At 69.1% G+C, this 56,797-nt stretch carries 54 protein-coding genes (2 of these 54 running past the window's edge); 18 read left to right on the top strand and 36 right to left on the bottom strand.

Features of this window, described 5'->3' with window-relative positions; genetic code table 11:
* On the top strand, window positions 1-402 hold the end of the coding sequence (locus POL67_RS49095; RefSeq protein WP_271929162.1) for an alpha/beta fold hydrolase. The gene continues 483 nt to the left of window position 1, outside the view; 402 of the gene's 885 nt are visible here — the last part of the coding sequence; its start codon lies beyond the left edge, outside the window; its stop codon occupies window positions 400-402.
* 7 nt (window positions 403-409) lie between these two features.
* Here the strand turns inward: POL67_RS49095 and POL67_RS49090 are convergent, their stop codons facing one another.
* The 11 genes from POL67_RS49090 to dapA form a co-directional block, all read right to left on the bottom strand.
* Window positions 410-679, bottom strand: coding sequence for a hypothetical protein (locus tag POL67_RS49090; RefSeq protein WP_271929160.1), 270 nt, complete (start codon window positions 677-679; stop codon window positions 410-412).
* 54 nt (window positions 680-733) lie between these two features.
* Window positions 734-1,819: a ribosome small subunit-dependent GTPase A gene (rsgA, locus tag POL67_RS49085; protein WP_271929158.1), complete on the bottom strand. Its 1,086-nt coding sequence runs from the start codon at window positions 1,817-1,819 to the stop codon at window positions 734-736.
* 52 nt (window positions 1,820-1,871) lie between these two features.
* Window positions 1,872-3,956: a glycine--tRNA ligase subunit beta gene (gene glyS / locus POL67_RS49080; RefSeq protein WP_271929155.1), complete on the bottom strand. Its 2,085-nt coding sequence runs from the start codon at window positions 3,954-3,956 to the stop codon at window positions 1,872-1,874.
* Window positions 3,957-4,049: 93 nt separating this feature from the next.
* The gene (locus POL67_RS49075; protein ID WP_271929153.1) at window positions 4,050-4,475 is read right to left on the bottom strand and encodes a hypothetical protein; all 426 of its coding nucleotides are present in this window, start codon (window positions 4,473-4,475) and stop codon (window positions 4,050-4,052) included.
* A gap of 3 nt (window positions 4,476-4,478) precedes the next feature.
* The gene (locus POL67_RS49070) at window positions 4,479-5,156 is read right to left on the bottom strand and encodes a hypothetical protein (protein ID WP_271929151.1); all 678 of its coding nucleotides are present in this window, start codon (window positions 5,154-5,156) and stop codon (window positions 4,479-4,481) included.
* 68 nt (window positions 5,157-5,224) lie between these two features.
* Entirely contained in the window at window positions 5,225-6,025 is an 801-nt protein-coding gene (locus POL67_RS49065) for a hypothetical protein (protein ID WP_271929149.1), read from the bottom strand.
* The gene (locus POL67_RS49060; RefSeq protein WP_271929145.1) at window positions 5,973-6,797 is read right to left on the bottom strand and encodes a hypothetical protein; all 825 of its coding nucleotides are present in this window, start codon (window positions 6,795-6,797) and stop codon (window positions 5,973-5,975) included. Before POL67_RS49060 ends, POL67_RS49065 begins: the two co-directional genes overlap by 53 nt.
* Before the next feature lie 319 nt (window positions 6,798-7,116).
* Complete coding sequence (locus tag POL67_RS49055; protein WP_271929142.1) at window positions 7,117-7,980, bottom strand: ankyrin repeat domain-containing protein; 864 nt, start codon at window positions 7,978-7,980, stop codon at window positions 7,117-7,119.
* An 87-nt stretch (window positions 7,981-8,067) separates the two neighbouring features.
* On the bottom strand, window positions 8,068-9,198 hold the full coding sequence (locus POL67_RS49050; protein WP_271929140.1) for a hypothetical protein: 1,131 nt from the start codon (window positions 9,196-9,198) through the stop codon (window positions 8,068-8,070).
* 229 nt (window positions 9,199-9,427) lie between these two features.
* The gene (gene dapB, locus POL67_RS49045) at window positions 9,428-10,210 is read right to left on the bottom strand and encodes a 4-hydroxy-tetrahydrodipicolinate reductase (RefSeq protein WP_271929139.1); all 783 of its coding nucleotides are present in this window, start codon (window positions 10,208-10,210) and stop codon (window positions 9,428-9,430) included.
* The gene (gene dapA, locus POL67_RS49040) at window positions 10,207-11,118 is read right to left on the bottom strand and encodes a 4-hydroxy-tetrahydrodipicolinate synthase (protein WP_271929137.1); all 912 of its coding nucleotides are present in this window, start codon (window positions 11,116-11,118) and stop codon (window positions 10,207-10,209) included. The genes dapB and dapA overlap by 4 nt, the downstream gene beginning before the upstream one ends.
* 281 nt (window positions 11,119-11,399) lie before the next feature.
* Between dapA and POL67_RS49035 the strand changes: the two genes are divergently transcribed.
* The 3 genes from POL67_RS49035 (at window position 11,400) to POL67_RS49025 (ending at window position 13,248) form a co-directional block, all read left to right on the top strand.
* The gene (locus POL67_RS49035; RefSeq protein ID WP_271929136.1) at window positions 11,400-11,621 is read left to right on the top strand and encodes a hypothetical protein; all 222 of its coding nucleotides are present in this window, start codon (window positions 11,400-11,402) and stop codon (window positions 11,619-11,621) included.
* A 162-nt stretch (window positions 11,622-11,783) separates the two neighbouring features.
* Window positions 11,784-12,353, top strand: a complete 570-nt coding sequence (locus tag POL67_RS49030; RefSeq protein WP_271929134.1) for a hypothetical protein — start codon at window positions 11,784-11,786, stop codon at window positions 12,351-12,353.
* A 106-nt stretch (window positions 12,354-12,459) separates the two neighbouring features.
* A complete protein-coding gene (locus tag POL67_RS49025; protein ID WP_271929132.1) occupies window positions 12,460-13,248 on the top strand; it encodes an RMD1 family protein in 789 nt (262 codons plus the stop codon).
* Here POL67_RS49025 and POL67_RS49020 read toward each other — a convergent pair whose 3' ends face one another.
* The 8 genes from POL67_RS49020 to efp form a co-directional block, all read right to left on the bottom strand.
* The gene (locus POL67_RS49020) at window positions 13,249-13,716 is read right to left on the bottom strand and encodes a hypothetical protein (RefSeq protein ID WP_271929131.1); all 468 of its coding nucleotides are present in this window, start codon (window positions 13,714-13,716) and stop codon (window positions 13,249-13,251) included.
* Entirely contained in the window at window positions 13,713-14,021 is a 309-nt protein-coding gene (locus POL67_RS49015) for a hypothetical protein (RefSeq protein ID WP_271929129.1), read from the bottom strand. The genes POL67_RS49020 and POL67_RS49015 overlap by 4 nt, the downstream gene beginning before the upstream one ends.
* Window positions 14,005-15,195: a radical SAM/SPASM domain-containing protein gene (locus POL67_RS49010; RefSeq protein ID WP_271929127.1), complete on the bottom strand. Its 1,191-nt coding sequence runs from the start codon at window positions 15,193-15,195 to the stop codon at window positions 14,005-14,007. Before POL67_RS49010 ends, POL67_RS49015 begins: the two co-directional genes overlap by 17 nt.
* Window positions 15,179-15,475, bottom strand: a complete 297-nt coding sequence (locus tag POL67_RS49005; RefSeq protein WP_271929126.1) for a hypothetical protein — start codon at window positions 15,473-15,475, stop codon at window positions 15,179-15,181. Before POL67_RS49005 ends, POL67_RS49010 begins: the two co-directional genes overlap by 17 nt.
* A complete protein-coding gene (locus POL67_RS49000) occupies window positions 15,472-16,485 on the bottom strand; it encodes a hypothetical protein (RefSeq protein ID WP_271929125.1) in 1,014 nt (337 codons plus the stop codon). Before POL67_RS49000 ends, POL67_RS49005 begins: the two co-directional genes overlap by 4 nt.
* A 113-nt stretch (window positions 16,486-16,598) precedes the next feature.
* Window positions 16,599-17,624 carry a hypothetical protein gene (locus POL67_RS48995; protein ID WP_271929124.1) on the bottom strand — a complete coding sequence of 342 codons (1,026 nt, stop codon included), beginning with the start codon at window positions 17,622-17,624 and terminating at the stop codon, window positions 16,599-16,601.
* Window positions 17,625-17,885: 261 nt separating this feature from the next.
* A complete protein-coding gene (locus POL67_RS48990; RefSeq protein WP_271929123.1) occupies window positions 17,886-18,128 on the bottom strand; it encodes a C1orf53 family protein in 243 nt (80 codons plus the stop codon).
* A 121-nt stretch (window positions 18,129-18,249) separates the two neighbouring features.
* Complete coding sequence (gene efp / locus POL67_RS48985) at window positions 18,250-18,816, bottom strand: elongation factor P (RefSeq protein WP_136927130.1); 567 nt, start codon at window positions 18,814-18,816, stop codon at window positions 18,250-18,252.
* A 104-nt stretch (window positions 18,817-18,920) separates the two neighbouring features.
* Here efp and POL67_RS48980 point away from each other — a divergent pair, with 104 nt between their 5' ends.
* Window positions 18,921-19,781, top strand: coding sequence for a tetratricopeptide repeat protein (locus POL67_RS48980; RefSeq protein ID WP_271929121.1), 861 nt, complete (start codon window positions 18,921-18,923; stop codon window positions 19,779-19,781).
* Window positions 19,782-20,184: 403 nt separating this feature from the next.
* Here the strand turns inward: POL67_RS48980 and POL67_RS48975 are convergent, their stop codons facing one another.
* Complete coding sequence (locus POL67_RS48975) at window positions 20,185-21,552, bottom strand: alpha/beta hydrolase (protein ID WP_271929119.1); 1,368 nt, start codon at window positions 21,550-21,552, stop codon at window positions 20,185-20,187.
* A gap of 78 nt (window positions 21,553-21,630) precedes the next feature.
* Window positions 21,631-23,004, bottom strand: coding sequence for a serine/threonine protein kinase (locus POL67_RS48970; protein WP_271929117.1), 1,374 nt, complete (start codon window positions 23,002-23,004; stop codon window positions 21,631-21,633).
* A 115-nt stretch (window positions 23,005-23,119) separates the two neighbouring features.
* Between POL67_RS48970 and POL67_RS48965 the strand changes: the two genes are divergently transcribed.
* Window positions 23,120-24,349 (top strand): vWA domain-containing protein, encoded by a 1,230-nt coding sequence (locus tag POL67_RS48965; RefSeq protein WP_271929115.1) that lies wholly within the window; start codon window positions 23,120-23,122, stop codon window positions 24,347-24,349.
* Window positions 24,350-24,355: 6 nt separating this feature from the next.
* Here the strand turns inward: POL67_RS48965 and POL67_RS48960 are convergent, their stop codons facing one another.
* The 5 genes from POL67_RS48960 to POL67_RS48940 are packed head-to-tail and all read right to left on the bottom strand — an operon-like array spanning window position 24,356 to window position 30,606.
* The gene (locus tag POL67_RS48960; RefSeq protein WP_271929114.1) at window positions 24,356-25,201 is read right to left on the bottom strand and encodes a hypothetical protein; all 846 of its coding nucleotides are present in this window, start codon (window positions 25,199-25,201) and stop codon (window positions 24,356-24,358) included.
* Window positions 25,202-25,252: 51 nt separating this feature from the next.
* The gene (pxpB, locus tag POL67_RS48955; RefSeq protein ID WP_271929113.1) at window positions 25,253-26,758 is read right to left on the bottom strand and encodes a 5-oxoprolinase subunit PxpB; all 1,506 of its coding nucleotides are present in this window, start codon (window positions 26,756-26,758) and stop codon (window positions 25,253-25,255) included.
* On the bottom strand, window positions 26,755-27,465 hold the full coding sequence (locus tag POL67_RS48950; protein ID WP_271929112.1) for a 5-oxoprolinase subunit PxpA: 711 nt from the start codon (window positions 27,463-27,465) through the stop codon (window positions 26,755-26,757). The genes pxpB and POL67_RS48950 overlap by 4 nt, the downstream gene beginning before the upstream one ends.
* Window positions 27,466-27,485: 20 nt before the next feature.
* A complete protein-coding gene (locus tag POL67_RS48945; protein ID WP_271929110.1) occupies window positions 27,486-28,541 on the bottom strand; it encodes a hypothetical protein in 1,056 nt (351 codons plus the stop codon).
* 28 nt (window positions 28,542-28,569) lie between these two features.
* The gene (locus tag POL67_RS48940; RefSeq protein ID WP_271929108.1) at window positions 28,570-30,606 is read right to left on the bottom strand and encodes a hypothetical protein; all 2,037 of its coding nucleotides are present in this window, start codon (window positions 30,604-30,606) and stop codon (window positions 28,570-28,572) included.
* 47 nt (window positions 30,607-30,653) lie between these two features.
* Here POL67_RS48940 and POL67_RS48935 point away from each other — a divergent pair, with 47 nt between their 5' ends.
* Window positions 30,654-31,835, top strand: coding sequence for a class I SAM-dependent rRNA methyltransferase (locus POL67_RS48935; RefSeq protein WP_271929106.1), 1,182 nt, complete (start codon window positions 30,654-30,656; stop codon window positions 31,833-31,835).
* Between the two features lie 51 nt (window positions 31,836-31,886).
* Here POL67_RS48935 and POL67_RS48930 read toward each other — a convergent pair whose 3' ends face one another.
* The 7 genes from POL67_RS48930 to POL67_RS48900 all read right to left on the bottom strand — a co-directional run bounded on the left by POL67_RS48930 (window position 31,887) and on the right by POL67_RS48900 (window position 40,530).
* Window positions 31,887-33,545 (bottom strand): serine/threonine-protein kinase, encoded by a 1,659-nt coding sequence (locus POL67_RS48930; protein ID WP_271929104.1) that lies wholly within the window; start codon window positions 33,543-33,545, stop codon window positions 31,887-31,889.
* Window positions 33,546-33,675: 130 nt separating this feature from the next.
* A complete protein-coding gene (locus POL67_RS48925) occupies window positions 33,676-34,866 on the bottom strand; it encodes a M20/M25/M40 family metallo-hydrolase (RefSeq protein WP_271929103.1) in 1,191 nt (396 codons plus the stop codon).
* Between the two features lie 545 nt (window positions 34,867-35,411).
* Entirely contained in the window at window positions 35,412-36,176 is a 765-nt protein-coding gene (lpxA, locus tag POL67_RS48920) for an acyl-ACP--UDP-N-acetylglucosamine O-acyltransferase (RefSeq protein ID WP_271929101.1), read from the bottom strand.
* Between the two features lie 117 nt (window positions 36,177-36,293).
* Window positions 36,294-37,112 carry an SIMPL domain-containing protein gene (locus tag POL67_RS48915; RefSeq protein WP_271929099.1) on the bottom strand — a complete coding sequence of 273 codons (819 nt, stop codon included), beginning with the start codon at window positions 37,110-37,112 and terminating at the stop codon, window positions 36,294-36,296.
* Between the two features lie 211 nt (window positions 37,113-37,323).
* Entirely contained in the window at window positions 37,324-39,057 is a 1,734-nt protein-coding gene (locus POL67_RS54020) for a serine/threonine protein kinase (RefSeq protein WP_271929097.1), read from the bottom strand.
* An 8-nt stretch (window positions 39,058-39,065) separates the two neighbouring features.
* Window positions 39,066-39,707: a hypothetical protein gene (locus POL67_RS48905; protein WP_271929095.1), complete on the bottom strand. Its 642-nt coding sequence runs from the start codon at window positions 39,705-39,707 to the stop codon at window positions 39,066-39,068.
* 115 nt (window positions 39,708-39,822) lie between these two features.
* On the bottom strand, window positions 39,823-40,530 hold the full coding sequence (locus tag POL67_RS48900; protein WP_271929093.1) for a hypothetical protein: 708 nt from the start codon (window positions 40,528-40,530) through the stop codon (window positions 39,823-39,825).
* A 256-nt stretch (window positions 40,531-40,786) separates the two neighbouring features.
* Between POL67_RS48900 and glgC the strand changes: the two genes are divergently transcribed.
* From glgC to POL67_RS48865, 7 genes are all read left to right on the top strand, one after another.
* Entirely contained in the window at window positions 40,787-42,052 is a 1,266-nt protein-coding gene (glgC, locus tag POL67_RS48895; protein ID WP_271929091.1) for a glucose-1-phosphate adenylyltransferase, read from the top strand.
* 9 nt (window positions 42,053-42,061) lie between these two features.
* Complete coding sequence (locus tag POL67_RS48890; RefSeq protein WP_271929088.1) at window positions 42,062-42,751, top strand: metallophosphoesterase; 690 nt, start codon at window positions 42,062-42,064, stop codon at window positions 42,749-42,751.
* 57 nt (window positions 42,752-42,808) lie between these two features.
* On the top strand, window positions 42,809-43,711 hold the full coding sequence (locus POL67_RS48885) for a hypothetical protein (protein ID WP_271929085.1): 903 nt from the start codon (window positions 42,809-42,811) through the stop codon (window positions 43,709-43,711).
* Between the two features lie 50 nt (window positions 43,712-43,761).
* Window positions 43,762-44,712 (top strand): 50S ribosomal protein L11 methyltransferase, encoded by a 951-nt coding sequence (locus POL67_RS48880; RefSeq protein ID WP_271929082.1) that lies wholly within the window; start codon window positions 43,762-43,764, stop codon window positions 44,710-44,712.
* Window positions 44,709-45,437, top strand: a complete 729-nt coding sequence (locus POL67_RS48875; protein ID WP_271929080.1) for an RsmE family RNA methyltransferase — start codon at window positions 44,709-44,711, stop codon at window positions 45,435-45,437. The genes POL67_RS48880 and POL67_RS48875 overlap by 4 nt, the downstream gene beginning before the upstream one ends.
* Window positions 45,438-45,539: 102 nt before the next feature.
* Window positions 45,540-47,069 (top strand): sensor histidine kinase, encoded by a 1,530-nt coding sequence (locus POL67_RS54015; RefSeq protein WP_271929077.1) that lies wholly within the window; start codon window positions 45,540-45,542, stop codon window positions 47,067-47,069.
* A gap of 5 nt (window positions 47,070-47,074) precedes the next feature.
* On the top strand, window positions 47,075-47,998 hold the full coding sequence (locus POL67_RS48865; protein ID WP_271931035.1) for a response regulator: 924 nt from the start codon (window positions 47,075-47,077) through the stop codon (window positions 47,996-47,998).
* A 7-nt stretch (window positions 47,999-48,005) separates the two neighbouring features.
* Here the strand turns inward: POL67_RS48865 and POL67_RS48860 are convergent, their stop codons facing one another.
* Entirely contained in the window at window positions 48,006-49,484 is a 1,479-nt protein-coding gene (locus POL67_RS48860; RefSeq protein ID WP_271929075.1) for an STAS domain-containing protein, read from the bottom strand.
* Window positions 49,485-49,584: 100 nt separating this feature from the next.
* Window positions 49,585-51,240 (bottom strand): FAD-dependent oxidoreductase, encoded by a 1,656-nt coding sequence (locus tag POL67_RS48855; protein ID WP_271929073.1) that lies wholly within the window; start codon window positions 51,238-51,240, stop codon window positions 49,585-49,587.
* A gap of 244 nt (window positions 51,241-51,484) precedes the next feature.
* Between POL67_RS48855 and POL67_RS48850 the strand changes: the two genes are divergently transcribed.
* The 4 genes from POL67_RS48850 (at window position 51,485) to POL67_RS48835 (ending at window position 56,377) form a co-directional block, all read left to right on the top strand.
* Entirely contained in the window at window positions 51,485-52,792 is a 1,308-nt protein-coding gene (locus POL67_RS48850) for a ferritin-like domain-containing protein (RefSeq protein ID WP_271929071.1), read from the top strand.
* Window positions 52,793-52,883: 91 nt separating this feature from the next.
* Window positions 52,884-54,212 carry an amidohydrolase family protein gene (locus tag POL67_RS48845; protein WP_271929069.1) on the top strand — a complete coding sequence of 443 codons (1,329 nt, stop codon included), beginning with the start codon at window positions 52,884-52,886 and terminating at the stop codon, window positions 54,210-54,212.
* Window positions 54,213-54,278: 66 nt separating this feature from the next.
* On the top strand, window positions 54,279-55,400 hold the full coding sequence (locus tag POL67_RS48840) for a Type 1 glutamine amidotransferase-like domain-containing protein (RefSeq protein ID WP_271929067.1): 1,122 nt from the start codon (window positions 54,279-54,281) through the stop codon (window positions 55,398-55,400).
* A gap of 5 nt (window positions 55,401-55,405) precedes the next feature.
* Window positions 55,406-56,377 carry an alpha/beta fold hydrolase gene (locus POL67_RS48835; RefSeq protein WP_271929064.1) on the top strand — a complete coding sequence of 324 codons (972 nt, stop codon included), beginning with the start codon at window positions 55,406-55,408 and terminating at the stop codon, window positions 56,375-56,377.
* A gap of 4 nt (window positions 56,378-56,381) precedes the next feature.
* Here the strand turns inward: POL67_RS48835 and POL67_RS48830 are convergent, their stop codons facing one another.
* A protein-coding gene (locus tag POL67_RS48830) for a hypothetical protein (protein WP_271929062.1) crosses the window boundary here: on the bottom strand, window positions 56,382-56,797 show its 3' portion. It continues 175 nt past the right edge of the window; only the last 416 of its 591 coding nucleotides appear in the window; the start codon falls outside the window, past its right edge; the stop codon is at window positions 56,382-56,384.

Below are 56,797 nucleotides of genomic sequence, written 5' to 3'. Positions count from 1 at the left end.
CGCGCGTTCTTTCGGCTGGGGCCGGAGCGGATCGCGCGGACGTTCGGCGCCCTCGGCTTGCCGCGCGACGGGCATGGAGATGCGTGGAGCGAGCGCCTCGCGCGCCTCGAAGTCGAGCTCTTCTCCGTGCTCGGCGGCAAGGCGCCGCCGGTGCGGGCGTTCGACGCGCTCTTGCCGATCGTCGGCCCCGCGTACGAGCGATCGTCGGAGCTTCAACGGATCGACACTGAGACGCTCCTCGTGTGGGGCGAGCGTGATCCGTTCCTGCCCGCGCCGATCGCGATCGGCGCCGCGGCCGCGATGCCCCGCGCGCGGCTCGTGATGTTGCCGGGGCTCGGGCACACGCCGCACATCGAAGGCGCGGCGCGTGTCACCGAGCTGCTTGCGTCGTTCTTTGCGTAGGAGCGGTTCAGGCGAGGTTGACGTCGACCTCGTGGAAGCCTGCGACGTGATCGTGGGCTTCGACCTGACGGCGGACCCAGGGCGCGTCGCGCTTGGCGACGATGATGATGTTCACCTCCTGGCCGGGCTTCGCCGTGATCCCGGACGTGGAGAAGCCCATCTTGCCGGCGTCGTCGAGCGACATCACGACAGCCTGCGTATCGCGCTTGGTCTCTTCCGAGATGAGCGTGTCGGCGTCTGCGCCCTTCACCATGTGCACCACGAAGGCAACGTGCATGGGCGGTATGGTCGCCTCGATCGTGGGGCGAGCGCAAGGGGCAGCGAATGCGGGTCAGCCGCGCTTTTTCTGGAGGTGCGCTCGCAATGCGCGCGCCTGCACGCGGTTTTTACGAATCTCCTCGGAGCGCGCCCGCGGGTCCGAGGCCATTTCGATCCTGTCGCCCTCTTTTTGAAGAGTCTTATAACTCGCGAGCCGCTCGGCGGAGAGCGCGCCCTCCGCGACGGCCTTCTGGACGGCGCATCCAGGCTCTTTTTCATGGCGGCAATCGGAGAACCGGCAATGGGCCGCGAGGTCCGCGACGTCGTCGAAGGCCTCGTCGAGCCCCGACCCCGTGTCCCACAGGCCGATCTCGCGCATGCCCGGCGTGTCGATCACGATGCCGCCCGTCGGGAGCACCACGAGCTCGCGCCGCACGGTCGTGTGGCGGCCCTTGTCGTCGTCGTCGCGGACCGGCGAAGTGGCGAGGCGATCCTCGCCGAGCAGGCGATTGATCAGCGTGGATTTGCCGACCCCGGAGGAGCCGAGCAGGACGCCGGTCGTGTTGTCGCGCAAGTAGCCGCGCACGATCTCGATGCCCTCGCCCGTCAGCGAGCTCGACGCATGAATGGGCACGCCGCGCGCAATCGCCGAGGCCGCTTCGATCGCAGGGCCGGGATCGACGAGGTCGGCTTTGCTGAGGAGGATGACGGGGTCGGCGCCGCTCTCGCGGGCGAGCGCGAGGTATCGCTCGAGCCTTCGCGGGCTGAAGTCGCGGTTGAGCGAGCTCACGAGGAAGACGTGATCGACGTTCGCCGCGACGACCTGCGGCTTCTTGTCGAGGCCCGCCGCGCGGCGAACGAAGGCGGTGCGGCGCGGCAAGATCGCCTGGATGACGGCGCGTCCTTCGGTGTCCGGCGTCTCGTCGAGGACGACCCAGTCGCCGACGGCCGGCATGTCGAGCGGGCTCTCGGCTTCGTGGCGCAGCCGGCCCGTGATGACGGCCCAGCGCTCGCTCGTTCCGTCGTGCACGCGATAGGCGCCCCGGTGCTCGGTGACGACGCGGGCAGGCAGCCGCGTGGCCGCATGCTCGGCGGTGTGCGCGGCGAAATGGCCGGCGAATGGGGGGGTGAATCCGAGTCGGACGAGGTCGGGGTTCATGCGGGAGGTGTCGCTTCCCCGAGACCTTAGCAGAGGAAAGGACGGCCTTCCGTCAGGCTTCTTTGCGTTCGCCGAGCAGCTCCAGCCGCGCGATCGTCGCGCACGTCTCGCTGATGGCCCGCATGAGGCGCAAGCGATTCTCGCGGACGGGGATGTCGTCCGTCATGACGTACACGTCGAGGAAGTAGCGGTGAAGCAGCGGCGCGAAGCTTGCGACCTCGCGCAGCGCGCCCGCATAGTCGCCCACGCGGCGCAGATCGACGAGCTTGGCCGCGAGCACGTGGTAGCCGTCGTGGACGGCCTTTTCGCTCGCGTGATCCTCGGCCCGCGGCGGGGTCGGCGTGCCGGCCGGCGCGCCGCTCGCGATGTTCGTGGCGCGCTTGAAGACCTCGCCGACCCGCGCGCGCGTGTCCGCGTCGAGGCCCGCGAGCGCCGTCGCCCGCGCCCGCGCGTCGAGCGGACGATCGGAAGCGACGGGCAACGCCGCCGCGACCGCGTCGCTCGGCAGCTTCGCTTCGAGCAGGCCGCGCAGGCGCTCGGTGAAGAAGTCGCCGAGTTTGTCGCCGAGCTCGCCGGGCCCGAGGTCGAGCGAGACGCCGCCGTACCCGTCGTACGCCGCGCGGAACGCGTCCGAGAGGCGCAGGTCGAGCCCACGATCGAGCACGGTGCGCAGGATGCCGAGGCACGCGCGCCGCAGGCCGTACGGATCGGCCGCGCCCGTCGGCGTAAGGCCGATGGCGAAGCAACCGACGATGGTGTCGAGCCGATCCGCGATCGACACGAGCGCGCCCGCGTCCGACGGCGGCGTCGCTTCCTGCGCGCCCTTCGGCTGGTAATGCTCGCGGATCACGTCAGCGACCGCGGGGCTCGTGCCTTGCGCGAGCGCGTAGGAGCGACCCATCTCGCCTTCGAGCTCGGGGAACTCGCCGACCATGAGCGAGACGAGGTCACACTTCGCGATGTGCGCGCCGCTCGCCGCGGCCATGATCGTGGGCTCGGGGAGCTGGAGCAAAAGGCCGAGCTCGCGCGCGAGCCGCTCGACGCGCTCGGCCTTGCCGAGCATCGTGCCGAGCCGCTTCTGGAAGACGATGCCGGCGAGCTTCGTACGCCGCTCGGCGAGGGGCACCTTGACGTCTTCGCGGTAGAAGAAGCGCGCGTCCGAGAGCCGCGCCCGCATCACGCTGTCGTTGCCGCGCCGGATGTTTCCGGGGTTCTCGGCGGTGTTCACGACCGAGAGGTATTTCGGCAGGAGCTTGCCGTCTTGCCCCCGCAGGCCGAAGTACCGCTGGTGGCCCTTGGCGACCGCGAGGATCACGCGCTCGGGCAGCTCCAGGAACTCGTCGCCGTAGCCGCCCACGATCACGTGCGGCTCCTCGACGAGCGAGAGGTTCTCCTCGATGAGGAAGTCGTCCTCGATGAGCGTGCCGCCCGCGGACTTCGCCGCTTCGAGCAGGCGCTCGCGCATCACACGCGCGCGCTCCTCGGGATCGACGAGCACGTGCGCCTTGCGGAGCGCGTCCACGTACACGCCGGCCGAGCCGATCGTGATCACGCCCGGCGCGAGGAAGCGGTGGCCGTAGGTGATGCGCCCGCTCTTCACGCCGGCGACCTCGACGTCGAGCACGTCCTCGCCGAAGAGCGCGATGATCCAGTGGATCGGCCTGCCGAACGCGAAATCCCCCGCGCCCCAGCGCATCGATTTGCGGAAGGGGATCGACGTCGCGATCTGCGCGAGGGCCTCGGGCAGGAGCGCGGAGGCGACCTTGCCGGCTTCGCGCCGCGTGCCGACGAGGTACTCGCCTTTGGGCGTCTCGACGCGGCGCAGATCGGCCACGGCGCCGCCGATCTTCGACGCGAACGCCTCGGCCGCCTTCGTGGGCACGCCGTCCTTGAACGCGGCTTTGACGGGCGGACCCGTGACCTCTTCTTCGAGATCCGGCTGGCGCTCGGCGATGCCGGAGACGAGCACGGCGAGCCTGCGCGGCGTACCGAGCGCGCGGATCGCGCCGTGCACGAGGCGCAGATCCGAGAGGCGTTTCTTCAGGAGATCGGGGAGCGCGCGGAGCGCGGCGTCGACGAACGAAGCGGGCAGCTCCTCGCAGCCGATTTCGAGCAGGAGGTCGCGGGTCTGGGACATGGGGCGCGCAACGTAGCGCAAACGGGCGGCTTGGGGCAGGGGAAGCGTGGGGGACGTTTGGGCGCGGGTGGGTACGTCCCAGGCGCGTGCCGGTTACTCCGCCAGACGCGCGAGCCTGCCCTCGGCGTTCAGCTCGCAGGTCCCCGTCAAGGCGCCCGAGAGCGTCGCCGTCAACGCGAGCTCCACGCGCAGCGACGTGTCGGTCAGCGTGAGGGTCCCGCTTTCGATGGTCAGGCTTCGCGTCGTCCCGTCGACCGTCTCGGCGGGGCAACTGGTTTGACGCACCTGCGCGACATCCCCCTCCACGTCGGCGATGACCGTGGCGCCGCACGCCGCGTCCCACGCCACGGTGTCGCCATTGTCGTACAACGTCAGCTCGAGGGACTCTTCCGTTTCGGGGACGGACGAACCATCGGAGCAATCGCCGCTCTGCGAGAGATCCCCGACGAAGGTGCCATTCCAATCCGGACCGCAGGCGACGAGACACAGGGCCAGGATTGAAGTTGCAATCGTTTTCATGGATCACCCCTCGCTCGTGGCGCTCTTCTTCTTTCGCGGCTTCGCGAATCGGCTGAAGTACGACTCCACCCGCGCCGCATCGTTCGGAAACTTCTTCGTCAAATCCGCGTGCAGCTTGATTCGCTCCTCCACCCAGCGGCGCTTCACGTCCGCGATCGTCTTTTCCTTCAGGAACGCGAGCTCCTCCTCCACCTTCGTGCACGCGGCATCGGCGGCCTCGACGGCCCCCACGGCGTCGAGGAGCCGGGCGAAGTATTCGTCGTGCAGAGGCTTGAAGCCGGGCTTGTCCTTGTCCTCGTCGAGGGCCTTGAGGATGGCGCGGACCCTCTTGGGCTCGACCTCCCGCGCGTCGGCCTCCGTCACGGAGCGGAGACCTTCGGGGAAATAACGCCGATAACGCGGGTCGTCCCGGTTCTTGTTGCAGAGGTCGAAGAGGCGCAGGTCGAAGGAGCGGACGAGCCGATCGACGACGCGGTCGCAGCCGGAGATCACGGCCTCGTGCACCTGGACCTGCTCCTCCAGGTCCTCTTGCTCGCGATGTTTGGTTTTCAGCTCGGCGTGGACGGCCGCGAAGCCGGCCTCCATCCCTTGCGTCTCGGCGTCCGCGCGGACGGCGGAGAGGGTGAATGCGCCGCGCGTGCGGTACTGGTCGGTGGGGGTGTCCTCACGAGGGTTGTCCATCCCTGCAGAGTACGCTGGCTCGCTTCGTTTGTGCAAGGCTCCGCACGTCGAAGCCAGCACGGTGTGGTTCACGGCTTGTCTTCGCCGGCTCCGCCGCCGTGGTTTGCTTTCCACTCCCTCTGCCTCTTCGAAGGCATCTCTCGGGTCATCTCCGCGAGCGCGAGCATGCTCTCGCCGAGCGAGCCCCGGACGGGCATCTCGACGGCAAAGTCCTCCGCTCCCGCCTCCGCGACGCGCCGCCATTTCTCGTCGACCGGCTGGCCGACAGCGTCAGAACAATCGACCAGCCAATGCAGGTAATAGGGAATGGCCGAGGCATACCGCGGATCCTGATGGCTGAACGCCTCCTCGAAAATCGTCAGGGCTTCCTGCGGCCTCCCGAGCGCAAGCGCGATTCGTGCTTTGGAGCTCCCGTGGGACCATCGATCCGTGACGTTATCAAAGGGGAACCGCCCCCAGGCATCACACGCCTCGTCGGCCTCCGCGTAACGGCCCGCCTCGAACAGAACCGTCTCGCGGCTCATCGCGACACTTCGTGCCAACCATTGGTCGTGATCGCGGTGGCGGTTTGCCTCCAGAAAGGCATCGACACCCGCGAGCACTTCATCGTATCGCTCCTCGTTCAATAGCTCCAGGAAATGAAGCCACGCGTGCTCGAAGTCATGTTGCAACTGCAGCCGGTCGAGGCAGGTCGCGCATACCCGTTCGCTGAAATTCGTCTGCGTGTGCGTGTGGGTCGCAGGTCTTTTTTTGCAAAACCAGCAAAGCTGATGGGGTTCGTTGGCGGACGGCACGTCACTTCCTCCTGCATCCGATTCAGTTCGGGCGATAGCCTGGCCGTGGACATTTATAGTCGGGCCATTTTCCATTGTCCTTTCTGCATTCAAAAAGACATGAAAGGCAATCCTTGCCGCTCCCGAAGTCGCGGTTGGTATTTGGTTGGTGTTGATTATCGAGACACTCGTGGAAAGGGGGATCGCACTTGTCATTGATGCGCTTCGGCCACCTCTTGATCGCCTCGACCACCTCCTCCTTCGGTTTGTCCTCCGACAACACGACGGCCGCGATGACCACGACGACCACGACCACGACGATCGTCACCCCCCCGGGGCCCGCGACGACCACCTCGGCCAGCTTGACGATCTCGGGTAGAACCGTGACGTTCGCCAGCACGCCTCGTGCGGGCAGATGGCCGCCGTAGGAGATGAGCACGGTCCTGTCCGTCGAGAACCCCGCGTCCGTCATCGTTCGCAGCGCATTCATCATGCACTGCTCGAGCCCGGCGTCATCGAGCCGCGGGCCCTTGGGCGCCACCGCCTGCACCCGGTCGTCCGTGAGCTCGACCTTGAAGCCGATCTCGTACGCCTGGCGCCGAAGCCGCCCCGTCCCCTCTTCCGCGCACGCTTGCAGCGCACGGACCGTAAACGCAGGGAGCGAACCCTGCGTCCGCTCGGGCGCGACCGCATGTTCCTCGCTCGACCCGCACCCCATCGGCACCATGCACACAGCCATGCATGTAGCCAGGAGCATTGCCCACGCAAACCGCCAACCGTTCGCCCGCTCGCGCCGGAAGGCGGAGAGGGCGAACGCGCCGCGCGTGCGGTACGGGTCCGTGGGGGTGTCCTCACGAGGGTCGTCCATCCGTGCAGAGTAAGCTTGCTCGCGTTCTTGATGCAAGGCTCCGCACGTTGAGGACGGCGCAGAGGGTCTCTGGAAGCTTCCGCGTCGTGCAGGGACGTGCACCGAGGGGCGTTCGTGTCGTCCGCGTCGTGCAGGGACGTGTACCGAGGGGCGTTTCGTGTCGTCCGCGTCGTGCAGGGACGTGCACCGAGGGGCGTTCGTGTCGTCCGCGTCGTGCAGGGGCGTGCACCGACGGTGCTTCGTGTCGTCCGCGGCGTGCGGGGGCGTGCTGGAAGGGCATTTGATGCCGACGTGCGCACGACGGGGGAGGGACGGCCCCTCACGAAAGCGCGACGCGGTGCTGCCGAGCGAGCTCGCGCGGGGTTACTTGGCCGCAGCGCTGGTCGAGGTTCGCGCCCGCGGCTGCGAGGCGCCGGAAGACCTCGACGTGCTCGGGCCGCGGGGCGAGTCCACCGAATGCCGCATGAATTGCGAGGAACGCCGCCGTCCGCCCCTCACGATCCGGGCGATCGACCGCCGCGCCATGTTTGATCAAAAGCTCGACCCCTTCGAGGCTCCCCGCCTTCGAGGCGATGTGCAGCAGGAAATCGTAGCCGACGACCGGCTCCAGGTCGGCGCCGAATGCGGAGAGGAGCAGATCGAGGACGGCGAGGGGCTTTTTCCCTTTTCGCGTGACGAATCCGGCCGTCAGGAAAAAGCAGGTGGCGGGCGCGGGCGGCCGGGCGAGCAGCGCCTTCACGGCCAGGGTGCGGCCGAGCTCGCAGGCGATTTCGAGCGGGGTGAAGTTCGTCACGGGGCCTTCGTGGGTGGCGTTGGGGTCGGCCCCGGCGTCGAGCAGCGCTTTGAGGACGGGCGGCCCCGCATTCGCCGCGGCGAGGTGGAGCGGCGTGCCGCTCGGTGACGCGAGGTTCACGTCTCCGCCCGCGGCCACGAGCGTCCGGACCATCTTCGCGTCGTCCACGAGGTGGAGCCCCGCCAAACGATCGACGCGGGTTTCATTCGGCGAAAAGCCCCGCGCGAGGAGCAGGTCGAGCGACCGGTGGGCTTTCGCCAACACCACCATCGGCACGAGCGCCGGGCCGTCCGCGGGGAGGTTGTCGAGGAGCGCGCCGAGGGCGCTCGGATCATCATGACGAAGGGCGGCGGCGAGGGCCTGGGCGGAGCCGGCGGGCGTGATCGTCATGCGTCATCGAACCACCCGTGGCTCCGGGGGTCAACAATGCATTTGTGCGAACGAGGAACGCAGAAATGCGCCGCCGAGGAGCATTCCTCAGAGGAGATTCGCGGCCGCGAGCGAGAACATCGGGCCGTCCGCGCCGGTCGCTCCGCTCTGGCTCTCCAGGCCTTTGACGAAAAGCGTCCCGGTGCCGACCGCCACGGGGTACTTGTAGACGACGCTGTTGTCACGCGCGTCGAGCAAGAGCGGCGTCGTGGTCTCATTTTCGATGTCGTAGGCGAAGAGCCCGAAGTTGCCTTCGTAGACGATCTTGTCCTTGAATTTGCACCACGTCATGTCGTGGCCCGGGTGATGCGCCTCGGCGAACGTCTTGTTCATCGTGTAGCTGGCCTTGATCTTGCCCGTGATGTTCTCGCGCGTATCCGTGGCTTTGTCGTAGCGGAAGAACTCGCGATCCTGCGAGTAGACGGCCCCGCCGGAATAAAAATCCGCGCCGCCGACGCGCTTGTCGTTCTGCACCCATTTCGCCTTCGCATCGTTGAGCTCCGCGAGCCAGAGGCGGCCCCCTTCGCTGAACATGAGCGTCGTGCCGTTGACGGCGAAATTGGTGAATTCACCCATGACGTTGGGCGCGATGAGGTCGTCGAGTACGAGCACGTCCGTCGGATTCGCTTGACCGGGGGTCCACTTTTGAAGGACGAACTTGCCGGAGTCGTTGTTGATCACCGTGACGTAGAGATCGTCGCCCGTCACCGAATAGGCCCACCATTTCTGGCCGAAGGCCGGCGCGGGCAGCACGAGCTTTCCGCGCGGCATTTCGGGGGAACCGGCGGCGTAGGTGTTCGCGCCGTCGAGCTCGTTCATCGAGGCGACCATGGTGCTCGACGCCGCGAAATTGATGTTGTCCACCGGGTTCGGGCTCGAGACGCCCGTGAGGTAGGGCTTGAAGGTGTAATCGGTGCGCTGCTTCTTGCTGTCGTCGAAGCTGCGGAGGCGGGGGTTTGCGCCGTTCACCTCGACCCAGTAGAGGGTATTGCCGGTGGCGAGGAAGTCCTGCGCCGGCGTCTCGATGAAGACGTCACGTCTCCCTTCGAGCTCCTCGCGCATCGCCTCGAATTCGGCGAGGTCCTCCTCCTGCGTTTGTTCTTTCTCGCCGCCATCGGCTCCGCAGCCGGCGAGGAGGAAGGCCGTGAGGCAAGCGGCGACCATTCGAACACCGTTCATGGAGACTCCTTGCTCTTCTTTGCGCACGCTGCGCGACGCGCGAGCTTCAACGCCGGTTCTCGAAGACGGAACCAGGCGCGCGGGCAGCTCCTGCGTCGCGCTCTGTCGGGGGCAGAGGATAGGGATTTCGTCCTCGGTATCAAGGCATCGTTCCTCCCGGAGGGGATGAACAATGTCCGAGCACGAGCAATGGAGGGAAAGGTTCTCGCGGAAGGGGGCGCGACGCCGGTTACCCGAGCACGTCGGCCATCGAATATCGCCCGGCCGGTTTTCCGAACAGATACCGCGCCGCGCGCAAGGCCCCGCGGGCAAACAGGTCCCGGTTCGTCGCCCGGTGCGTCAATTCGAGGCGCTCACCCGGGCCGAGGAGGTGCACCGTGTGATCGCCGATCACGTCGCCGCCCCGCATCGCGAAGACGCCGATTTCATCCGCGGCGCGGGGCCCCACGTTGCCCTCGCGCCCCGTCACCGTATGCAATCCTTTTCGGGCGTCGCGCACCGCGTCCGCGAGCCGCGTCGCCGTCCCGCTCGGCGAATCCACCTTCGCCTTGTGGTGCGTCTCGACGATCTCCACGTCGAACCCAGGGCCGAGCCGGCGCACCGCTTCGGCCACGATCTCGGCGAGCACCTGCACGCCGAGGCTCGTGTTCGGGGCCCAGAGCACCGGGATCGTCGCGGCCACCTCGTCGAGCTTTTTTTCGGTGTCCGCGTCGAGCCGCGTCGTTCCGCTCACGACCGCGACGTTCTGCCGCCGCGCCACCGCGAGCACACGCGAGAGCGCCTCGGGGCGTGAAAAGTCGATCACCACGTCCGCCCCGAGGAGCGCCGACGCCACGTCGTCGCTGATCGCCACGCCGAGGTTGCCCGCGCCGGCCACGTCGCCCACGTCGAGCCCGAGGTGGCGCGATTGCGGCGAGGCAAGGGCCCCGACAATGGAAAAACCCTCCTGCGCCGCGAGGCGTACGATGCTTTGCCCCATGCGCCCCGTGGCGCCCGCGATCGTGAGTTTCACGACGTGGCCTTCGGGAAGTTCGCGTCGAGCTGCGCGAGCGCCTCGGCCACCTTGCGCTGCGTGGCGTCGCTCGCCGGCAGGAGCGGCTGCCGCACCGCGGGCGTCATGCGGCCTATCGCCGCGAGCGCCGCCTTCGCAGGCGCCGGGTTCGGCTCGAGGAACATCGTGGTGTGCAGCTCGACGAGCGCGAAATGGCAGGCCTGCGCCCGCACGAAATCGTTCGCCAGGAGCGCGCGCGTCACCTCGCTGACCTCGCGCGGCCGCACGTTCGACGTGACGCTGATGACCCCGCTCGCGCCCACGGCGCCGAACGCCAGCGTGAGTACGTCGTCGCCCGAGAGCACCGTGAGCCTGTCGCCGAGCTTGCGCTTGAGCTCCTGGCAGCGGAGCACGTTGCCCGTCGCGTCCTTCAGCGCGACCACGTTCGGCGCGCGCTCGCAGATCTGCGCCGTCGTCTCCGCCGAGAGGTCCACCACGCAGCGGCCCGGGATGTTGTAGAGCACGATGGGGCAGGGGACCGCGCGCGCGATCGAGAGGACGTGCTCGCGCATGCCGTCCTGCGAGGGCTTGTTGTAGTACGGCATCACGACCATCACGGCGTCGGCGCCCGCCGCGAGCGCCGCCTTCGACGCGCTGATCGTCTTCTTCGTGGAGAACGATCCCGTCCCGGCCACGACGGGCACGCGTCCCTTCGCGACCTCGACGACACGCTTGATCACGAGGACCTGCTCTTCGTCCGAGAGCGTCGGCGATTCGCCCGTGGTGCCACAAGGCACGAGGCCCGAGACACCCCCCGCGATCTGCGCCTCGACGAGCGCGTCGAGCGCGGCGAGATCGACAGCGTCGCCATCCGCAGTGAACGGCGTGACGAGCGCAGTAAACGTGCCTGAGAACGTGAGGGTTTGCATCTGCGCGCGACCTTGGATGGCTTCATGGGGCACGTCAAGTTTCCGCGGCCCCGGCCGTACGTCGCGATGAGGACGGACGGAGGATCGCGGAAAAATACGGGCAGGGAAGCGGATTCGGCGCCGGATCGCGCGCGGGATCGAGCTCGCGAGGCGCGAGGATCTTCGGCCGTACGGGCCGGCGCGCTGGAACGGAGGCTGCCTCGGGGCGCGGACGCGACCTTGCCAAGCGCGGCGCATGGACCCACGTTCCGACCATGCAGTCGCTGATGGACAAAGCTCTGATGGGATACGTCGAGCTCCAGGTGGGCTCGCTGAAGGTCGAGATCCCGATCCGCGCGGCTGGGGAGGCTTCCTCGGCAGAGCCAGCCGCAAAGTTCGAGATGGAGGGCGACTCTTGCGCGATTGTCGTCCGAGGGGACGCGACCTCGAAGCAGGTGGAGCGCGCGATGCAGCGGGCCGCCCGTGAGGCCGTGCGTCAGTTGTCGCGAAAGCTGCTCAACTAACGAGGGAGCACGAGCATTTCGAATACCATGCTAGGCTCGCGCACCGGATGAGCTAGCTGCCCGGCCTCCGGCGGACGGGCGCGGGAGAGCATGGCTTTGGGTCGAACGGCACGAACGGGTGTGGGGCCTCGGCCCCACGGTCGGACCAGGATCGGAGCTTGGGTGACGGCGACGGCGCTCGGCGTCGCGACGCTCACGGGACAGCCGAGCAAAGCCGCGGCCGAGCCGGTCGTCGGCACGGCCAAGGGGATCGTGGGTGGCGCCTTGCTCGGCGGCGAGATCGTCGCGATCGGGATGGGCGCGTTCGGCGTGAGCAAGGGCTGGCCGTACCTCGTGTTCCCCCCGCTCGCCGCGGTCGGCGGCGGGATCGGCGGCTACTTCATCGAGCAGGCGGCGCCACCGGCCGAAGTGCCGCTCTACATGCTGGCGGGTGGCATGGCGCTCGTGATCCCGACGATCATCGTCGCGTTGAACGCCACGCTCTACAAGGCGCCGGAGACCTACCCGAACGAGCCGGTGCAGAACCAGCCGGCGGGGGAGCCGGCCTTGCCGCGGACGAGCAAGCGTCCGGTGCACGTGCCGATGTCGTTCGTGGACATGCATGAAGGACAGTTCGCGCTCGGCGTGCCCGCGGTGGAGATCCGCCCGGTGTACACGCCGGAAGAGATGGCGAAGTTCGGGGTCGCGCAGGCGCGCGAGGTGAAAATCCCGGTCTTTCAGGCGAGCTTCTAAGAACGCCGGAGCGCTCGGGACGTGCCTCCGAGGCACGTTGCGCAGGCGCTCTCGGGCGGGGACACTGAGGCAGGCGGGCGCGCGCGGCGCGGGCCCGAAAACCGCCATGTCCCGCATCTATCCGGTCGAAGCCTACTCGTACGCGTCGCGCTTCAACCTGCGTGAGGTCGAGGCCTGGTTGCCGCCCGATCGCGGCATGCGCTCGACGAAGACGCAGCTCATCGTGTCGCTCGACGGCGACCGGCTCGCCTACCTCTTCGACTTCGGGGCGATCGTGTTCGTGAACGTCCCCGACGCCGAGCGCGAGGGCATCGTCGACACCTTCAACAGCAAGCTCCAGCAAGAGCCCCATCCGCCGCTGCGCGAGAGCTTCCTCATCGAGGTGCGTCCCGGCTCCGCCGTCGAGGTTCGCTTCGATCGGGTCGTCGTGCCGGACGTCGATTCGACCACGCTCGACGTCATCGCCACGGTGGTCGCGCAGTCGGTGGCGATCGACTACTACGACGAGGACGTGCAGGCGATCCTGGATCGCGTGGGCGCGGTGGCCGGCGAGGTGGGGCGGCAAGGGCGGCCGCTCGGCAGGACGCGTGACTTCGTGCGGTTCGTGGGCACCGCGATGGCTTCGCAGGTCGAGATCATCACGGCGATCTCGCTTCTCGACAAACCCGAGCTCACCTGGGAGAACGAGGCCGCCGATCGTCTTCACGACAAGCTGCGGAACAACCTCGAGATCCAGGAGCGGCACAAGGCGCTGGAGATCAAGCTGTCGACGATCCGCGAGACGCTCGGGACGCTGATCGAGTTCAGCCAGACGCGTCGCATGCTCTTCCTCGAAGGCTCGATCGTCGTGCTCATCGTGTTCGAGATCCTGCTCAGCTTGATGAAGCTGAACTGATCAGAACCGGGCGCGCATGGCCACGAGGGTGCCGATCACGCACGCGGCGAGCCCGAAGATCGCAGCGGCCACGTAGCCGAGGCGCGAGGCGCGGCGCAGGGCGCGCGAGGGGGCGTCGTGGCACTCGGGGTCGGTCGCGAGGAGGGCCAGGAGCGCGAGGCAGGCAAAGACGAGCGCGCCGAAGGAGAGGTGCAGCTTGCGCTCGAAGAGCCAGCCGAGCGCGCGCGAGGCGAGGAAGAGGCGCTGGCGGAGGTGGACGCGGTACGGGAGATCGAGCCAAACGCCCGTCGCGAAGGAGGCCACGACGAGGGAGGTCGTCGCCGCGGACGCGAGGCGGATCCAGCGCGCGAGGGGAGCGTCCTTGCGGAGGCGTACGAGGGCGACGGCGAGCGCGACGAGGGCGAGGGTCGAGATCCAGGCGAGGACGCCGTGGACGAGCGCGACGCGGCGGAGGAGCTCGGACGTCACGGGACGAGCGCTCCCTGGAGGGCCAGCGCGATCGCGGCGGCGAAGGCGATGCGCCCGAGCCAGACGGCGGCGGCCTCGATCGATCGGGAGGCGAGCGCGTGGCCGCCGAAGACCGCCGCGCCGCCGGTATACGCCGCGAGGAGCGCGCGCCACACGAAGCGGCTGCGATCCGACCAGACGACGATCGCCGGGTCGGGCTCGGGGAACCACACGGACTCGATCAGCCGAAGCACGACGTAGGCGAGCGCCGCCCCCGCGAAGCCGAACGCGAGCGCCACGAAGCGTCGTCTACGCGTCGCCGGCACGCGTGCGCTCCTCTGCGCTTTGCGCTCGCGCGTGATGGGCGCGGACACGCGGGCACTCTGGATCCGGGCCGAGCGCGCCGTCGAGGTGTGTCGCGACGACACGGCATCCGCCCCGGCACACCGAGCGGATCGCGCAGGACCGGCAAGGCTCGGCGTCGTGCGGCGCGCGCCAGGCTTCGAGCGTCATGTCCGTTGTCCACGCCGCGCGCGCGCGGCCTTGCCACGCGTCCTCGGCCCGTGCGTCTGCGGCCGGCGCGAAGCTGCACGGCGCGAGCGCTCCGTCGATCCGCACGGCAGCGAGGTAACGCCCCGCCTCGCAGCCGAGCACGCCGAACCGCGCGAGCGCCGCCGCGTCCCGCACGTGGCCCGAGAGCAGCGGCACGAGCGAGCAGTCGACACGGATCGCAAGGTTCGTCGCGGCGAAGAGCGCTTCGAGCGTGGGCCCGAGCGCGTCGACCTGCGCCGGCGAGAGCCGCGTCGCCAGGTACGAGACGTCTGCCGCGCGTCCAGCGGGTTTGTACCGCAGCAGTTGAAGCTCGCGCGCGCCGAGCGACGCCGCCCGCCGTGCCGTCTCGGGGAGCGTGTCGAACGTCTTGCGCGTGAGCACCACGTTGATCCCGAACGGCACGCCTGCCTCCGCGAGCAGCCGCATCGCCCGCTCCGCGACCCGCGCGCCTTCCCAGCCGCGCACCTCGCCGTACGCCGCGCCCTCGCCGTCGTAGCTCACGTTCACCTGCGCGAAGCTCGAAAGCTCCTGCGCCCGCTCGCTCGTCATGCCGATGCCGCTCGTGGTGAGCACGGGGACGAGCCCGAGGCACCGCGCGGCGTGGCCGAGCTCGCCGAGATCGGGCCTCGCGAGCGGCTCGCCGCCCCCGAACGCCACCGTGAACACGCCCGCCGTCGCGAGCGCCGAGAGCCGCGCCGTGATCACCTCGAACGGCGGGCTCTCGCCGTCGGGTCGCGCGTCGAGGTAACACCCCTTGCATCCGGCCCCGCATCGCGACGTGACCGCCACGTGCGCTTCGAGGGGCCTCGCTCGGCGCGTCGTCTCCGCGTCTTGCCAGACCGCGCCGCCCGCGAGCCCGAGCCGCTCGGCCGCGCCGCGATCGATCGCCACGAGCGTGCCGTCGTCGAGCCGCACCCACGCGCCGAACGGTTCAACGCGCGCCCGCATCGCCTCCCTCGTCGCGCTTTCCGTCGCGCTCGCCGCGTCCCTTGTCCTTGCGCTCCTCCGCGCCGCCCCCGAACGCCGCCGCGATCCCCGCCATCACGACGCCCGCGGCCACGGCCGAGAGGAACAAGAGATCGAGCGCGCTCCCCACCGACGAGCAGTTCGCCCCCGGGCCCCTGCGCACCACGAGGATCTCGTCCGCCGCGATCGGCCCCGGCCCGATCTCCACGGCGCCCTCCGGATCACGGCGCGCCTCGTCCCTGTCGTCCTGCTCGTTTCTCACAGCCCGAAGCTCTCCAGGTAGCCCGCATTTGCGGCTTCGAGCGACAGGAACGCCGCGGCGAGCACGCCGATCATGCACACGACCGCGCGACCGATCCGCGCGGCCGTGCGCCCGTCACGCGACCCGAGCCGCCACGCCCGCGCCACGATGTCCACGCCGAGCACGCCGAACCCGAGCCACAAGAACGGCCGCACGTCGCCCTCGCCGTGATGCCGGACCAGGATCGCCGCCGCGCCCCCGAGGTAAAGCGCGAAGGCCATGGACGATGGGCGGATCACGGCGCGCACGATCGCCTCGGGATCATGGCCCGGCTTCCGGAAGAGCCGCACGATCGACAGGGCGCCGATGAGACCGAGCGCGCCGAGCACGCCCGACGCGACCCGCGCGATCCTGGCGCGACGCACGAGCCGCCCGATCTCGGCGTACAAGCTCGGAACGAGGTCCGGATACTGCGACACAGCGCGGTAGGCGGCCGCGAGATCGCCCCGTTCGCGCTCGAGCGCCGCGAGCTCGTTCAGCGCGAGCGCGCGCGTGAGCTTGTCGGCCGCGGGATCCTCGATCGCCTCGTCGAACGCGGCTGCGGCTCGGCTCGGTTCTTCGAAGCGGTGCCAGAACGCCTCGGCCACGATGAGACGTGCCTCGGCGCGCACGCGGCCGGCCGGGAAGGTCGCGGCGTCACGCGCGAGCGCCTCGATCGTGGCGCGGTCCGGGCTCGGCGTCCTGCGCACGGCTTCGAGGCGCGCGAGGGGCGCGAAGTCCCCTTCGGCGTGGGCACGAAGATCGGCGGCGCGTGTGCGGGCCATCCTGGCGAATGGCGCGGAGGGATCGATCGACAGGACCGCCTCGTACCCCGCGAGCGCCTCGCCGAACCTGAGCTCGGCGGCCGCTCGTTCGGCTTGCTCGTACGCGGCCTTGGCCCTCGCGCGCCCGTCCGGTGCGACTGGCTCGGCGGAGGCCACGGAGGCGAGCCCGAGCACGACGGCGAGCACCCCCGCGCGGAGCGTCATCACGACGGCAGCCTAGAGCGCCGACCCGTTCGTGCGGCTGGAAAAACGCATCGGCCTCCGAACACACGAGGCGTCCGGAGGCCGACGATCTGATCAGAGCGGGTTATCCCGACGAATCAGGGCATGCCGCCCATGCCGCCCATGCCGCCCATGCCGCCCATGCCGCCCGTGGCCGCGCCGCCGGCACCACCGGCGCCGCCTGCGCCACCCCTGCCGCCTGCGCCGCCTGCACCGCCCGCGCCGCCGGCACCACCCATGCCGCCCGCGCCGCCGGCACCACCCATGCCGCCCGCGCCGCCCATGCCGCCCTGGCCGCCCGCGCCACCGGCGCCACCCATGCCGCCCATGCCGCCCTGGCCGCTGCTACCGACCTGGCCGAGGCAGAGGCCGGCGCCGCCGGGGTACTCCCCCGACGTGTCGCACGTCGCGCCGTTGCCGCCGCAATCCTCGTCGGTGCAGCAGTAGCGCGCGCACTTGCTGCCGCTGCACGTCTTGCCGCCCTCGCAGTACGGGCCGGCCGAGCCGTCGCAGTCACCGCAGAGCTGGGCCGTGTTGGGCGCCGGCCAGCACTGGTAGCCGCCGCCGCTGTTGATGTCGCAGGCCTCGCCGGCGGCCGTGTTGCAGGGCTCGTTCGTGACGGGGTTGCACTTGAACGTCGCGTCGAGCTTGATGCAGGACCCGCCCGAGGGGGCCGCGGCCGGCGGGTTGCACGTCCAGTCCGGCGGAGGCGGGAAGCACTCCGTCTGGCAGGACGACTGCAGACACATGATCAGGTTGTTGTAGTACTTCGGGTCCATCTCGTTGCAGGACGCATCGTCGCCCGTGAGACAGTCGAAGCAACCCGTGGCGCACTCGCTGCCGGCGCACTCGGCGAGCTGATCACAGCATTTCGCCTCGATGCACGTGCCGCACTCGTTCGGGTTGAGCAGGCCGGTGCAGGTCGGGTCGAAGCTCGGGTCGCACATCCCGCCCGACGACGAGCTCTGCGCGACCGAGCTCGACGAGCTCGACGACACCGAAGAGCCCGCGCCGCCCATGCCCCCGCTCCCGCCGGTGTTCCCCCCGGGGTTCGTCTCGACAGTACAGGCCCACATGGACAGGGCGCCGAAGCCCGCCATCACGAGGAATCCGATCGATCGCATCCGAAAAGCTCCTACTTCACCGACAACGGATGTCGCCGGGTCACGAGAGACCTGGGGTTGGCCGCGAGTGCGGGCCTGGCAAACGCGTGGTCGGCAGACGACCCGAGCGTGCGCCACTGGTTCGCCTATAGCCGAACTCGTGGTGGGAGCGAAGCAGATGTCGCCTGAATTCGCTGTTTTTCGGGGGACGAAGCGTTGCAACAGGCCCAAACCGCGGTGCGGCGCGTCGCGTTCGGGGCGTGAAACCCGAAAAACGCGGACCTACGGTTTGGTTTCTCCCTTGTCCGCAGAGCCCTCGGGCGTGCACACGAGGCACTCGAGGCCCTGGATCTCCACCGAGACCTTCTGCGCCACGCCGAGCCCGTAAGGGCAGTGCCGGCACTTCGAGTGGCAGCAGTAGCCGCGCTTCAGGTGGTAGACCGACGTGAAGACGACCTTCTGGGCTTCCTTGTAGAAGTCCACGCCTTCGAGGAGCTGGCTGAACTTGGGGAGTGCTTTCGACAAAGCCACCGCCTCACGGATCCACGTCGCTCGTACGATCAAAGCACGAACGACGACGGTGCGGTAGCTCTGTCGAAAGACCGGTCTCTTCCGCGGGGAAGGACGTTCTTAGCGGTTCACGCGCTCAGCGGTTCACGCGCTCGAGGTACTTGCCGCCCTCCGTGTCGACCTTGACCCACTCGCCTTCCTTGACGAAGAGCGGGACGTTGATGATCGCGCCGGTCGAGAGCGTGGCGGGCTTCGTGGCGCCGCTCGCGGTGTCGCCCTTCACGCCCGGCTCGCAGGTCGTGATCTGGAGGACGACGCTCGGCGGAATTTCGATGCCGATCGGCTGCTCGTTGAAGAGCGTGACGTCGACGTTCATGCCGTCGGACAGCCACTGGGCATCCTCGCCGATCTTGTCGCCGGGGACGTTGATCTGCTCGCCCGTGTTCTGGTCCATGAACACGAAGTCGGAGCCTTCCGGGTAGATGTACTGGTACGTGCGCGTCTCGACGTTCGCCGGCTCGAGCTTCTCGCCGGACTTGAACGTCCGCTCCAGCACGTTGCCGTTTGCCATGTTCTTCAGCTTCACCCGGGTGAAGGCCTGACCTTTGCCAGGCTTAACGAACTGGAACTCGATGACGGAGAAGGGGTCCTTGCTCCCATCGAGCATCATCTTGAGGCCTTTACGGATGTCGCTCGTGTCCATGCGGGGCGCTTCCTGGTAGCTTGACTTGGGCGCCCCCCTTAGCACAGGCAAGGGGGTGGCGCACAAGGGGCGAGGCGACTACCCCACCCTGCCTACGCAAGATCATGGATCAATTCGACGACGAGTTACGGGAGATCAAGCGCGAGATCGTCGAGTCCCGCGGGCTCATCATCAAGACGAACAACCTGACGAACGCCTTGGCGGCCGACCTCAAGACGATCTCCAAGCGTCAGCTCGGCTTCGAGCGGCGGGCGTTCTGGAACAGCGCCAGCGCCAACTTGCTCTTCGTCTTGGTCGTGATCGGCGTGGTCAAGCTCGCCTGGGATGCGCGCATCGACTCGGTGCAGGCCGAGACCAAGCAGGCGAAGGACAAGATCACGAAGCTCGAGACCGATGTGAAGGAGATGCAGCGGCGCGCGGACGACCGGACGCGGGCGGAGTCGGCGGCGGCTGCGTTCTACGAGCTCGTACGAGCGGGCAGGCGACAGGAGATCATCGACGGCTTCGAGGCGCTCCGGAAGGAGCCGCTCTCGCGGGCGGAGCTCGCCTTCTTCACGGACGCGGTGGACACGGCGCGGGCGGAGCTCGGCATCAAGAGCTACCAGCTCGGGCTCGACCACCTGCGCACGGGCCGCTGGCACGAGGCGGCCGTCGCGTTCGAGGACGCGATCCGGATGAAGGAGAACGCGGCGCACACGCCCTCGGCGCGGCTGAACCTCGCGCGCGCCTACCGCAAGCTGAACCGGCAACGCGACGCGATCCCGATGTTGATGCAGCTCTCCGAGGCCTCGGCGGACAAGGAGATCACCGACGACGCGATGTTCCTGCTCTGCGAGTGCCTGGTCGACATCCAGGCCTGGAACGACGCGAAGACCACGCTGCGCGCCTTCATCCGCCGCTTCCCGGACAGCCCGTTCCTGAACGACGCGCGGATGGAGCTCGCGGACATTTCGCTGAAGCATTGAGCGGGGGACGTCCAGGGACGCGATTCCCCCCTGCCGCCATGGGGACTCCCCAAAGACCCTGCGGGTCGCCCACGTTTCCTTTGGGGGCCTCCCCAAAGACAATCCCGGTCGTCCGGACCTTGTTATGGGGCGTCCCCAAAGACCACCCCGACCGACCGGACCTGTCGATGGGGCATCCCTAAAGACCACCCCGACCGACCGGACCTGTCGATGGGGCGTCCCCATGACCGCCCCCAACCGACCGGACCTGTCGATGGGGCGTCCCCATGACCGAACCCGGCCGCCCGGACCTGTTGATGGGGCCTCCCCATGACCGAACCCGACCGACCGGATCTGTCTTTGGGGCGTTCCCGCTCCATTTTGGAGCACCTCGCCGGTCCCGGGGCGAGGTCCCCGGCCTTGCTCATAGCCCCTTGAACAAATCCATCGGCCGGAACACCCGCGCCCGCCACGCCGCCTCGTTGTGCGACGCTCCCGCCTCCCACCAATGGTACACGTCCGACTGCAGCGTGTAGCCCACCGAAACCAAGACGTCCCGCATCTGCGCATTCTCGCAGGCGTTATCGCCGAGCCCCACGTCGTCCTTGATCCCGTCGCCGTCCGTGTCCTTGCACTTGGCCTCGTTCTCGGCCTGGCCGAGCGCCGCGTCCCCGCCGCCCGAATCCAGGTAGAGCACCGTCGCGCGATGGCCGTGCGCCTCGTATCGCTCGATCATCGTCTCGTGGGTCGACGTCTCGCCCATCTTGCCCCAGCCCATCGTGCCCGACAGGCTCGCCGCGTACGCGTATTCGCCCGGGAAACGGTCCGCGATGTGGAACGAAATGAGCCCGCCGAGCGACGAGCCCATCGTGCCCACCTTCGGCGGCTCGCCATAGCGGTCCGCGACGAGCTTGCGGACCGTGCCGTTCACGAAGTCCGCATACGCGTCGCCCTTGCCGCCCCAGGGCTCGACCGTGCCATTTTCGTCGAGATCGATGACGTCGGGCACGTGCGTGTACTCGTCCATTCGACCGATGCCCGTGTTGTCGATTCCGACGAGCATCATCCCCGCCGGCGCGCTGTCCTGCAGCATCCAGCCGCCCCACGCCGCCTCCGGATCGAACAGGTTTTGCCCGTCGTGCACATAAAGCACGTGCGTCGCCGTGCCCTCCGGCACCCACACGTTCACCGTGCGCTCCGGCATTTGCGCGTCGCCGATCCGGAAGAAACGATCGAGGTGCGCCGTCTTCGGCGCGACGAGGCTGATTTCCCCGTTGTCGTCGTACGTGTACGAGCGCGCCCACGGGTCGGCTTCCCATACCGTCTTGTTCGTGAACTTGTAGCGGCTCCCCGCCGCCACGTCTTTCCGATGCAGCCAGCGAAAGCCCGCATTGTCGATCTGCATCGGGCTGCCGACCCAGCCATCGTGATCCCCCGCGACGAGATCCAGGCTCGGGTCCGTCGAGACGAAGAGATGCCCGCCTTCCACCCACACGGGCCATCCGTCGCTCCCGGCGTACTTGTCCATCGTGCCTTCGAGGTCCGCCCGGAGCTCGGCGAGCAGGCCGTCGAGGCTCGTCGCGCTCGAACCGCCTTGCCCCGCGCCGCCCGTTCCGCCTGCGCCGCCGCCGCCCGCGCCTCCGAGGCCGCCGCCACCTTGCCCGGAACCTCCCGCGCCTCCGCCGCTCCCTCCGTCTCCACAACCGACGATCAGCGCCGCGAGCGCGACGAGCGTGGGGAACAGGAGCCCCGACCCGCGAACACGATCACCCAAGGAACGAGCGTTCGTCATGACCTACCGCCTCCCGAATCCGCAAACGAAGCGCGGGAGTGTGGACGTGTGGCGCCGCAAAGGCAACGGGCCGCGGCGTCAGCGTCGCTTCCTTTGGCGCCCCTCGCGCTCCGCCTCCGCGGCTTCTTCCTCGGCGAGATGCTCGTCGTCGGGCGCGTCCGTCGTGTCGCTCACGTCCACGCGAACGCGCTTCGACGCGCTCGGATCACTTCTGTCCTGCACTTCGCTCCGCGCGCTCTCGTCCCCCAGCGCCTGGGCGCGGCTGCGGATCACGCCCTTCGCGCGTTCGAGGGCGACGTGCGCCTTCTTGCCCGCCTCGTTCACGTTGGCCGCCGCTTCGCGCAACGCCTTGCCGAAGAAGAGCGACAACATTCGCAGCACGAAAGGCGCGATCACGCGCACGCCCACGAGGACCGCGAGCTGCGCGACCATGAGCCCGAACAGAATGAACCCCGCGATCGGACCGGGGATCACGTCCGACCCCGCGTGCGACTCGTATTCGCGTGCCCAGCGCTCTTGCCGCTCTTCCCAGCGCGCTTGCCGCCTCTCCCAGCGCTCGGCTCGGCGCTCCGCTCTTCGCTCTTCCTTCTCGCCCTTGCGTTCCGCTTTGCGCTCGGCCTTCGCCTCGCTCTTCGTGGCGTGCGGGGCCGTCTTCTTCGACGGCGCCTCGCCGAGCTTTTCGAGGAGTGGCGCGAGCCGGCCCGCGCGTTTGTCCGGATCGGGTTCGAGCATGGCCACGAGGGCGGCCACGAGGGCGGGGCGCGCCGATCGACCAAGCGCGGCGTCGACGTCGATGGCGAGGCCTTTGTGCGGCAAATCCTCGGGCTGCCGGCCCGTGAGCATCGAGACGGCCGTCGCGCCGATCGCGTAGACGTCGGAGGCGGGCATCGCGCGGCCCTGGAACTGTTCGGGCGCCATGAACCCGAACGTGCCGACCACGGTGCTTCCGCCCTCGGGCTTCATCTTGTCGCGCACGGCGCCGAAATCGATCAGGGCAAACGATCCGTCGGGCCTCCGGAGCACGTTGCTCGGCTTGATGTCGCGGTGCACGACGGGCGGCGCGCGGCCGTGCAGGTAGTCGAGGATCGACGAGGCATCCCGCAGGAAGCGGATCACGTCGGCTTCGCTCAGCGTCGCGCCGCGCTTCTGCATCGCGGCGAGGCTCTCGCCCTCGATTTTTTGGGTGACGAGGAAGAGCTCGCCGCCCTCCTCGAAGTGCTCGACGTAGCGGGGCAGGCCCGGATGCGACAGGCCCGCGAGCACGCGCGCCTCGCGCTCGGCGAGCTCCACCTCTTTCCAGCTCTTCGCGCCGCGCACGCGGAATCGTTTGACTGCGACCGGCTGGCCTTCCTTCTTGTCGACGGCCTCGAACGTCGCCCCTTGCCCGCCCTCCCCGAGGAGGCGCACGACCGCGTATCGACCGTCTCGCAGGTTGTCCGGTGCGTCGCTCATGAAGTCCGCGGGCACGGACGATAGCGCGGACGGCGGCCCGGGTGGAGATTTTGTGTCGTCCGCACGATTCGCGGGCATTGTTCACCACCGCTCCGACTCGTGATAGGAAGGATCCATGCGAGTACGGAAAAAGCATTGGCTTGGGATGGTGATGGGTGGTTTGTCGCTGGGGCTCGCGCTCGTGGGAGCGTGCTCGGCGTCGGGCGGGAGCGGGAACGGCGCGAGTGAAGGCGCGGGCGCTTCCGGCGCGTCCGGGCAAGGCGGCGCGGGCGCGTCGGGCGGCAATGGTCCTGGCGCGAGCGGGAGCGGCGGCGACATCTTCGTCGGGTCGAGCAGCGGCATCGGCGGCGGGCTCCCGGACGCCGATACGTGTGCGAGCGTCTCGTCCGAGGCGCAGGCGGGCAAGCAACCGGCGGATATCATCATCGCCGTCGACACCTCGGGCAGCATGGACGAGGAGATCGCCCAGGTGCAGGCGAACCTGAACAAGTTCGCGCAGCTCATCACGGCGAGCGGGATCGACGTGCACGTCGTGATGATCGCGGACGCCACGATGTGCATCCCCGCGCCGCTCGGCAGCGGAAGCTGCAATGGGATGGACGAGAAGCTGCCGAGCTACCGGCACGTCGTGCAGACCGTCGCCAGCACGGACGCGTTCCAGCAGATCCTGACCACGTATCCACAATGGAAGGACATGCTCCGCCCGAACGCGGTGAAGACGATCGCCGTTGTGTCGGACGACGACTCGGACATGGCCGCGAACACGTTCATGAGCCAGCTCCTCGCGCTCGACCCGACGTTCCAGGGCTTCAAATTCGACGCGATCGTCTCCTTCGAAGGGGGCGATCAATGCGTTTTCCAGTGCGCCTTCAACTGCGGGGCCTGTCCGTTCACCTGCTGCAACAAGCAGTCGCCCTTCTGCGAGCCGATCTCGGCGTCGGAGGGCAAGGTCTACAAGCAGCTCGTGCAGCAGACGGGCGGCGTGCTCGGAAACCTCTGCATCCAGAACTTCGATGCGGTCTTCAACGACATGGCGACCGCCGTCGTCTCGGAGGCGAAGATCTCCTGCGATTACCCGATCCCGATCCCGCCCGACGGCACGACGATCGACCCGACGAAGGTCAACGTCGTGTACACGAACAGCAATGGCACGAAGACCACCATTTACAACGTCCCCACGGGCCAGGGTGGTTGCGGGAATACGGGCGGCTGGTATTACGACGTCCCCAACGCCCCGACGAAGATTTCGATTTGCCAGAATACCTGCGCGGCCTTGCAGGGCGACGCGGGCGGGAAGCTCGAGGTGCTCTTCGGCTGCGAGACGCAGATCAAGCCGCCGGAATGAGCGTCTTCAATCCTCCGGAGGCGCCCACGCGTGGCGCCGGACCCACGTTCCGAAGAGCGACGCCTGCACGACCGCCGCGGTCGTGATCACGAGCCCCACGAAATACGCCCCGAAGAACGGGACGAACCCCACCGTATAGGCCGCGAGCAGGGCGGCCACCAAACCTGCCGCGGTCGACGCGACGAACTGCCCTACGAGCCTGCCGTAGGCCCGCGGCTCATGCGCGACGATCGCAACCCAGGCGACGGGCCAGAGGCCATTGATCGCGTGCCCCGTCAAGGAGATCGCGAGAATCACCGCGGGCGTCACCGCGATCCCGATGAGCGTGAGCGCCAGCGTCAGCCACACGTTTCCCGGCAGGAGGATGGCCGAGAGGATCGCCGGCCAGAAGCCGCCGAGCACGCAGATGAACCCCCGCAAGAACGCGAGAAACAGATCCCAGCGCGAGGTAAACCCCGCCGAGAAGGGCAGCCCCGGCGCGTCGCGGCCCACGTGCTCCACGATCTGGAAATACACGGTGGAGAGCGTGCCCAGATAAATCACGTTGAAAAACGTGGATACTTGGGGCACGGGGAGCGCGGTGAGCCAGTAAGGCACGGCGAGCGCCGCGAGGAGGAGCATGCCCTCCTCGTCGAACGGGCGGCGCAAGGCGAGCACGAGGTCCTCGCGCTCCGGGCGCTCGGGCTCGGGTAGGGGCCGCGCGAGGGCGCCGCAGAGCGGGCACATCGTCACGGGCCTCGCGTCATGGTCCGTGGTGAAGAGCTTGAGGCAAGGCGTGCAATGGTGCGCGCCGCATTGCGTGCATTCGTGCGTCGCGTTCGTCCCGGGGTGTGTTTGGCAGGGGCCCGCCATCGAAGGGGAGGATCGTTACTCGACCCCGGCGGCAAAGGCAATGGCGAGGCGTCAGGCGCCACGCACGAAACGCAATGTTTCTCCCGGTCGACGCCGCGCGAGCGCGCCGAGCGACGAGCGACGCACGACGGCGAGGACCGGATAGCCGCCCGTCGTCGGATGATCCGGCCCGAGCACGATGGGCGTGCCGTCCGTCGTGACCTGCACCGCGCCCCGGAGCATGGGAATGGGCAGCGCGAGATCGGGTCGATCCCGCGGGATGTTCGCGCCTTCGAGCCTTTGCCCGACGCGGTCGCCGAGCCGCGAGACGGTGAACGTGGACGAGAGCAGCACGTGGAGCGCGTCCGCGGGAAAACGGCTCCGGTGCGGGCCTTCATCGATCACGAGGGTGGCGATTTCGTTGTCCGTGGGCGGCGCGGAATGGCGTGAAGGCTGCGCGGCGGCTCGATCGGGATCGCCCACGGGCACGACGTCCCGCCGCCGGAGCGCGCGTCCTTTCGCGCCGCCGAGCCGCGCCACGAGCAAGGTCGCCCGCGCGCCGAGCGCCGCCGGCACGTCGATCCCGCCGCGCGCCGCGAGATACCGCACGGCGCGTGGGCCTTCCTCGACGCGAAAGGAATCTCCCTCCGCGAGGTGAACGGGCGCCGCGCCGTCCACCGAAATCCACACGTCGCCCCGGGCCCGCACGAGCAGCGCGCCGAGCGGCACCTCGATCGCCGCTGCATTGGGTGGATTGCCGACGGCCTCGTTCGCGGCCGCGTGCGTCTCCGGATCGAGCGGTCCCGACGGCGGAAGACCCCGCGCGAGTTGCCCCGCGCGTCCCCCGTCCTGCACCGTCGCGCACGCCGGGGCGGATTCGACGACGAGGGCACGCGTCGATTGTTCATTTGGGACAACCTCTTTCCGCGCCGGCTCCGCTTCCCCTGTCGCCACCGGCTCGAACCGCACCCGATCCCCCGGCGCGAGCAACATCGGCGGATCACGGCTGGGGTCGAACAGCGCCACCCCGTGCGCGCGGCCGAGCAGGTTCCAGCCCCCGGGCGAATCAAAAGGATAGATCCCGGTGAACGTCCCCGCGATGCCGACGCTGCCCGCCGGTACGCGTGGGCGAGGGGAGGCGCGGCGCGGCAACACCAGCCGCGGATCGATGGGCCCGCAATACCCGAATCCCGGCAAGAACCCGACGAGCTCGACCATCACCTCGCGCGATGCGTGGAGGCGCACGACCGCTTCTTTCGAGACCCCGAGCGCGCCCGCGACCGATTCCAGATCCGGCCCGTCGTACACCACGGGGATCACGTGCATTCGTCCGGGCACATGCGCGCTCGCCGTGCCGGATGTCGCGGCCATGATCGTCTGGACAACCTCGTCCGAGCACGTGACGTTCGCCACGACGACCACGCCGCCGCCCACCACCACGTCGCTCCCCGGAAACATCTCGCGCAGGGCCGCGGCCGCCGCGTGCGTGCGTGCGGCGCGATCCGGCGCGTGCTCCACGCCGAGATCGACGTACACCGCCGATTCCCCGTACGGCAGGACCGCCGCTTCGCCGCTCACGCGCGCCCCCGCGATTCGAGGTGTCCCGCCGATACGAGCGCCTCGCGCACCGCCCGCGCAATCGTGAGCGCGCCGGGCGTGTCCCCGTGCACGCAAAGCGTCTCGAACGTGCCCGCATCCGCGAGCCGGGAGGCTTGCGCTCGCGCCGCCGCCGGATCCGTGATCAACGCGCCTTTTTGCGTGCGTGGCACGAGCTTCCCGTCCGGCCCGTACGCCCGATCGGCGAACCCCTCCCGCACATAGGCGCGCCCCTGCGCCGCCGCGAGCCGGGCGAGCGCGCCCTCGGGCGGACCCACGAGCGCGACCGGAACACCAAGCGCCGCGTCGATCCCCTCGACCACGGCCGCCGCGATCGCCGGATCCCGCGCCGCATCGTGATAAAGCGCGCCGTGCGGCTTCACGGCCTCGATCGGAATGCCCACCCGCCGCGCCACCCGGGCGAGCGCCTCGATTTGCGACCGCACCGAGGCCGCGAGCTCCGCGCTTGGCATCACCACGCTCGTCCGGCCAAACCCGGCGCGGTCCGGGTACGAGGGATGTGCGGCGAGCCGGGCGCCTGCATGGCGCGCGAGCTCGCACGCACGCTCCATCGAGGCTTCGTCGCCCGCGTGCCCGCCGCACGCGACATTGACCATCGTCGCGATCGAATAAAGCTCCTCGGGCTCGCCCGGTAGCTCCCCGAGGTCCACGTTCAGCGATACGGTCATGACTCCCTCACCCTGCCATTCTAGGGATCCGAGCGCACCACGGTCCACGTGAGCGCGTGCCAGAACGCGCCCGCCGCAAGGCCCGGCTGCGCGCCCACCGCGACGAACGTGAACGCCCGCCCGTCCTCGAAGTCGGCCTGCGTGAGGCCACCCCGCGCGAGGGCCGCATCGAGCGGCGACGCCGACGTCTTGACGAACTGCCCCGGCACGAACGTGAAGATCTCCGTCTGCGCGATCGATCCCAATTCGAACCGCGCGACCTGCCGGAACGGCGGAAACGGCCCGACGGCGCCCGCCGTGAGCGAGGGCGCGACCTGCTGCGGCATTCCGCCCTCGGTCCCGGGCACGAGCCGCACGTCGACGGAAGGCATCGGCTGCGCCGCATGCGCAGCCTGGAGCGAAAGATGGCCCTCCGCCGTCACGCGCGACATGGCCGCCGCGAGGAGGCCCGGATTCGGTGCGTCCGCCGAATAGGTCGGGCCACACGCAGCTTGTTCGAGCGGATCGGTATGACCCGGTCCGCCGACGCAGCCCGTCGGCACGAGCAGGAGGCTCCGCTGGGCGACGAACGCCGACGCCGGAATCACGGCGACCGGCGCGACCACGACGCCCGCCGGCGGATTGCCCTCGGTGAGCGTCGCGCATCCGAGATCCTTGGTTTTCGGGAGATCACCGGCGATGACGTGCAAATACACGTCCTTGTCCGCGGGCAAGAGCATCGCCGGATCGACCCGCGCGGCCGCAGCAAACGCGAGTCCTGCCGGATCGGACGGATAGGGCGCGGGATCCCCGCCGTCGGGGTAGGGGACGAAGCAGAGCCGGATCGCCTCGTGATCGTTCACGCCATTGACGATCGTCAGCACGGGCGGCCCATCGGGCTCGGACACGACCTCGCCGCCGCCCGTCCCACCGCTGCCGCCGCCGCCGCCCGCGCCGCTCGACGACGAGCTCGAAGAAGCACTCGTCGTGGGCGGGAGCGGGGCGTCCGTGCCCTCGGCGCAGCCTGCTTCGAGGCCAAACGCGAGGGGCACGAGGGCGGCGAGGAGGAGGTTCGTCGGGCGAGGAAGGGCGGTCATGCGCCGAGTTTAGCGCGCGCGGGGGGATTCAGCGTCGGATCGAGTAGACGAAGCTCGCCTTGGGCTGCCGGAGCCATCGCTCGGTGATCGTCTTCTTGAGGTCCGCGTACGCGCCGGGCGCATCCACGTATTTCGCGACGAGCGCCTCGGCGCCGGGTTTGTCGCCGCTGCCCTTGATCTTCGCCACGATCCCCATGAGCTTCTTGCTCGCGGCCGGGAACGCGTCGAGCTTCACCGCGAAGCAGCCCGCGTCGGTGCCATTTTGCGCTTTTTCGCCCGCGTTCCAGGCGAGGACGCCCTCGTCGAGCAAAAAGCCGACCTGGATCGCCGCGAGCTGGCTGTAGTTCAGCGGGTGCTTGGCCTCGTCATACATCCCGCGCGAGATGTGGCCGAAGGCCCAGGCGATGTCCCGCACGTGCGCCAGATTCGCCTTGTTCTTGTCGATCGTGCCCCGCTCGACGAGCCAATCCGTGAAATAAAGCGCCGCCGATTGCGCCTTCAGCTCCTCCAGCGTGCTCGCGAGCGGGCCGCCGAAGATCTCGCTGTCGATCTTGCCGTTCACCGCATACTGGTGCGAAGGCCCGAGGTTGTGCGCCGCCTCGTGCAGGACCGTGCTCATGAGCTGCGGCCCCGGGTCGTCCGTGTACGACGCCATCGCCGAGCCGCAGAACAACGACGCCGCGAGCCCACGCTGCGAGGCGATGCTGTCCGGATCGGTATAAAAATTCGTCATCGCGACCGTGCGGCCGCGCCCCTCGTTGCCCACGGGACCGAAGTTCGGGAGGCTCTGGCCAATCGTCGCGCCAAACGCGTCCCGCGAGTCGCCTGCATTCAGGATGACCGTGATGAAATCGGGCAGCTTGAAGGACACCTTCTGCGCCGTATACGGCGGGCCGGCGAGCTCCGCGAGCGCCTGCTCCATGTCCTGCTTCAGCGGATCGAGCTTCTCTTTCCATTCGATCGAGCCCTGGTCGATCCGCGCGAAGCTCACGTGGAAGCCCGCCTTCTCGCTGCACGGCTCGAAATACGTCTCGTCCGGGCCGATGCGCAGGTACCATTTCGAGTTGAACGTGCTCATCCGCGCCCAGGCCTCGTCCGCCTCGAACCAGCTCCCGTCCCGGAACGCCTTCGCGGCGGCGCGCAGATACGCCTGGAACGAGGCCTCGTCCGGGTTCGTGATCGCCTCGGCCGCCGCGTCGAGCTCACGCGCCACGGCCTGCATATCGTTCTCGTAAGCGCGTTGGTACGCGACGGGCTTGAGCGCGTCGCCCTCACCCGTCACCACGACGAACGGATTCATGAGCGCGCGCGCGTCCGGGCGCGCGGCGAGCGTCTTGCAGAAATCGGGCTTCGATTGCAATTCGGCGGGATAAAGCCCCGACGGGACGCGCTTCTCCTCGCCCGGCGCCCGCGGGATCGCGTAACAATTGACGTCGCCCTTCGTGGGCGGCGCCTCGCATTGCGGGCCCTGGTTTCGGTAGAAGAGCCGCCGGCTCGCCGGATCGTCCGCGGGGACCTTCGACGCGAGCGAGAGCGTGCCGGTCTGCTTCTGGTAGAGCTTCTCGACGAGCCGCGCCGCCGCGAGCACGTGGTTCACGATCGCCCGATCCTCGTCGGTCGCAGCGCTGCCGCGGAAATCCGAGGCGACGAGCGTCGGCCGGCCCGCTTCGAGCTCACGCAGGACAGCCTTGCGGCGCTGTACTTCGCCTGGCGCGAGGCCCTCGAACTTCGGTCCGTTCTTCACGAAGTCCACGATCGAGGCGTACGCGCTGCCGAACGTCGGGTTGAAGGCGCCGGACGAGACCCAGTAGGACTCCTCCGTGGGCGGGGCGGTCCAGAGCACCGCGAGCTCGCTCGGATCGAACGTGCCGTCGCGGTCGGCGTCCTCGGTCCAGAAGAGCGGTAGATCGAGCGCGACCGCGGCGCGATTGAAGTCCGCGCGAGGTACCGCATCGAACGTGGCCAGCCAGACCCCGTCCGGCGAGACGGCCGGCGGCGCGCCGCCGCACGAGGCAGAGAGCGCGAAGACCCACGGAAACGCGAGGCGAGGCCAGGAAAAACGCATGCGCCCTTCTATCATGAGGGGCCCGGAAGTAGGCTTCCCAAAGCCCCGTGACCGCACGCGATTCGAAGACGCTCCGCCTCACCCGATCCGCCGCCGCCTCCGTTCGTCGAGGTCATCCATGGGTGTACCGCGAAGGCCTTGCTCGGCCGCCGAAGCTTGACTCGGGCACGGCCGTCTCGCTCGCGAGCGAGGAAGGCGAGCCGCTCGGCGTGGGCCTATGGGACGAGTCCTCCCCGATCGCCGTGCGTGTCTTCGGCAAGAGCGGGCGCCTCGACGAGCGCGGGTTGCTCGAGCGGATCGAGCGCGCGTTCGCCCGTCGCGAGGCGTTCGTCGGGCCCGACACCGACGCCTACCGCCTCTGCAACGGCGAAGGCGACCACGTGCCCGGCCTGGTGATCGACAGGTACGCGCACGTCGCGATCGTCCGCCTCGACGGCGATCATCTGGACCCCTGGATCGAAAAGCTCGCGCCGAAGCTCGCGCGCGTCCTCGCCGGGCGCGGCGTGCGCAGCGTCGCGCTCCGCCGCGCCCGCGACGAGGCTGGCGATCGTCGCATCCGCCCGCTCGCCGGCGAGGAGCCCGAGGACCGCGTGATCGTGCGCGAGAACGGGATGGCGATGGAGGTCGACCTCGCGCACGGGCAGAAGACGGGGGCGTTCCTCGATCAGCGCGACAACCGCGCCCGCGTCCGCGTGTTCGGCGCCCGCCGCGCCCGCGCGCTGAACCTCTACAGCTACGCGGGCGGCTTCTCGGTCGCAGCCGCGCTCGGGGGCGCCGCGCACGTGACCTCGGTCGACGTCGCCGCCGCCGCGCACGCGACCGCGCAACGCTCGTTCCGCGCGAACGGGCTCGACCCCGCGAAACACGCGTTCGTCACGGCGGACGCCTTCGCCTTCCTCGAAGCGGCGGCGCGACGCGGGGACAAGTTCGACCTCATCGTCTCGGATCCACCGAGCTTCGCGCCGAATGAGCGGACGAAGCCGCGCGCGCTCACCGCGTACCGCAAGCTTCACGGCGCGCTCACGAAGGTGCTCGCCCCGGGCGGGCTGCTCTGCGCGGCGTCGTGTTCGAGCCACATCTCGGCCGAGGACTTCCTCGGCACGCTCGACGACGCCGCGCTCGGACGGGACGACCTCTCGCTCGTCGCCATGCACGGCCAGCCGCCCGATCACCCCACGCTGCCCGCGTGGTTCGAGGGCCGGTACCTGAAGTTCGCCGTCCTCGCCTGAGAGGGTTCGTCCGCGCGAACCCGTTGGGCGTGAAACGATCCGGCGCGCCGATCAGAAGCCGGGATCGCGCACGCTGGGCAGGTTGTCCGGGCTGCCCGGCTTCGTGGTGCCGGTGCTCTTCGTGCTCGGCGATTTCGTGGTGCCGGCCGCGGTGGGCGTGGTCGTGGACTTCGTCGTCGCGGCGCCGTGGTTGTGCGGGGGCGTCGTGGCGCTCGTCGCGGGCGCGGCGCTCGTGACGGGCGAGGGGAGGGGGGTCGGCGTGGGCGTGGTCATGGTCGCCGCGGGCGCCAGCGTGGTGACGGCAGGCTGTGTCGCGGGCTCGGGCGTCGGCGAGCCTTGCGAGAAGGCGAGGACCGCGCCGACGATCGCGAGCACGCCGATCGCGGCGAACACCACGGCGAGCTTCTTCTTCCCGCCTCCCGTGAAGGCTGCGATGTCGTCGTCGACGTCGGCGACGATTGCAGCCGCCGTCGGCGACGAGGGCGCGCCTTGCGCGTGGAGCGTGCCGGGCACGAGGCTCGCGCGGCCGTGCGCGATCGTGGCGATGTCGGGCATCGATCCGGACGGCGGCGGGATCGACTGGAGCCCCGGCGGGATCGTGGGCATGCGATTGCCGAGCAGGCCCGGCGGGATCGTCCCGCCGTTCGCCCGCGCTTGCGCGAGGAGCGCCGCGCGCTGCGCCTTGAGCTGTTCGCGTTGCTCGGCGCGCTCGTCGGCGACCTTGAGGCCCTCGCGGATCGCCGTGCGGCGCTTCTCGGCGCGCTCGCCGAGCATGGACCTGACGAACGCGACCACGTCCTCGTCGGGCTGCCCCGCGAGCTTGAGCTCCGCGATCCCACGATCGAGCGCGCGCGCGAACTCGGCCATCGACAGGTAGCGTTTGTCGGCTTCCTTCTCGAGCGCCTTCATGACGATCTCGTTCAGGAGCGGCGGGCAGTTCGGCATGGCCGAGAGCAGCGACGGCGCCGGCTCTTTGTCGCAGATCCGTCGCAGCGTGATCATGTCGTTGTCCCCGCGGAACGGGTGCTTCGAGGCGAGGAGCTGGTAGAGCACGATGCCGAGCGCGAAGACGTCCGTGCGGCGATCCACGGCCTTTCCGAGCGCTTGCTCGGGCGACATGAACGGCACCTTGCCCTTGAGCTGGCCGTCCTTCGTCGCGCCCGTGTCCGAGACGGCCGTGGCCTTGGCCACGCCGAAGTCCACGATCTTCACGACGCCGTCGTACGTGACGAGGATGTTTTGCGGCGAGACGTCGCGGTGCACGAGCCCCACGAGCTCGCCGGCTTCGTCCTGCAGCTCGTGCGCGGCGTGCAGGCCAAGCGCGGCGTTGAGGCAGACGCGGAGCGCGATGAGCATCGGGACGCCGCCCTTCTGCCGGGCCGCGCGCGCGAGCTGGCTGAGCGGCTCGCCGTCGATCCACTCCATAACGATGTAGATCAGCCCGTCCTGCTCGCCGAGATCGAGGATCTCGCAGACGTGCGGGTGGCGGATGCGCGAGGCGAGGCCCGCCTCCGCGAGGAACATGTCCTCGAACTGCGGATCCTGCGACAGCTCGGGCAGCATCGTCTTGACCGCGACGATCTTCTGAAAGCCGCGTGTGCCCTTCATGCGCGCGGCCCACACAACGGCCATGCCGCCCTGTGCGATGGGCACGAGCAGCTCGTATCGCCCCAGCGTGTGCCCCGCCCCCACGTCCCCGAGCGAGCTCATGCGTCCCCCCTCAAAGCCCCGCACGCGCACAAAACGCGGCCGTCCAAGCTCCTCGCCCGGTCTCGCAGCTCGTACCTCGCCGGACCCTGCACGATGTCGTCCGTCAGGATCGCAGAAGGACGGCCGCGCCTCAAGAAGATCGCAACAAGCCGTCCGGGTCGAAACTCTCCGTACAGCCCAGCAAAAACCGCACGATCGCCTCTGCCTTCGGCACGAGCGTGGCCACCTCGATGTGCTCGTCGTGCGTGTGAAAGCCCGCGCCGCGCGGCCCGAGGCCGTCGATCGACGGAATGCCGAGCGCTGCTGTCGTCGCCGCGTCGGAGCCTCCACCCACGAGCGGCGCCTCGCCGTCGCCGAGCCCCGCCGCGCGCGCGCATGCGGCATAGGCCTCGTAGAGCGCTGCAGAAGCCGTCGTACGTTCGAGCGACGATCGCGCGATGCCGCCTGTCACCGTCACCGTCGTCCCCGCGATCGCCGTGTCCTCCGCCGCGTTCACGAGCGCCGCGAGGAGCGCGTCTCCATCGGCGCGCTGCTCGTAGCGGAAATCGAGCTCGGCCTCGGCGTGATCGGGCACCGTGTTTTTCGACTGTCCGCCGCGGATCGTTCCGACGTTCACGGTCACGCCGCGCGTGTAGTCGGTGAGCTGCTGCGCGTGATCGATGAAGCGCGCGAGCGCCCAGATTGCATTCGCGCCGTCCGCATGTGCATTGCCCGCATGCGCCGCTTTTCCCGCGGCGACGACACGCGCGCTGCCCGTGCCCTTGCGCGACGTGATCACGAGGTCCTTCGCGCGCCCCGCCTCGAACACGAGCGCCGCGCGCGCGCCGGCGAGCTCCTCGGCGATCACGTGTTGTCCCTCGGGAGAACCGACCTCCTCGTCCGACACGATCACCACACGCATCGGCACACGCGCGAGCACGCCCACGTGCGCGAGCGCGCGCATCGCTTCGAGCACCACCACGAGCCCGCCCTTCATGTCGAGCACGCCGGGCCCACGCGCGATCGGCCCCTCGCGCCGGAACCCCTCGAAGGTCCCGGGCGGAAAGACCGTATCGAGGTGCCCCACGATCGCCACGCACCCCGCGGCCGAGCGCTCCGCCGCCTCCGTCCGCGCGACCCAGTGCGGCGCATACCGAGCGCTCGCGTGCGCCCGCACCGAACTCACGCCCTCGATCCCGCGAAGCTCCGCCGCGAGCATCTCGCCCACGCGTGTCCCGCCCGGCACGTTGTCCGTGAACGAGTTCACGCCGACGAGCGCTTCGAGCAGCAAGAGCGCCGCTTCTTCTCTCGCGCGGAGGTGCGCCTTCGCCGCCTCGATCATGCGCGGAGCTTCGTCCAAAACGCTCGGATTGACGAGCCCTCCGCGCGCCTTGCCCGCGTGATGGCGTGCGCTACATGACAGGGAATCTGGACGAGGCGCGGTTGTTGGTTGGGGCAGGGGTGCGCGGCCGGATGAATTTGCTCCACACGCTGGAAATCCATGCGTCCCAGATCTTCGTGGGCATGGGCGTCTTCGGGTTGAGCCTCGTGCTCAGCCTGGCCGCGGTGGCGCTCGTGGTCGTGCGGCTCGACGCCGCGCACTTCGAAGAGGCGCGGGGCCCAGGACGCTTCCTCGCCGGCCGTCCGGCGTGGCAGCGCGCCCTCGCGATCGCCGGCAAGAATCTGCTTGGGTTTTTCCTGGTCATTCTCGGGATCGTGATGTCGCTGCCCGGCGTGCCGGGACAAGGGCTGCTCACGATCTTCATCGGCCTCGTCCTCCTGGACGTCCCCGGCAAACGCGCGATCGAGCGGCGGATCGTCGCGATCCCAGCGGTGCTCCGTGCGTGCAACCGCCTGCGCGCTCGCTTCGACAAGCCGCCGTTCACCTTAACGGCGGGGCGGCGCACGAAGGAAGGCGACGAGCTCGCGGACGAACGGATCCGGCACGGATTCGATCCGCGCGAGGGCCTCGGCGCGCGGAAGCTCCCCCACGAAGAGCGCCCGAAACGCCCGCTTCAGCGCGACGCGTGATTCGAGCGGTACGCCCGTCCGTTCGAGCCCCACGCGGTTCAACGCGCGCACGCGCGCCCGGTTTCCTTCGGCGATCACGAAGGGCGGCACGTCACGCTCCACCATCGACCCGCCCGCAAGGAACGAGCGCGCGCCCACGCGGACGAACGGCGCCACCGCGACGTGACCGCCGGTCACCACGTGATCCCCGAGCACGACGTGCCCCGCGAGCAGCGTGCCGTTCGCGAGCGTGACCCGATCCCCGACGACCGCGTCGTGCGCGACGTGCACGCCGACCATGAAGAGCCCCGCGCTCCCGATGCGGGTCACGCCGCCGCCATGCCCGGTGCCGCGGTGCGCCGTCACGTGCTCGCGAAACACGTTGTCGTCGCCCACGACGAGCGTCGTCGGCTCGCCCGCATACCGCCGATCCTGCGGCGCGCCCCCGATCACCGCGAACGAGTGAACCACGTTGCGGCGCCCGATCCGGCTGCCCGCCGCGATCACCGCGTGCGCCTCGATGCGGCAGCCGTCGCCGATCTCGCAGTCACCCTCGATCACGGCGAACGGGCCCACGTCGACGTCCACGCCGAGCTTCGCCCCGGGATCGACATGCGCGAGCGGATGGATCGAGACGGTCACGGGCGGCGCATTGTCGTGATGGGCGCCGCGCTTGGCAAGGCGAACACCTCGAAAGAAGCGCCGCGCGAGGTCGGCCGGCCGAAGCCTGCGCCAAACCTCGCGCGGCCGCAGGATCCGTCAGTGGTTCGAGAAGTGGTACCGGGCGGCCACGGTCGCCGTGATCGTGAGCTCGCCGGGCTCGATCGTCGTCTCGATCTTGAGCGAGGTCGCTGCGATGCCCGCGTCGAGGAAGATCGGCGACAGGCGGCCCTGGGATCCATCCAGGCTGTGCAGCCCGAGCAGCCGCACGCCTGACGTGGCCGCGAGGATCTTCGCGTTCCGCTCCGCGTCCACGGCCGCGAGGTGCAGCGCCTTGGCCTGCGCTTCCTCCGGACGCGCGAGGAAAAACGAGATCCCCTGCACCACGTTCGCGCCCGCGCCGACGCCCGCGTCCACGAGCTTCGCCGCCTGCGTCCCGAGCTCCGTCACCTCCGCGGGGCGCAGCGTGATCGAGAGCGTGTTCTGCGCGCGATAGCCGACGATCTGCGCCGCGCGGCCGGCCTTGGGCTCGTCATGGAGCGGTTGGATCTGCAGCGTCGCCGTCTGCAGCGTGAGGCCCTCGAGGCCGAGCTTCTCGATCGCGCTCGTCACGTGCTCCATCTTGCGGGCGAGCTCGGCCTGCGCCTGCTCCAGCGTCTTCGCCCGGACCTCGACCCCGAGCTCGGCGCGCATCGCGTCGGGCTTCGCCACGATCTGGCCCTGGCCGCTCGTCGTGATGAGCTCCGTGAGCTGCTCTTGCAGGAGGAGGCTTGCCTGCCCCTTCGCGCCTTCCTGCGCCCCGGCGCCGCTGCTCTTCTCCTCGGCCTTCGCCTGGGCGGAAGCGCTCGGGGAAACGAACGACAGGACGCCGAGCGCCGCGCCCATGAGACGCGAGCCGGTCCGGAGAAGTTTCGCCATGGCCATGATGACCCCCCTTTCCTGGCGCGCAGACGTTTTCCGCGCGCAAATGTCCACATGGCGGACGAGCCGCCACGTGCTCCGAGGCGAGCATGGGGCCCGCGCCGCGCTTTGGCCAGATGGGGCCGGACGGACGGCTCGCATACGCAAACGGCCCGCTACGAAGGGAAAACGTAGCGGGCCGTGGGAGGGGAAAACGCGAGCGGAACGATTACTTGCACTTCTTGAAGAGACCGACCCCGGTGCATTTCTGGCCGCCGGTCTTCGCCGTGCTGGTCGGCTTCGTCGTCGCCGTGGGGGTCGTCTTCACCGTGCTGCCGCCGCCGCTGCCGCTCGACTTCGCGGTGCTCGCGGTCTGCGCCGTCTCTTTCGGGGCCTCGGCGAGCTTGAATTCCTTCTCGAACTTCTTGCCGGCCTCGATCGTGATGTCTTCGCTCTGCGTGACGTACCCGGCCTTCGAGAGCTCGATTTTGTGCGCGCCCGGCGCGAGCTTGAGCTTCGACGGATCCTCGATCGCCTTGTCGTCGACCTTGATCGTGTCGCAGCCCGGGCTGCACTTGATCGCGACCTCGACCTCCTCGGCCGCAGGAGGCGGCGTCGGCGGCGGTGCCTCACCCGTGCCTGTGCCCGTGGGCGCGCCGCTCTCACTGCTCGTGGTGGGCGCGCCCGTCGGCGTGATGGCGATCGGCGCGTTCGGGTCCTCGCCCTCTGGCTTGTCCTTGCCGCCCATCACGATGAACGCGCCGACCGCGCCGCCGATGAGCAGCACCGCCGCGACGCCGATGATGATCGGCAGCTTCTTCGACCCACCACCGCCATCCATCTGGAGGCGCGGCGCCGCCGTCGTCGGCGCCATCGGGCCGGGGCCCATGCCCATGCCCATGTCCGCGTTCGCCGGCGCCCCGGCGCCCTGACCACCCATGCCAGCCCCGCCCATGCCCCCGCCTCCGATGGGCGGCGGCGGCGGGTAGCCCGAGCCATCATTCTGGCCTCCCGGCTGGTAGACCGGCACCGCGGCCGTCGGGCCCATCGGATCGGCGCCGCCGATCGCGGGGAACGCGATGGTCGCGCTCGTGGCCATCTCGGGCATGTTCGCCGCGGCCGAGAAGGCCACGGCGAGCTCGCTGGCCTGGCGGAAGCGCTCGTTCGGATCGATCGCGAGCGCGCGGTTGAACACCGCGTCGAGCACCGGCGAGACCAGCGCGCCGAGCTCCTGGGCGCGCTGGGACGCTGGCTGCCGCGGGCCGACGAGCTCGTGTTGCCACGAGGCGAGGTCGGGCTGCGCGCCCTGGCAGGAGCGCCAGTACGGCCGCCCCGTGAGCGCGTAGAAGAGCACGAGCCCCATCGCGAACACGTCGGCTGCGGGGCCCGCGGGCGCGCCGCCTTGCATCTGCTCGGGCGCGACCCAGGGCGCCGCGATCGCGTAGCCCTCGTTCGTCTGCACGTAGCTCCGCGCGAGTCCTGCGCCGAAGTCCATGATGCGCACGGCGAAGCCTTGCGGCGCGACGAACACGTTCGTCGGCTTGAGCGCGTGGTGCATGAGCTGCCGCACGTGGGCGTTGTCCAGCGTGCGCGCCATGTTCTGCGCGATCTGCGAGACCTCTTGCGGCGAGAGTGGGCGCTGCGAGACGAGCTGCGCGAGCGACGGCGTCGGCGAGAGCTCCGTCACCGTGAAGGGCGCGGCGGTTTGCGGATCGTAGCCCGCGTCGAGGACCGGCAGCACGACGTCGGGCGGCAGCCCGTTCGTCGCCGTGTAGATCTGCTCGATCATCGTCATCACTTCGGGGCGCTGCGCGATGGTCGGCGAGTAGATACGCACCGCCATTGCGCGCCCCGTCGCGTCGACGACGCGGTAGGTGGCCGAGGAGCCGCCGTTGCCCAGGAGAGCCTGGACCGAGTATTTTCCCGCGATGACGTAGCCGGGGGAGAGCTGGGGCGCGGTCACGACGTTCCTTATTCGGCCTTGATGGACTCGATCGCTTTGCTCACCGCGCCCATGCCGGCCTCGTCGTCATCCGCCGCGAAGCCCAGGCCGAGCAGCGCCGGTTCGCCGTCCTTGAGCGGCGCCTGCAGCACGAGCAGCGTGCCCTTCTTCTTGCCGCGCTCCGAGCCCGCCGCCGTCCAGACGTTGAGCTTGACGCCGTTGACCTCTTGCACGTTGTCGGGCTTCTTCCAGTTGACCTTGTAGCCCTTCGGCAAGGTGACGGTGGTCGTCTTGACGAGCTCCGCGAGCGCGGCTTCGCGCGCCGCCGTGTCCTTCTTCGCGTCCTTGTCCGCCGTGTACGAGCCGAACACGACGACCGCGCCTTCTTCCGAGGCCTGCGCGATCGTCTGCGACTCGCCCTGCGCGTACACCCACTTTTCTGCGGGCTGGAACAGGACCTTGGCGCTCTTGACCGTCGCCGTCGTGTCCTTCTTGGCGGCGCACTTCTCGTCGAGCGACTCGCACTTCGGCGGAGGCGGCGGGGGCTTCACTTCGGGCGTCTCGCCCCCCGTGTTCGACGGGTCCTTAACTTCGGTTTGGTTCCCTCCGCAGGCCGCGGCGACGAGGAGAAGAGCGAGGGAGGCGATTGCTTTGAAGGTGCGGTTGACCATGCGCAAATCCGAGCGTGTCAGATGCCGGCCGGCGTCCGCAAGTATTTCGGGTCTCGCCCCCCCCACCTTCGCCGCCGGATCCTGGGGCGCGGGGAGCGCACGGCAGAAAGAAGCCTCAGGGCTTCTTCTTCATCCCGGGCAGATAGGCCTTCTCGGGCGCCTGCTCGAGGAACTCGATCTTTTCGGCCGTCATGATCCCGTACTTCGGGTTCGCGGCGGCGCCCGAGCTCGCCTTCGTGAACGTCACCGAGTAGGTGCCCGTCACCTTGACCTTCGCCCCGATGTTGGGGATCGGGTTCGGCAGGTCCGCGCCCCAGAACTCGTCGGCGAGCTTCGCCTCGCTTTCCTTGCCCTTCGGCTGCTTGTCGATCGCCTCGATCAGCGTGAAGACCTGGGCGAAGTTCGACGCCCAGCCCATGACGTCGATCATGTCCTTCGTCTCGCCCTTCTCGTCCGCGATCGCGAAGGTCGGGATCGGCGCCTTGCAGTCCGGCGGATCACCCTTGCCCGTCTTGTGGATCGAGCACGCAGGCGCGTCGGCGTAGTTCGTCTTGACGATGTAGCCGACGATCGACACCTGCTTCGCGTTGACGTCCTCGAAGTGCACGCGGCTGCGGAGATCGTGCGTGATGCCCCAGATCGTGAACGCGCCGTCCGGCGTCTTCTTCTGCTTCTGCGGGAGCGTCGGCACGGCAGGCAGCGCGGCCTTCTTGCCGCTCACGGCGGGCTTGGCCTTGTACGGCTCCTCCGACGGTCCGCAGCCGAGCACGGCCGAGCCTGTCAGGGAGGCGAGGGCGAAAACGAGTGCATGTCGGACGTTCATGGGTCTCTCCGGGCCGTTCGAGGGTACGCCCTCGGGCACAGGCAGCCGCCCTGGGTAGGGGGATTGGGCTGGAAAGGGCTAACACGATGGCCCACGGCGCGTAAAGAGATTCGCCGAAGGAGGGGGGCGCGGGCGCTTCGGCCCCTCATCTCGACCCTCATAACGAGGCACTCGAGCGGCCCGACAGGCCCGTCCAAACCCATCGGCGTTGTCGAGCGTCGCGTGGGCCACGAAGGTAGGGTAGTCTCCACGAACCATGCGCGAGACGAAGCTGCGCGCCCCGTTCGAGACCTCACGTGTCCTCGTCATGATCCTGGCGGGTGGGGAGGGCCGGAGGCTCGGCCCTCTCACCTCGGATCGCGCCAAGCCGGCGGTTCCGTTCGGCGGGCGCTACCGGATCATCGACATCGTGCTCTCGAACTTCGTCAACTCGGGGCTGCACAAGATCAAGATCCTCACGCAGTACAAGAGCGCGTCGCTCGACGAGCACATCGCACGGGCCTGGCGCCTGTCGCCGATGCTCGACAACTTCATCGAGACGATCCCGGCGCAGCAGCGCACGGGCAAGAGCTGGTTCAAGGGCTCAGCCGACGCCGTCTACCAGACCCAGCACGTCATCACCGACGAGTCGCCCACGCACGTCTGCATCTTCGGCGGCGACCACGTCTACAAGATGGACATGCGCCAGATGCTCGACGAGCACCTCGAGCGCAACGCCGAAGTGACCGTCGCGGCCATCCCCGTCCCGCGCAAGGAGGCCAGGGAGTTCGGCGTGATCGAGGCCGACGCGAACGGCCGGATCATCGCCTTCCACGAGAAGGTCGCCGATCCGCCGCCGATGCCCGGCCACCCCGACCTCGCCCTCGCGTCGATGGGCAACTACATCTTCAACACGGGCAATCTCCTCGACGCGCTCGAGCAGGACGCGAAGAACGAGCAGAGCGCGCACGACTTCGGCCGCGACATCATCCCGTATTTGGTCAAGAACGGGAAACGCGCGTTCGTCTACGATTTCCAGACAAACCGCGTGCCCGGCGAGGACGAAGGCTCGAACGCCTACTGGCGCGACATCGGCACGATCGACGCCTACTGGGCCGCGCAGATGGATCTCATCAGCGTCCAACCTGCCTTCAACCTCTACAACCAACGCTGGCCGATCCGCACCGCGATGAGCCACGATCCGCCGGCGAAGTTCGTCTTCCGCGACGAGTGGAACGCGCGCGTCGGCATCGCGACCGAGAGCCTCGTCTCGCTCGGCTGCATCATCTCCGGCGGCCGCATCCACCGGAGCGTCCTTTCGAACCGCTGCCGCGTGAACTCCTTCAGCCACGTGGAGGAGAGCGTGCTCTTCGAGAACGTGGTGATCGGACGGCACGCCAAGATCCGCCGCGCGATCATCGACAAAGACGTCGAGGTCCCCTCAGGGGCCGAGATCGGCTACAACCTCGAGGAAGACAGGAAGCGCTGGTACGTGAGCGAGGGCGGCATCGTCGTCATCCCCAAGCGCGCCAAGATCGGCTGAGCGGGAGCGATGGGTCGAACGGTCGTGGTCGGCGACCTGCACGGATGCAGGGGTGAACTCGAAGATTTGCTCGGCCACGTCGGGTTCTGCGCGGACGATCGGCTGATCTCCGTCGGCGACCTCGTCGTGCGCGGCCCCGATCCGGCAGGCACAGTCGAGCTGCTCCGCAAGCTCCATGCGCGCGCCGTGCGCGGCAACCACGAAGATCGGCTCCTGCGCTACCGGCAAGCGCCGCCGTCCATCGCGCCGCAGCTCGGGAGCTTGCAACGCGAGGTCGTGCGCGCGCTGCGCCGCCGGCACTGGGAGTACCTCGCTTCGCTGCCGCTCTGGATCGACCTGCCGGAGCACGGCTTGCGTGTCGTGCATGCCGGCGTTGATCCCACGCTGCCGATCGAGGAGCAGAGCCCGCGTACGTTGATGTACGTGCGTTCGCTCAACATCAGCGGTACGCCCGAGGAGCGGCGCGGCTCCATCTTGTGGGGCGAGCGGTACGTGGGACCGCCGCACCTCGTCTTCGGGCACAACGCCCTCGAGCAGCCGCAGATCCACCGTCACGCGACAGGCATCGACACGGGCTGCGTGTACGGCGGTCGCCTCACGGCGATGGTGCTGCGCGCGGGCGAACACCCGCCGCCGCCTGAGGATCGCAGGAGCGTGCTCGTGAGCGTGCCGGCGCGAAGGACCTACTACCCGCGCTGAAAGAGCGATCAAACCGGCTCTCGCCAACGGCGCGCGTTTCCGGCTACCCTTTCGCCCATGCGCTCCGTCTGGCCTCGCCTCGCCGCGACGCTCGCCCTCACGGCTGCTTGCCATTCTGCGTTCGTCGTCGCGACGCCCACCCTTGCGTTCGCGCAAGCCGCCGCCAAAGGCGACAAGGCCAGCGTCACCTCGCTCATCCAGCGCGGCAGCGCGCTCTTCGACGACGCCGAGTACGAAGAGTCGATCCAGACCCTCTCCGCCGCGCTCTTGCGCCCCGGCACGAGCAAGCAGGAGAAGATCGAGATCTACCGCCTGCTTGCCTACAACTACATCGTGCTCAAGCGCGCGGACGAGGCAGACGCTGCCGTGCGTGGGCTGCTCGTGCTCGACGAGACGTACAGCTTGCCGCCGACCGAGTCGCCGCGCTTCAAGGACTTCTTCAAGGCGACGCGCGAGAAGTGGGAGGCCGAGGGCAAGCCGGGCCGCGAGACGGTCAACTCGCCCGCGGCCGAGAAGCCGATCCGCATCATGCACACCTCGCCCGCGCAGATGCCGCCGGGCACGTTGATCAAGCTCACGGGCCGCGTCGAGGATCCGGATGGCCGCGTGCGCGCGATGCAGCTTGCGTATCGCACGGGCGCGGACGGCAAGTTCATCCTCGTGCCTGCGAGCTACACGCTCGGCGAGTTTCGCGCGCAGATCCCGAGCGACGCGGTCAAACCTCCGCTCGTCGAGTACTACCTGCAGGCGATCGACAAGGGCGGCCTGCCGCTCACCTCGCGCGGTGACGCGGCCACGCCGCTGCGCATCGCCGTGCCTGCGGCGCAGAAGGGCGGCGTCTTGTCGAGCCCGTGGTTCTGGGTGCCCGTTGGCCTCGCGGTCGTGGGCGGCGGCGTGGCCGCGACGTACATCCTGCTCAACCAGAGGACCTCGACCGTGACGATTCGCGTGACGGAGTAGCTGATCCCGAGTGGCCAAGAGGCCCGATCCGCGCCAGACCTGCCTCACCCATGACCGAGCCTGTTTATCCGTTCGTCGCCGTCGACGTCCCTCGCGATCGAGCTGAAGAGCTCGGCGCAACCCTCTTCGATCTCGGCGCCATGGGCGTCGAGGAGCGTGACGAGCAGACGCTCGCGAAAGGCGCGGGCTCCGGGAAGGTGACCCTCGTCGCGAGCTTCTCCACGCGCGAGGAAGCCGACCAGGCGATCGCGGCGCTCGTCGAGGAGGATCCTTCGCTCGCGCCGCGCATCGAGGAGATCGTCGGTGATGCCTGGCGCGACGCCTGGAAGCAGCACTTCGAGCCGTTTCAGTTCACGCCCGACGTGATCGTGGTGCCGCCGTGGGTCGCTTACGAGAAGAAGCGCGCGGACGAGCACGTGCTCGAGCTCGAGCCGGGCCGCGCCTTCGGCACGGGCTTGCATGCGACGACCGCGCTCGTCGCCGAGATGCTTCACGATCGTAAGAGTTCGCTGTCCGGCGCGCGTGTGCTCGACGTCGGCACGGGCAGCGGGATCCTCGCGCTCGTCGCGCTGATCTACGGCGCCGCGAGCGCGCTCGCGATCGACAACGACGCCGAGGTCATCGACGTCGTGCGCGAGAACGCCGAGCGCAATCACCTCGCCGATCGCATCGTCGTACGCGAGCAGACGATCGAGAGCGTGACCGAGCCGTTCCCCGTGGTGCTCGCGAACATCGAGACGCGCGTGCTCCGTCCGATCGCGGAGGACTTGGCGCGCGCGGTGTCGCCTGCTGCACGTCGGGGGCTACGCCCGGACGAGCCGGGCTCTGCCCCCGAACCCCCGGCGGGGCTCTTGATCCTCTCGGGCATCCTCGCCGCCGAGCACGACGAGATCATCGCGCGGTACACCTCGCTCGCGCGCCCGCTGCGCCACCTCGAGACGCGCCGCCGCGGCGACGGCACGGGTGACGACTGGGTCGCGATCGCGTTTGCTGCGTCATGAGGGGCCCGCTGCGTGTCCCCGTCGCCCGCGTCGAAGCGGGCCCTTCGATCCTCGACGAGGACGCCTCTCGGTACGTCGCGCGTGTGCACAGAAAGCGCCTCGGTGATCGCGTGGTGCTCTTCGATCCCGACCGCGCGATCGAGGCCGACGCCGAGATCACCGCGATCGATCGCGCGAGCGTCGCCGTCATCGTCGAAGCGCCGCGCGCGGCCACGTTCCTCCCGGCGCGCCGCGTGACGCTCCTCCAGGCCACGTGCAAGAGCGACAAGTTCGACGCCATCGTGCGCGACGCGACCGAGCTCGGCGCGAGCCGCGTGGTCCCGATCAACGCCGAGCGATCCGTGGGCCGCCCTGCGGACGGCCGCGCTGCGCGGTGGCGCCGCATCGCGGTCGAGGCTGCGCGGCAATGCGGACGCGGCGATGCGCCTGCGATCTCGTCGCCGATGGAGCTCGTCGAGGCCGTGCAGCTCTTCGCGTCGGGCGAGGGCGTGAACGGCTTCTGCCTGGATCCCGTGGCCGACGCGCCGCTCGGCCCGGCGCTCCGCCGCCTCGGCCCGGAGGTCGAGCTCGCGTTCGTCGTGGGCCCCGAGGGAGGTTTGTCACCGGCCGAGATCGAGGCCTGCACCTCGGCCGGCCTCGCGCGCGTCTCGCTCGGCCCGCTCACGCTCCGCGCCGAGACGGTATGCGCCGCCGTGCTCGGGGCGGTCGTGCTGCTCTCGCGATAACGTTCGCGCCGGGGACAAACGCCGACCGGGGACAAACCCTGCATCGGACTTGACAAACCCGGGCCCCCGGCATCACCTTCCGGCGTGTCTTTCCTCGACGACGTGCGCCGCACTCTCGACCGCCCGGAGGGCTCCTCGTGGGCGCTCTCGGGGCTCGGCGCGCACCGAAAGACGCTGCTCGACGCGCTCGAAGCGCTCGAAGCGCGCGGCGAGCCCGAGGAGAAAATCGAGCGCCTGCACGACGTCTGGTCCGACAAGCTCGGGGCGTTCGTCCAGGAAATGCAGCGATTGCTCGAAGGCGGCCTCGCGTTTGGCGCGAGCGCTGCGGAGCTCCACGCGCTCATCGACGTCGCCCTCCGCCGCCGGCTCGGTTTGTCCGACTCGGCCGGCTCCCGCACCCGCGATCGCGAGCTCGATCGCCTCTCCAGTGAGGTCCTCTTTTCCATCCAGCGCCCCGAGCGCACCCCGAGCCTCTGGCCCGAGCGGTATGCGCTCGAAGTGCGGGCATTACGTCGCGCCGAGGGCGAGACGCTCCTCACGCCCATTGGCCGGCTCGTCCTCGGCCTGCCCGAGCGGGACGCCGTTCGCTGGCTCCTCGCGGTCGAGGTCGCGCAATCCCGCGGGCCCTCGGATCCTTGGCGCCTCTCGCGTGCGGCGGCGGCGCGCCTCGTCGCGGCCCGCAGGCTCCGCGTCTTCTGGTATGGCAGCGAGGTGGCCGCGCATCCGCAATCGCTCGATCGCCTCGCCGCGCTCGGCCTCCTTTCTTTCGAGGACGAGGCCGAGGAGGCGCTTACCACGTATGAGCTCACCGAAAATGGCGCCGAGCTGCTCGCCGAGGTCGCGTCCGGCGATACGCCGATGGTCCTGCTCGCCGGCGCGCTCATTCAGGACGAGACGGCCGCCGTCCTCGGCCGCATTCGCGCGGCCACTGCATTGATCCAGCGCGAGAGCGCCGCCTTCGCCATGACCCGCCACGCGCGCATGGTCGCGCACGAGATCCGCAATGCCCTGGTCCCCGTACGCGAGGCCCTCGACGACCTCTTCGCCGCGCTCCAGCGGGATGGCCGCGGGCCGCTCGTCGATCGGCACGGCGCCACCATCACGGGCGGCGTCGACCGCATTTTCCGGTTCATGACCGAAATGGCGCAGGTCGTCGAGCGCGCCGGCCCGCCGCCCGAGCCTTTCGACGTCGCGGCGGCCATCGAGGACGCGCTCGCCGCCCTCGCCGAGGAGCTCGGCCGCGTGGCCCTTTTCGACCGCCCCCGCTTCCTCCCGCCCGTTCGTGGCCGCCGTGATCGGTTCGTCCTGGCCATCGTTGATTTGCTCCGCAATGCGGCGCGCGCCCGCGACGACCGACCGGCCGAAATTCGCGTCGCCGCCACGCTCGACGCGGACGGCGCCATCGTCGTCACCGTCGACGACGACGGACCGGGGGTCCCGCCCGAGTATCGAAAAGCGATTTTTGCGCCTGGTTTTTCCTTGCGGCCGGGTGGGACGGGGCAGGGGCTCGCGCTCGTGCGCGAGGTCGCGCGGGCGGAGCTCGGCGGCGAGGCGCATTGCGAAGAGAGCCCGCTCGGCGGGGCACGATTCGTCCTTCGCCTGCCCGTGGACGCCGGAAGGAGCGCCGCGTGAGACCGATGGGCCGCATCTTGATCATCGACGACGACCCGAGCTTTTTGCAGCTCTATCGCGCCCGGCTCGGCGCCGAGGGGTATCTCGTCGAGACCGCGGACGAGATCGAAAAGGCGCTCGCGCGGCTCGACCAGGGCGGCTGGGACGTCGTGCTCGTCGATCAGAAGCTCGACGGCAAGACCGGCCCGGACACCGGCCTCGACCTCGTCTCCGAGGTCTCGCGCCGCGCGCCGCTCGCGAAGACCATCCTCGTCACGGGGTATGCCACGGAGGCCGCGGTCACGCGCGCCTTCCAGGACGGCGCCTACGATTACCTCGAAAAAGGCCCGATCTTCCGTGTCCTCTTGCTCGCAAAGCTTCGCAATGCGCTCGAAGCCGTGCGTGCACACCATTTCGGCGAACTCTCCTCGGACGAGGCTGAGGCGGCCATTCGCGACACCTGGGCTGCGGCCGAGAGCGAGACGGACCCGAACCGCAAGGGCAAGCTGCTCGAAGACCTCATGGTCCTCGTCTTCAAGACGATCCCCGGCTTTCGCCACGCCTCGGCCCGTCGCCGCAACGAGGAAGAGGAAATCGACCTCGTCATCCGCAACGAATCCACCGATCCCTTCTGGGTGAACGAACGCACGTCGTACATCCTCGCCGAATGCAAGAACTGGACGAGGCCCGCGGGCGCCACGGAGATTCGCAGCTTCCTGTGGAAGCTCTCGCGCAAGTTCAATCGCTCCCGCCTCGGCCTTTTCATCGCACCGGGCGGTTTTTCCGCGCCCCTCCGCAGCGATCTGCACGGCGAGCGCCGGGACGATTACCTCGTCCTACTCATCAACAAGGCCGATTTGCGGGAGCTCGTCCACGCGCCGGATCGAAATGCCTACCTGAAGAAGCTGCACGAGCGGGCCGTGCTCGAATTGCACGGCGAGAACCGCTGAAACGCCTTCACCGTTTGCGCGCGCCGATCAGCCTCCGCAGCGCCTCGGCCAGCGTCGGGTAAGTGCGGCGCGATTGCATGTCGACGCCGAGGTCCACCATCGTCTTCGCCACGCTCGGCCCGATGCCGGAGAGCAGCCCCGTCGCGCCGACGAGCTCCACGCTCCGCATCACGTTCGAGAGATGCTGCGCCGCCTCCGCGTCGACCGTGTCCACGCCCGTCAGGTCGAGAATCACGGAGCTCGATTGCCGGCCCACGACCTCCGTGAGCAGCCGTTCGAGCAGGATGCTCGCGCGGGCCTGGTCGATCGATCCGATCAGCGGCACGACGAGCACGCCCTGCCAGACCTCGATCACCGGGCTCGACAACCCGACGATGGCCTGTTGCTGCGATTGGATCAGCGCGAGCTGCTCTTCGAGCCGACGCTGGTTCTCCACGCGGTCGGTCACGTTTTCCGCCACGGAGTAGATACGCACCACGCGCTCGCCGAACGTGTCGCGCACCGGGATGATCGTGTTGCGCCAGTGCGTCGTGACAAACGACGTCTCGGAGACGAACTGCTCCCCGGCGAACGCCCGCTTCATGTCCGCCTTGAAATCCTCGCGGCCGCTGTAGAGTTCGTAGAGATTTTTCCCTACGAGCTCGCCAGGCATGATGCCGAGGTCCTTGAGGCCGTTTCCCAGGGACATCTTGCACGTCCCGTTCGCGTCCATGGCCCAGATTGCGAGGGGCAGCTCCGATAGCGCCCGGATCAAGGCCTTGGCCTGGAGGGTCTCTTCCGAGTTTTCATTGGCGCGGAGAGAGAATCCGACGATCGCGGTCACGTCGCCGGCTGCGTCTCGCACGGGCGTGAGACGACGTATCCAGTAGGACATGCCCTCGATGCTGTCCCCGTAGAGCTCCTCCCCCGCGAGGGCGCGTTCGGTCTCCTCTCGAGCGACCGATCCGTGTGGATAGAGCTGGAACGCATTCCTACCGACGAGCGCGCCCGGCGTGAGTCCGAAGTGGGCGAGCCCCTTCCCTTCCGAGATCAGGATCGTTCCATCCTTGGCGATCGACCAGAGGATCCCGTCGAATCGATCGAAGATCTTGCCGAGGAGCACGGTCCGAAGCGGGACGGGCTCGTCTTTCTCGACAAGGGGAGCTAGCGGCGCTGGAATGTCCGCGCGGGGCTCCGCGGGGCCGTCCATCCGGACGCAAATCCCACCGTGACCGGCCGGCCACGCGGTCCAGCGCTTGGACGTCTTCCCCGCGAGACGCGCGGAGAACGTCGATTTCGTCGATTGTCCACTCGCCACGGCCGCGCAGGCCGACGACACGACGCCCCGATCCGCCGCATCGAAGAGCGCGAGCAACGACTCGGCCTCGCCGAGCGCCGCGCTCGCTGCCTCATTGTGCGCCACCACCACGTCGCCCTCGACGAGCAACAGTGGATCCGGGCACCCGTCGAACACCCCGCCAAGATGGCGGTGTATGTCGCCCATCATGGGAACGGCTTTAACAGAGATGGGGGAAAGGCACAACCCGAGGCGTCATCATGGCGCCCCTTCCATGAACGCTGGTAATTTTTTGCACGTGTCCGGCCTTTCAGAGCGGGTGCACGGGCTCGTGCGCCGCCTTTTTTCCGGCCAGGAAACCAAAGACGAGGGCCGGGCCAATCGTCCCGCCCGCGCCCCAGTATCCGCGGCCGGCCGGGGATGCAATGCAATTGCCGGCGCCAAAGAGGCCCGGGATCCCCGTGCCGTCGGGCCGGAGCACACGCCCGTCCGTCCCGACGATCGGGCCGCCGCAGGTATCGAGCGTCCCGGCGCCGAGGATCACCGCGTAATATGGCCCGCTCGCCGACATCGGATACATCGTGCGGTTCGCCGTCACGCTGCGCGACGGCCCTTGCCAGGCATTCTCGAAGGATGTGGCGCCGCGCTGAAAATCGAGGTCCATGCCCGTCGCCGCGAAGCCATTGAAGCGCGCGATCGTGGCATCCAGGTTCGTCACGAAATTCGGATCGAGCTTCACGGAGGGCACGACGCCGCTCGCCGCGAACCGCTGGCCGCGCAGCGCGTTGAGGCGCGCGTCGATCGCCGCGGCGAGCGCCGCGCGGGTATTCGCCTTGATGACGAACGGGGGCAATGTCCCCGGCGCCGGCACGACGCCTCGCCACGGCCAGGACGTCGGCTCCTGGGCCACCGCCTCGTCCCAGATCATGAACTGGACGAGGTTCGGCTCGTCGGTCCCGAGCGCCAGGAAATGGCTCTGCGCCCGGACGTGATAAGGCATCTTCTCGTTGACACACCGGCGCCCGTACTTGTTGACGAGGATCGTGCTGTCGCCGTACACCCCGAACGCGATCGCGCCGACGTTCGTGACGTGGCCGTTTTGCGCCGCGGCCTCCTCGATCGCAAGCTGAAAATAAAATCCATTCGACAGGTTCCCGATCGCGGCGTCGAGGCTCGCGGCGATATCCAAAAAGTCGCCCTTGCCCGTGGGGACGCTGCCCGTGCCGAAGAGCGGTCCTCGTTGCAATCCGAGCACCTTCCCGCGCGCGTGCGAAAAGCCACCCGTCGCGAACACGACCGCGCGCCGTGCCCGCGCCCGCTTGCGCGCGCCGTTGTGCTCGATCTCCACGCCGACCACCTCGCCGTCCTTCTTCTGGATCGCGCCGACGACCCGATGGTTCGTGCGAATGGGCACGTGCTTCGCTTGGATCCAATCGATCATCGACTGCGTCAGGAGGTAGCCCGGCCATCCGACCAGGCCCGGGGGCGCATTGCCGAGCACGCGTCCATACGGTGATACGTTCTCGGGCAGGCCGGCATGGTAGTCCGGGTCCGAGATCGGGCTCGGGGAGAAGCCAAAACCCGGGTAGATGATGGGGAACAGGGCGCCGAGCTGGGTGAGCTCGTCGATCACGTCGGAGCCGTGATCATAAAAGGCGGCGAGAAGATCGTACTCGCGCTTCGGCAGGCCGAGATGCGACGCTGCCGGGTCGTAGAGCGACGGATAGGAGAGGCGGGCCATGAGCTTCAGCGCGTCGGGGCGCGGATCCGTGAGCCCCTGCGCGCGCATCAGCGAGTTGTTGGGGATCCAGAATGCGCCGCCCGATATCGAGGCGGTCCCCCCGGGCTGCGGACCCGCCTCCAGCAAGAGCACCGAAACGCCCTCGTGCACTGCCGCCACCGCCGCCGCGAGCGCCGCGCCCCCAGCCCCAACGATCACCACGTCCGCATCATAGTGCCATGTCATGCAAGTGCTCCTTGCTCGCAGACCGAATCAATGATCCGCCCACGATTGCTCAATCTAACCGAGCCAGCCCCCACGCCGTGCAGAGTTTTCGTTCGAGGAGCACGTTTTTGTCCCCTTGGCCATTCTGTGCCAGGGTTGCGCAGTCCGGAGCGGCAGGGGTGCCAGGGGGTTTTCGGGAGCGCTCTTGAAAAGCCGCGTCCTCCTGGCTGGAACGGCCCTTGCCGAGCCGAGGGTCGAGGTGCCCATGGCCAGGTCCAATCGAGTCGGTAGAATCTTGCGTCACGTCCTTTCACTCTCGATCGCGCCCGCCGCTGTTGCTTGTGGGATCGACACCGAAGGCTTCAGCGTCGTCACGTGCGGGTCCGATCGAGACCTGTCCGATGTGCGGACCGCCGAGGAGCTCGATTTCATGCAACTCGTCAGCATCGACGAGGGAGGGCCGTCGGAGGAGCCACGCGTGGTCGCGACCTTCGGAACCAAGTGCGGCTCCGCGAGCAACGTCGCCATGTGCGAGGCCGCGATCGCCGCCGCCACGTCCGCCCAAGGTTTTCGCCTGGGCCAGTGCGTCGATTTTTGCCCGCGCCACATTCTGGTCACGAACAAGGGCGACGAGGTCGAGGTCCTCGAAACGAAGGAGGCCGTCCTCGACTTGATCCGGCCCATCGATACGGCCGTCGAGGCCGTGCTCGCCGCCGAACTCGCGGAGTATCACGTCTCCTGCAACGATGCGGACGAGGGCGGCGTCCGGGCCTCAGGCTCCGGCTTCGATGTGCTCGGCACGAGATACACCGAGATATGCGACCCGATCGTGCGCGAACTGTACCTCCTCCGCATCAACGCCGACGGGAACGTGCAGGAGATCGAGTCCGAGGTCATTGAATCGGAATCGGGCGCTTGTATTGGCCGGCGCCCCGCGGGGCTCGCGCGGCGCAAGGCCCGCGGCACGACCCGCGTCGGCGCGTATCTCGCGAGCGTCGCGCACCTCGAAGCCGCGAGCGTCGACGCGTTCGAGGCCCTCGCCGCGGAGCTCGCCCACCACGGCGCCCCGCGTGCGCTCATCCAGCGCGCCGGGATTGCGCGGCGTGACGAGGTCCGGCACGCGCGGGTGATGCGCAGGCTCGCGTCCCGTCACGGCGGGCAATTCCGCGCCCCGATCGTCGCAAAACAAGCGCCGCGCTCGCTCGAAGCCATCGCGCTCGACAATGCGGTCGAAGGCTGCGTGCGCGAGACATTCGGCGCGCTCGTGGGCATGTGGCAAGCGCGCGCCGCGAAGGATCCCGCGGTCCGCCGCGCGATGCGCCGGATCGCGCTCGACGAGGCGCGGCACGCCTCGCTCGCGTGGGCCATCGACGAATGGATTCGGCCGCGACTCGACGCCGCGGCGCGGGAAAGAGTGGAAACCGAGCGCCGAAAGACGCTCGAAATCGTGGAGGCCGAGGCGTGCGCTGGAAATGACCCCGCGCTCGTCTCGACCCTTGGCCTTCCCGATGGGGATGCCGGCGAGCGGCTCGCGCGTCATTTCAAGGTTGCCGTACTCGCGCTATCCGCGTGAAGCGCGGACGGTGGACTCGCGAATCCGGCGCGCGGATTTAGATTTTCTGGGCGGGCGCGCTATCGTGGCGCGTTTGCCCAGGAGGTCCACCATGCCCCGGATTGCCAGGATGTTGTGCATCACCGCCGTCGCGGGCGGTTGCGTCGGGACCCCGGCGATCGCGCAGCACGATATCGGTGGACGGATGGATTTCCTGCCCCCCGCGCGGGAGGTCAATCGCGTCGCCGAAGCTCCCGCCGGCCGAACCTTGGCCATCACGGGCGCGACGCTCTTCGACGGGCGCGGCGCGCCGCCCGTGCCCGATGCGGTGGTCGTCGTCCGGGAGGGGCGTATCCTCGCCGTCGGCCCGCGCGCTGCCGTGGAAATCCCCGCGGGCGCGGAGATCGTCGATGCCACGGGACAATCCGTCATGCCCGGCCTCATCGACGCCCATTTCCACCTCGACGGCGACATTCCTCTCCCGTCCCTCTTCCTCCAGCGCGGCGTGACCTCCCTGCGCGACCCGGGCGCATGGATCGAGGCTTATGACCCGGTGCGCTCTTCCGCCGCCCCGATCCCACGCCTCTTTTTGACCGGGCCGCACCTCGACGCGCCGCCGCCCGCGCACCCGAAGGACGCGCTCCTCGTCCTCGATCCGGCCGAGGCGCGCGCCGCCGTCCATCGCCTCGCGGACCAGGGCGCGTCGGCCATCAAGATTTATTATCGATTGCCCCTCGGCACCATCCGGGCCGTCAACGAGGCCGCCCACGAGCGGGGCCTCATCACCACGGCGCACCTCGAAATCGCGGACGCGGGCGACGCCGTGCGCGCCGGGCTCGACGGCGTCGAGCACGTCACCTCGTTCGGCACCGCGATCGTGCCGCTCCGCGAGGCGGAGGATTTTCGACAGGCCGTCCTCGCGGACAACGCCGCCCGCGGGCCGAGCCGTTATGCGCTCTGGAGCAATGTCGACCTGGATTCCCCGCGCGTGCGGGCGATCCTCGACCTGCTCGTCTCCGAGGGCACTTTCTTCACGCCCACGCTCGCCGTTTTCGAGCGCCGCCCGGGCGACCCCGGGAGCAACGACGTGGAGGCCCGCGCCTTCACCAACATGCTCGGCTTCGTCCGCCGCGCGCACGGGGCCGGTGTGCGTATCGTGGTCGGCTCCCATTCTGCGGTGCCCCACGCCGAGCGCGGAGATGCTTACGTCCGCGAAATGGAGCTCCTCTACGAAGCCGGCCTCTCCCGGGGCGAGATCCTTTCGGCCGCAACGCTGGAGAACGCGAGATTCTTTCGTATCCAGGACCGGCTGGGGACCCTCGAACCCGGCAAAATCGCCGATTTGATCCTCGTCCGTGGCAACCCTGGCGAGGACCTCTCCGCCCTGCGCGACGTCCGTCGGGTCATGCTGAACGGGGTGTGGGTCACCCCTTCCCGTTGAACCGGGTCGCTCTTCGCGCGCTCGGGCCTTCGCCTCGCCGCCGCCTTCGTGTACAATCCGCCCCGCATGCGCGGCGCCATCCTCTTCAACGGCAATGCCGAGTCCGATGAATGGCTCGTTCGGGCCGCGGCCCCATTCCTCGCGACGTCCCGCCACAAGGATCCGGCCGTCGCTGCCGCGCGCCGCACCCTGCTCGTCACAGCGGGCTGGGCCGAGCACGAGTACGACGAGGCGCACGTCAAGCGCGCGCTCAACACCGCGGGCTTCCCCTCGGTCTTCGAGGAGGGCTTCGACCGCGCGCACGAGAACCTTTCCTTGCTGAGCGAGCTCGACGGCGTCCTCGCCAAGGCGCCCGAGCTCGCCGAGGCGTTCCGTGAGCTGCGCCGCGCCGAGGCCACCGCGCGGAGGTTTTACCTCGAGCACAACGCGCACACGATCGACCTCTTCCGCCGCACGCTGCGCGAGGCGAAATCCGAGGCGCCCGATACCGATCTCCAGAGCCTGCTCGCCGACATGACCCACCCCACGGGCCCGCGCGCGCTCGCCCGCCACGCCCTCGCGCGCGAGCTCCGGCGCGCCTTCCGCACGCTCGAATCGAACGACGACCACCTCTTCGAGCTCTTCGGCGATATCGAGCGCCGCGCCTTCGACGCCGCCGGCGCCCTCTACCACCCGGCCTTCCGCGCCGCCAAGGAGCGGCTCGAAGCGCGCATCCTCTCCGCGAGCAACATCTTTCTCTTCGGCGGCCGCCTCGACCTCCTGCTCGGCGCGCTCCGGTTTTTCCGCCTGCGCGACGTCTTCGTCGAGGCCCTGCGCCGCGGCGCGCAGATCGTCGCCGTCTCCGCAGGCGCGATGGTCCTCTGCGAGCGCGTCATCGTGTACGACGATTTCGCCGAGACCCCGCGCGATTTCCAGCTCTACGACCGTGGTCTCGGCATCGTGCAGGACATCCAGATCTTTCCGCATTGCATGGAGCGCATTCAAACGGACGACCCCGACAACCTCGCGTACCTCGCGCGAAGGTTCCGCCATCACGCGTGCGTCGGCCTGAACCAGCGCTCGCTCCTCCTGCTCGACCTGTCGCCGCGCCGGGCCGTGAGCGTCGGCGCAGGCGACGGTGTGTACGCCTTCGGCCCCGACGGGAGGAAACGCTGCCATCGCGCGGGCGAGGAGGTCGCGATCTCGTGAATGGCATGAGCGACAGGAAAAACCGGGTGTTTTCGTTCCTTGGCCACTGGTTCACCATCGCGCCGGTCGCGCGGCACACGCTGGCGCCGCGCCGCGTCTCGGCGTCGGTGCCGTTCCGGCTGACGGTCCAGGACGCGAAATACGGCGAGGTTCGCCTCTCGGGCCGCCTGCACCACGCGCCCTCGGACACGCTGCTCGTCGTCGTCCACGGCCTCGGGGGCGACGTCCGCAGCCATTACGTGCTCTCGGCCGCGCACGCCGCCGAGGCGGCCGGAATCGCGAGCCTGCGCGTGAACCTGCGAGGCTCCGACCGCACGGGCGAGGACATTTACCACGCGGCCATCACCCAGGACCTCCACGCGACCCTCGCGAGCGCCGAGCTCTCCCGGTATTCGCGCATTCTCCTCATTGGATATTCGCTCGGTGGGCACATCGTCCTCCGCGCCGCGACCGAATCGACCCTCGACGCCCGCGTCCGCGCCGTCGCTGCGGTTTGTCCGCCGCTCGACCTCTTCGTCGGCGCCCGCGCCATCGACGAGCCCGGGCGGCTCGTGTATCGACGGCACGTCCTCTCGGCCATCAAAGAGATTTACGCCGAGGTCGCCGGCCGTCGCCTCGTCCCCTTGCCGCTCGCCGAGGCGCGCCGCATTGCCACGATCCGCGACTGGGACGAGCATATCGTGGCGCCGCGCTTCGGCTTCCGCGGTGCCGACCATTATTATGAGGAATCTAGCGTCGCGCCGCGCCTCGCGACGCTCGCCGTCCCCTCGCTCGTCGTGGCTGCCGAGCATGACCCCATGGTCCCGGCCCACACGCTGCTGCCCGTTCTCTCCGGTGCGCGCCCGCCGCTCGATGTGCGATGGATCGATCGCGGCGGGCACGTCGGTTTTCCGGCCCGCGTCGACCTCGGTTTTCCCGGGCCGGGCGGGCTCGAAGATCAGGTCGTCGCGTGGCTCCGGGACCACGCGGGCGGTTGAACGGTCAGAGCTTGCACTCCCCCGGCGTGTCCGGGCTGAAGCAGGTCTGGTTGCACGGGCAGACGCTCGCGCCCACGCACGTGCCCCCGACGCAATCCACGTCGGCCCAGCACTTCGGCAGCGGCACCTTTTCTTTGCAGCGGTTCGCGGCGCACGTGTTCGTGATCGGGCAATCCGACTCCTTCGTGCAACAACCGTCCACGCCCGGGCATGTCGACATATCGATCGTGCCCGGAGGACACTCCCACTTGCCGCTCACGCAGAGCGGATCCACGATCCCCCCGGATTGGCAGGTCTGCGCGCACGTCGGCCCGACGCCCTCACACGGAATGGGGCCTCCCCCTGCGCCGCTGTTTCCGCCGCTGCCCGCGTTGCTGCCCCCTTGGCCGCCCCCTACGCCGCCCGTGCCGCCGTTGCCGC

Source organism: Polyangium mundeleinium (genome assembly GCF_028369105.1).
GTDB classification, from domain to species: Bacteria; Myxococcota_A; Polyangia; order Polyangiales; family Polyangiaceae; genus Polyangium; species Polyangium mundeleinium.
Note: the sequence above shows the minus strand (reverse complement) of the source record. Positions and strands in the feature narration are given on the sequence as shown.

Coding starts and splice junctions, on each gene's coding strand:
- POL67_RS49090 (WP_271929160.1), bottom strand. CDS start 679: ATGCACGTTGCCTTCGTGGTGCACATGGTGAAGGGCGCAGACGCCGAC.
- rsgA (WP_271929158.1), bottom strand. CDS start 1,819: ATGAACCCCGACCTCGTCCGACTCGGATTCACCCCCCCATTCGCCGGC.
- glyS (WP_271929155.1), bottom strand. CDS start 3,956: ATGTCCCAGACCCGCGACCTCCTGCTCGAAATCGGCTGCGAGGAGCTG.
- POL67_RS49075 (WP_271929153.1), bottom strand. CDS start 4,475: ATGAAAACGATTGCAACTTCAATCCTGGCCCTGTGTCTCGTCGCCTGC.
- POL67_RS49070 (WP_271929151.1), bottom strand. CDS start 5,156: ATGGACAACCCTCGTGAGGACACCCCCACCGACCAGTACCGCACGCGC.
- POL67_RS49065 (WP_271929149.1), bottom strand. CDS start 6,025: ATGGAAAATGGCCCGACTATAAATGTCCACGGCCAGGCTATCGCCCGA.
- POL67_RS49060 (WP_271929145.1), bottom strand. CDS start 6,797: ATGGACGACCCTCGTGAGGACACCCCCACGGACCCGTACCGCACGCGC.
- POL67_RS49055 (WP_271929142.1), bottom strand. CDS start 7,980: ATGACGATCACGCCCGCCGGCTCCGCCCAGGCCCTCGCCGCCGCCCTT.
- POL67_RS49050 (WP_271929140.1), bottom strand. CDS start 9,198: ATGAACGGTGTTCGAATGGTCGCCGCTTGCCTCACGGCCTTCCTCCTC.
- dapA (WP_271929137.1), bottom strand. CDS start 11,118: ATGCAAACCCTCACGTTCTCAGGCACGTTTACTGCGCTCGTCACGCCG.
- POL67_RS49035 (WP_271929136.1), top strand. CDS start 11,400: ATGGGATACGTCGAGCTCCAGGTGGGCTCGCTGAAGGTCGAGATCCCG.
- POL67_RS49025 (WP_271929132.1), top strand. CDS start 12,460: ATGTCCCGCATCTATCCGGTCGAAGCCTACTCGTACGCGTCGCGCTTC.
- POL67_RS49010 (WP_271929127.1), bottom strand. CDS start 15,195: ATGCGGGCGCGCGTTGAACCGTTCGGCGCGTGGGTGCGGCTCGACGAC.
- POL67_RS48995 (WP_271929124.1), bottom strand. CDS start 17,624: ATGCGATCGATCGGATTCCTCGTGATGGCGGGCTTCGGCGCCCTGTCC.
- efp (WP_136927130.1), bottom strand. CDS start 18,816: ATGGACACGAGCGACATCCGTAAAGGCCTCAAGATGATGCTCGATGGG.
- POL67_RS48980 (WP_271929121.1), top strand. CDS start 18,921: ATGGATCAATTCGACGACGAGTTACGGGAGATCAAGCGCGAGATCGTC.
- POL67_RS48975 (WP_271929119.1), bottom strand. CDS start 21,552: ATGACGAACGCTCGTTCCTTGGGTGATCGTGTTCGCGGGTCGGGGCTC.
- POL67_RS48970 (WP_271929117.1), bottom strand. CDS start 23,004: ATGAGCGACGCACCGGACAACCTGCGAGACGGTCGATACGCGGTCGTG.
- POL67_RS48965 (WP_271929115.1), top strand. CDS start 23,120: ATGCGAGTACGGAAAAAGCATTGGCTTGGGATGGTGATGGGTGGTTTG.
- POL67_RS48960 (WP_271929114.1), bottom strand. CDS start 25,201: ATGGCGGGCCCCTGCCAAACACACCCCGGGACGAACGCGACGCACGAA.
- POL67_RS48950 (WP_271929112.1), bottom strand. CDS start 27,465: ATGACCGTATCGCTGAACGTGGACCTCGGGGAGCTACCGGGCGAGCCC.
- POL67_RS48945 (WP_271929110.1), bottom strand. CDS start 28,541: ATGACCGCCCTTCCTCGCCCGACGAACCTCCTCCTCGCCGCCCTCGTG.
- POL67_RS48940 (WP_271929108.1), bottom strand. CDS start 30,606: ATGCGTTTTTCCTGGCCTCGCCTCGCGTTTCCGTGGGTCTTCGCGCTC.
- POL67_RS48930 (WP_271929104.1), bottom strand. CDS start 33,545: ATGAGCTCGCTCGGGGACGTGGGGGCGGGGCACACGCTGGGGCGATAC.
- POL67_RS48925 (WP_271929103.1), bottom strand. CDS start 34,866: ATGATCGAGGCGGCGAAGGCGCACCTCCGCGCGAGAGAAGAAGCGGCG.
- POL67_RS48915 (WP_271929099.1), bottom strand. CDS start 37,112: ATGGCGAAACTTCTCCGGACCGGCTCGCGTCTCATGGGCGCGGCGCTC.
- POL67_RS48905 (WP_271929095.1), bottom strand. CDS start 39,707: ATGGTCAACCGCACCTTCAAAGCAATCGCCTCCCTCGCTCTTCTCCTC.
- POL67_RS48900 (WP_271929093.1), bottom strand. CDS start 40,530: ATGAACGTCCGACATGCACTCGTTTTCGCCCTCGCCTCCCTGACAGGC.
- glgC (WP_271929091.1), top strand. CDS start 40,787: ATGCGCGAGACGAAGCTGCGCGCCCCGTTCGAGACCTCACGTGTCCTC.
- POL67_RS48890 (WP_271929088.1), top strand. CDS start 42,062: ATGGGTCGAACGGTCGTGGTCGGCGACCTGCACGGATGCAGGGGTGAA.
- POL67_RS48885 (WP_271929085.1), top strand. CDS start 42,809: ATGCGCTCCGTCTGGCCTCGCCTCGCCGCGACGCTCGCCCTCACGGCT.
- POL67_RS48880 (WP_271929082.1), top strand. CDS start 43,762: ATGACCGAGCCTGTTTATCCGTTCGTCGCCGTCGACGTCCCTCGCGAT.
- POL67_RS48875 (WP_271929080.1), top strand. CDS start 44,709: ATGAGGGGCCCGCTGCGTGTCCCCGTCGCCCGCGTCGAAGCGGGCCCT.
- POL67_RS48865 (WP_271931035.1), top strand. CDS start 47,075: ATGGGCCGCATCTTGATCATCGACGACGACCCGAGCTTTTTGCAGCTC.
- POL67_RS48860 (WP_271929075.1), bottom strand. CDS start 49,484: ATGATGGGCGACATACACCGCCATCTTGGCGGGGTGTTCGACGGGTGC.
- POL67_RS48855 (WP_271929073.1), bottom strand. CDS start 51,240: ATGACATGGCACTATGATGCGGACGTGGTGATCGTTGGGGCTGGGGGC.
- POL67_RS48850 (WP_271929071.1), top strand. CDS start 51,485: ATGGCCAGGTCCAATCGAGTCGGTAGAATCTTGCGTCACGTCCTTTCA.
- POL67_RS48845 (WP_271929069.1), top strand. CDS start 52,884: ATGCCCCGGATTGCCAGGATGTTGTGCATCACCGCCGTCGCGGGCGGT.
- POL67_RS48840 (WP_271929067.1), top strand. CDS start 54,279: ATGCGCGGCGCCATCCTCTTCAACGGCAATGCCGAGTCCGATGAATGG.
- POL67_RS48835 (WP_271929064.1), top strand. CDS start 55,406: ATGAGCGACAGGAAAAACCGGGTGTTTTCGTTCCTTGGCCACTGGTTC.